Below are 57671 nucleotides of genomic sequence, written 5' to 3'. Positions count from 1 at the left end.
CCTGTGGTTCGCCACCACTCTGGCGGGGTTCGTGGCCGCCAGGAGACGCCGGTACGCCCTGCACCGCCGTTACATGCTCTACAGCTTCGCGCTCGTCATGAACAACGTCTGGGGCATCGTCATCGTCAACACGGGTCTGGCCGTCGGCGACATCAGCATCAACTACCTCCTCGAGGCGGCCCGCTGGGTGGGCTGGGTGGTCAACCTCATGCTCGTGCAGTGGTGGCTGTACCGGACCGCGGGACGGCGCGTGGTCTGACCAGGACAGGTCCCGCCGGGGAGGGCACGAGGGCACGGCCGCCGACCGTGGAGGGCACGACCGGAAGAGGACATCGCGAGCGGCGCCGGCGCGGACCCGGGCCGCCGAGCCGAACATGACCCGAACACGACCAGCCGGTCGGGGACGTCGTACCGCCGGCCATTGGAGGTGCGAAATGACCGACACGGAGCAGCGCGGGTTCCCTGCCGGGGCCGAGGAGATCGCGGGATCGCGCATCCCGCCGTTCGGCCTGGCCACCATCCCCGCGGGCGACCCCCGCTACGAGAGCATGCGGCGCGGCACCAACCACCGGTTCGCGGCCAGGCCCGACTACGTGCAGGTCGCGACCACGACCGAACAGGTCGTCGAGGCCGTCGGGACCGCCGTCGCCGCGGGGCGGCGGATCACGGTGCGCAGCGGCGGACACTGCTTCGAGGGCTTCTCCGCCTCGGAGGGCGGGGTCCTGCTCGACATGTCGGAGATGACCAGGGTCTACTACGACGAGCGGCGGCGCGCCTTCGCGATCGAGCCGGGTGCGACCCTGGGCCACGTGTACCGGGTGCTGTTCAAGGGGTGGAACGTGACCATCCCCGCCGGGGAGTGCCCCGAGGTCGGGGTCGGCGGGCACTTCGCGGGCGGCGGCTACGGCCCCCTGTCGCGCAGCCGCGGCGCGGTCGTCGACTACCTGTACGCCGTGGAGGTCGTGGTCGTCGACCAGGCGGGGAAGGCGAGGGCCGTGGTGGCCACCCGTGAGCCCGACGACCCGCACCGGGACCTGTGGTGGGCGCACACCGGTGGCGGCGGCGGCAACTTCGGCATCGTGACGCGCTACTGGGTGCGCTCCCCCGGCGCGACGTCGGACGACCCCGCGGAGCTGCTGCCCAGGGCGCCGCGCATGTGGCGCAGCGGGATGGTGTTGTGGCCGTGGGAGTCGACGACGGAGAAGGACTTCACCAGGCTCCTGCGCAACGTCGGCGACTGGTTCGAACGCAACAGCGCCCCCGACTCCCCGTACGCGAAGATCTCCGGCTACTTCTACGGGACGCACCGTTCCGGGGGGATCCTGTCGGTGGGGTCGATGGTCGACGACGACGTGCCCGACGCGGAGAAGCTGGTGAACGCCTACTTCGACGCGGTCTCGGAGGGGGTGGACGCCGAGCCTGTCCGCATCCAGACGGTCAAGCCGTGGCTGTACTTCGCGGCGTACCCGAACTGGGGCGACCCGGGCACCCCGGACACCCGCCGCATCAAGATCAAAGCCGCCTACCTGCGCAGGGGCTACACCGACGAGCAGATCACGACCGCCTACCGGCACCTCACCTCCGAGGGTTACAACCCGTCCCAGCTGATCCTCATCGGGTACGGCGGGCAGGTGAACACCGTCGCCCCCGAGGCCACGGCGACCCCGCAGCGCGACTCCATCCTGAAGGCGGCCTACATGGCGGTGTGGGGGAACGAGGCCGACGACGACGCCAGCATCGCCCGGCTGCGGGAGTTCTACCGCGACGTCTACGCGAGCACCGGCGGGGTGCCGGCGCCGAACGAGTTCAACGACGGCTCCTACATCAACTATCCGGACGTCGACCTGGCGGACCCGGCGTGGAACACCTCGGGGGTGCCGTGGCACACCCTGTACTACAAGGAGAACTACCCGCGCCTGCAGGAGGTCAAGAGGCGCTACGACCCTCGTGACGAGTTCCACCACGGCCTGTCGATCCAGCTGCCGTCCTGACCCGTCCCCGCCGCCCCCTCCTTCGGGAACGCGGCGGCGGCGGGGACCGGGGTGTCGCCGGCGCGCCATGTCAGTAAGGTCATGGCCATGCCGTTCACCGCTGTGATCTTCGATTTCTACGGCACGCTGACGCCGAGCACACCGGCTCACGTGTGGGACGCGCACGCGGCGCGAAGCGCGGCGCCGCTGGGCGTTCCCCCCGCGAGGTGGCGCGCGGCGCTTGACGCCTCCTTCCCCGAGCGGGTCGTCGGGGGCCTCGGCGATCTGCGGGACACCTTGCGCGAGCTCGCCCGCCGGTGCGGGGCCGAGCCCGACGACGTGGCGCTGGCCGCCGCCTGCGCGGCCCGGCTGGAGGCGCAGCGTGAGCTGTTCGTCCTGCGGGAGGACGCCTCACGGACGCTGGCCGCGCTGCGTGCCCGCGGGCTGCGGGTGGGCGTGCTCAGTGACTGCACGGTCGAGCTGGCCGGATCGTGGCCGTCGCTGCCCCTGTCCGGCATGGTCGACGCGGCGGTGCTGTCCTGCGAGGTCGGCATGCGCAAACCGGACCCCGGCCTGTTCGACCTGATCTCCCGGCGGCTGGGAGTCGTCCCCGAGGAGTGCCTGTACGTCGGGGACGGCGGCGGCGACGAGCTGACCGGCGCGTCGAAGCACGGCATGCGGGCGGTCATGCTGCGGGCCGAGGACTGGGCGGACAACGACGCGCACAGCCGGGAGAACGACTGGCCGGGCCCCTTCCTGCCCTCGCTGTCGGCGGTCGCCGGGCTCCTCGACCCGCCGCCCGCCTGAGACCCCTCCTCACGCCCCGTCCTCGAGCCACGTCCGAGGACGGCCTCCGTCCGGCGTCGCCGCCTCGAGGAGGAGGGCGCGCACGGCTCCGGCGAAGCCCGCCGGGTCGTCGTGGATCCAGCGGTGGCGCGCCCTCACGCCTGGGCGGCCGGGTCCGGTCCCGCGTGCCTGAGGCGGAGCCGCATCCAGGTGGTGAGGCGGGTGTCGGGGTCGGTCAGGTCGAAGCCGTCCGCGGCGAGCCTGCGGATCCGGTAGCGGAGCGTGTTGGGGTGCACGCCGAGACGCCGGGCGGCGGCGCGGACGTCCCCGTGGCACTCGATCCACGCCAGCACGGAGTCCTCGGCGTCGGGCGGCACCGGATCCGCCTCGCGCAGGAGCAGGTCGGGATGGTCGTCGAGGAGCGAGCGCAGCTCGGTGAGCGTCGCCGCCGCGCGGACCTCGTCGATCGTGGCCACGGTCGCGCCGGAGGCCCGCAGCACGGCCAGGGCCAGATCGGCCTGGCGGCGGGAGCGCGGCAGGGCGTCCGCGCCCACCCTGCCGCCGACGGCCGCCACCAGGCGGCGGCGCAGGCCGAGCCGCCGGACGAGGTCGGCCGCGACCTCCCTGAGCGTCGCGAGGTCCGCCGTGGGCATCAGGCAGTAGACGGTGTCGTCGCGCAGCACGCAGGCGGCCGGCCGCCGGTAGGCGTCGAAGTAGGTGGCGACGCCGTCGAGAAGGTGCTCGCCGAGCGGGTCGTCCCCGCCGACCGGCTCGGCCACGGCCAGCACCGCGATCCCCGAGTCCGGGTCGAGGCCGAGACGACGGCAGGCGCTCCGCGGACGTCTGCCGTCCAGGGCCTGCCCGACCAGCTCGCCGCGGCGCTCGCGGTCGACGGTCCTGGCCGCCCGCGCCCGCAGCAGGTGCGCGCCCGCCAGCCGGGCGAACTCCTCCACGAGCACCAGCCTGTCGTCGGAGAGCTGGTCCCGCCCCTCGAGGACCCAGAGCATGCCGAGAGGCTCCGGTCCGCTGCGGACGCCCACGCCGACCCGCCAGATCGGGTGCTCGGCGGTGTCGTACGGCGCGCCGGTGGAGAAGCGCAGTGCCCGGCCGCTGGTCAGCAGCAGCCGCCGTGTCTCCCGCGGCGCGTTCTTCGCGGGCACGGTCCTGTTCAGGATGACGTCCCGCTGCAGGTCGTCGTTGACCTGGCCGGGCACGGCGGAGTAGGCGAGCAGCCGCCACTGCGTGTCCACGATCTCCACCGGCCGGTCGAGTGTCTCGGCGACGACGTTCACCAGCGCGTTCAGATCGCCGACCGGGACGCTGCCGAGGTCTCGGCTCGGCGTCGCGACCATGCTGTCGCCCAGCAGGACCGCGTCCTCCACCAGGGTGTGCAGGTGGCTCCAGGTCATCGCCGACTCCAGCGCGACCAGGGCCACGCCCGCCTCGGCCGCCGCCGCGGCCAGCGGGGCGGCGCTCGCCGCGTCGGATCGGAGCACGGCCGCCGCCACGCCCGTCAGCCCGCGGATCGTCCGGGCGGCCCCGGGAGCGTCGGCGGTCAGCCCGACGAGCAGGGCCATCGCCCCCGGGCGGGGCGGGGCGGGGCTCAGCGGGTCGTGGATCGCGGGCCCGGCGATCGGGACCTCGGTTCCGCGCGGCGCGGCGACGACCGTCACATAGCTCGCCCCGATCCGCTCGATCACCTGCGCGAGTGACGGCTCGAGGTATTCGACCTGCTCCATCCGTGAAGTATCGGCCAAGGACCGCGATGGTTCTTCGTCCGATCGGCCAAGGATTTTCGGTCGGCCTTCACCCAGGGTTGGCGCATGAACAATTCCTGGGGCTCAGTGCGGATCCTCCGGGACGCGTACGGCACGCCGCTGATCGACGCCTCCACCGAGCCCGCCGCCTACTTCGGGCTCGGTCACGCGCAGGCGGAGGACGACCTGCACGGCGTGCTCAGGCAGTACCTCCTGGTCCGCGGCGAGCTCGGCGAGCCGGACCGGGACGCCAACCAGCGGCGCTGGCAGGTGCTCGAAGAGGCCCGGCGCGGCTTCGACGGCCTTCCCGACGACCTGCGCGCCTGTTACGAGGCCTTCGTCGCCGGGATCGGCGCGTGGATGGACGAGCATCCCGAGCAGGTCCCCGCCTGGGCTCCGCCGCTGGAGCCCGCCCTGCCGATCGGCGTCAACCGCACGGTCATGCTGTTCTGGATCATCACCGACGGCGTCGAGGCGCTTCGCGCGGCCGGTGTCGTCAAGGCCGACGCGACCTCCGAGAAGGAGGTCGGCTTCGCCCCCCTCGGCTCCAACGCCTGGGTGATCCGGCCGTGGCGGACCGCGACCGGCGAGACGATCCTGGTCAGCGACCCGCACCTGCCCTTCGGCGGAGCCTTCGGCATGTACGAGGCGGTCGTCAGGGCCGGTGATCTGCACTACTCCGGGTTCGGCTTCCTGGGGGCCATGCTGCCCCCGCTGGCCCACAACCGGACCTGCGCCTGGGGCCTGACCACCGGGGGGCCGCGCGTCGCGGACGCCTACCGGATCGCCGTGGACGGCGACGTCTACCTCTACGACGGCGAGCCGAGGAAGGTCCTGCGGCACGACGGCCAGGAGTACGTCGTCCACAACGGCGTGGTCGCGCCCGTCCTGGCCAGGGACGACGAGGCGGTCTACGTGGTGTGCACGCCGTACATGGGGCTGGCCGGGGAGACCGAGCGGCAGTTCATGGCCATGGTGCGCGCCCGTGACGTCGCCGGGTTGCGCGCGGCGTTCGAGGCGTGCGCGTTCCCGCCGCAGAACGTGCTGGCCGCCGACGCCTCGGGCGACTGCTTCTACCTGCGCACGGGGCGGGTGCCGGTCAGGGCCTCCAGCGAGGGCGGCGTGCTGGACGGGAACACCTCCGCCACCGCCTGGCTGGGCGTCCGCCCGGCCTCCGACCTGGTCCAGATCTCCAACCCCGCCTCCGGGTATCTGCAGAACTGCAACACCGCCCCCGACACCGTCACGCCCGATCCGGCCCTGGCCTCCGAGCGCTGGCATCCGGACGTCTTCAACGACGAGCCCGGCCGTACCACGAGCCGGGGAAGACGCAGCGGCGAACTGCTGCCCCGGGCCTTCTCCGTCGACGTCCCCGAGGTGACCGCGTGGGCGGTCGACGACCTGTGGCCGGACACCGCCGTGTGGCAGGCGAGGCTCCTGGCGGCCGCGTCCGGGGAACCCGGCCGGGTCCGCGGCTGGCCCGGCGGGCATCGGCGGCTCCTGCACCGGCTGCTCGCCTTCGACGGCCACGCCTCCCCCGAGTCGACGGACGCGACGGCCTGGGTCTCCTGGCGGACGCGGATCTCCGGCGACGACCTCCTGGACGCCGTCGAGCGGGCCGCGCAGGCCGTGCCCGACGGGGTGTACAGGACCTACGGGGAGGAGCACCGGCTGCTGCCGGGTGTGCCAGGGCGCGGGGGCGCGCTGGAACTCGACGTGTCCCTGCGCTCGACGTACTACGCGCAGGGCATGGCCTTCGCCGGAGGCCCCTGCCTGCGGATCGTCGCGCTGGGCGGGCACGGCATGCGGTCGTGGAGCGTGTCGATGCCCGGCCAGGCCGAGCTGTACAGCCGTGGCGAGGTCAAGCCGATCGTCTTCGACCCGTCATGAGGCTCTATCCCGTCATCGCGGTCGGCATGCTGGCGATCACCGACGCGTTCGTGAACCAGGCGCTCAGCGTGCTCGCGCCGGACATCACCGAGTCGCTCGGCGTCTCGACCGGCGTGCTCACCTCCCTGCTCGCGATCCAGCTCCTCGCCGTCGGCGTCGCCCCGTTCCTGATGGCCACGCTGGTCAGGGGCCGTCCGATCCGCGCCCTGGTCTCCATCGTCACCGGCCTCACGTGGAGCGCCGCCACCTTCGCGATCGCGTTCGCCGGCGACGTCTGGACACTGGGCGCGCTGCTGCTGGTCAGCGGCCTGGCCAACGGCAGCCAGATCGCCCTGCACTCGCCGCTGCTCGCCGACCTCTACCCGCCCGCCGTGCGCGGCCGCGTCCTCGCCCTGTACGGCGCCGCGATGCCCACCGGCGCGATCCTGAGCCCGCTCACGGTGTCGGCGCTGGCGGGATGGCTCCAGCTGGACTGGCGGGCGGTCTACGCCGTGCTCGGCGTGCTGTCGCTGCTCGGCTGCCTGTCCGCGCTGAGGTTGCGCGACCCGGGGATCGGACGCTACGACGACGTGACGACCGGCCGGGGAGGCCTGTCGCGTTCCCGGACGCTGCGCCGCGTCTTCGCCGCCTTCGTCGCCTACGGCATGCTCCTCGTCCCCGCCGTGACGTTCCTGTCCGTCCATCTCAAGGAGCGCTGGGGCCTGGGGACCGACGTCCGGGGCCTGTTCTCCGCGTCCTGCTCGGCCCTGGCCATCGTCGTGCTGGTCACGCTCGGGCGGCGGCTGGACGCGATCTTCCAGTCCGACGCCCGGAGGGTGCCGACCGTCACCGCCTGGGTCGTCGCCTGCTCGGCCCTGGCCTTCGCGGCGGGCGCGGTGGCTCCGGTCCTGCCCCTGGCGCTGGCCGCCTTCCTGGTCGGCCTGGTCCTGACCCCGCTGATCCTCCCGATGATCACAATGATCATGATCGCGGTGACCGCCCCCGGCGGGCGCAGCTACATGGCCGGCCTGTTCGGCGTCGGCCTCGCGGTCGGCGGCCTGATCGGGGCCGCGCTCCTCAGCACCGTGGAGAAGGCGTACGGCACGGCGGGCGCGGTCGCCTCGGTCGCCCTGCCCGGCCTGGTCGCCGGGCTGATCGTCGCCTCGACGGCCCGTACCATCCGCACCGACCTGATTCCCGTCCGGGAGGAGAACCTCGTTGTCTAGTGTTTTCGGCGAACCGGGATACGCGCCCCTGCCGGACGGGCGGCGGCTGCACCACGTCAGCCAGGGCGAGGGGCGTCCCGTCGTCGTCCTGGAGTCCGGGCTCGGGGCCTCCCGCGTCGAGTGGGGGCTGGTCATGCCCGCGCTCGCCGAGCGCACCCGGGTCGTCGCCTACGACCGGGCCGGGCTCGGCCGCAGCGACCGTGACCCGCACCGCCGCGACCTGGAACGCATGGTGGAGGACCTGGGGCACCTGCTCGACCACCTGGGCGAGGACCGGTACGTCCTGGCCGGGCACAGCCTGGGCGGGCCGATCATCCGCTCCTACGCGGCCGCCCACCCGGAACGGGTGGCCGGGCTCGTGCTCGTCGACCAGGCCGCCGAGGACCTGGACATCTACTACCGGAAGGACGTCCGGGCCATGACGCTGGGGGTCCAGTCCGTCATGGCGGGGCTCGCCGCGCTCGGCGTCAGGGTCGTCCCGGCCGAGCTCCGCCGCATCCTCGCGCTCTTCCCGCCGGACATGCGGGCCGAGGCGCTGGCCGAGATGACCCGCCCGTCCGAGTTCCGCGCCACCCTGGCCGAGTACGCCGCCCTCGCCGAGGGGTTCGCCCGCCTGCGGTCGTCGCAGGCCGCGCTGCCGCCGGTCCCCGTCACGGCCATCAGCGGCGCGCTCAGCCCCAGCAAGGTGGAGAGTCGTGTCCGCCCCGATCTCGTGGCCAGCCACCGGCGGCTCGTCGAGGCCCATCCCCACGGCCGTCACGTCCTGGCCGAACGGTCGGGGCACATGGTCCCCCAGGACGAGCCCGGCGTGGTCGTCGCCGAGATCCTCCGGATCGTCGCCGGACCCGTCTGACGGGAGCCGGAGGACGGGACCTCAGTCCACGGCGAAGCAGTGGGGGCCCCGGGGGCCGGGGCCGCGGCAGTCGGCGTGGTAGCGGTCGAGCCGCCGCTGCGCCTCCTCGTTGGCCTGGGCGAACCGCGCGGCGGGGTCGGCTCCGCGGGACAGCACGTCGTCCATGGCCTGGGTCATGGCGTCGTGCGTCCCGGCGAAGTCCCCGAGCAGCGCCCCCAGCGAGCCGGGAGCGCCGTGCGCCCCGTTGACCTGGTCGCCGGCCACCCGGTGGTAGGGATGCTTGTCGAACCAGCCCTCCCCCTCCAGCAGGTCGAAGGAGGCCCGGGTGATCGGGATGAAGCTGGTGGACTTGTGCCACTCGGCGGCGTTGGCCGGACTGTTCAGGTACTGCATGAAGGCCAGCGCCCCGTCCTGGGTCGCCTGGTCGAGCCCGTCGGCCAGCCACAGGGAGGTTCCCGCGATCACGTTGCCGCCGTAGGGGACGTCGTCGTTGTACGGCAGGCGGCTCACCTCGACGCCGAATCCGCCGTTCTCGCCCGCCTGGACCGTGTTCGTGACGTCGATGGACGAGCTGAACCTGAACACCACCTGCTGGGTCGCGAACGCCTGGAAGGTGCCCAGCCAGTCGGCCGTCTTCCCGCTGTGGAGGTAGTGGCCCTCGCGGTGGAGGCGCCGCCACCACCTGGCCCAGGCCAGCATCTCCTCCGAGGCGAGGTTGACGGTCAGGGGCCGCCCCGAGCGGCCGTTGCCGTGGTCGGCGAGCAGGCCGCCCTGCATGGCGATCGCCTGCTGGAAGAGGGTGCCGTGGTTGGCCCAGGTGACGGCGTGGGGCGGCCCCTGCGGGAGCCTGGCCACCGCCTCGCAGGCGGCCTCCAGCTCGTTCCAGGTCCGTGGGACCCGGGATACGCCCGCCGCGTTGAGCAGCGTCGTGTTGGTGTAGAGCAGGCTCGTCGTGGCGACCGTCGGCATCGAGGTGAGGTCGCCGTCGTAGGTGTAGTAGTCGCGGAGCGGAGGCTCGATGTCGTCCAGCACGACCGGCTCGCCGAGGATCTCCTTGCGGCCCGCGACCGCCTTCTCGACCGAGGTGAACAGCGGCCTGCCGTCCCGGGTGAGCGCGTCCCTGGCCGCGAGGGTGCCGGAGTAGTAGTACTCGGCGACGGCCGGCGGGCGTCCCCGCTCGGCCGCGTGGTGGACCTCCTCGGCGATCCTCCTGTAGTGGTGGCCCTCGATGTTGATCCTGTACTCCGGGTGCGCCCTCTCGAACGCCTCCCCCAGCCTGATCAGCGGGTCCATGTAGCCGGGGAAGGTGAGGTCGGCGAGCCAGACGTCGACGACGGTCCTGCTCTTCACTGAACGTCCTCCTTGTTGGGCGCGGCGGTGGGCACGCGATGAACACGCGACGGGCAGACGGCGGGCAGGCGGCGGGCACGGTCTCACGGGCCGGGGCGGGGAGCGGAAAACGGTCCTGGCGTGCCCCTCCCGAGGCGGGGGTCAGCCGTTGAGCAGGCCGTTCCTGGTGTGGCGCATGTCCTCGAAGGCGGACAGGTCGGGCACGGTCCAGCCGTTCAGGTCGTACTCCCCGAGGCACTCGTCGACGAACGCCTTGTAGGCGTCGACCTGTCCCGTGGCCGCCTGTCCCAGCAGCAGCTCGACCCGGGTGTTCTCGTGACTGCCCGCGTAGTTGAGCTCGTACAGCTCGTGCCGCCCGCCGAACTCGGTGCCCACCGCGTCCCACAGCAGTTTCATCAGTTTGACCCGTTCGACGGCGTCGACGCCGTTCGAACCGCGGACGAACTTGTCCAGGTAGGGGCGGATGTCCGGATTGTTGAAGTCGTCGGCGCTGGAGTTGATGTAGATCAGCCCGCTGGCGACGTCCTTCAGCACGATCTCCCTGATCCTGGGGTAGCCGACCTGCATGAACCACCGGTAGGCCATGCCGTACTGGGAGTTGGGCAGCACCGCGCCGTTCCGCCACGGGACGGGGTTGCGCGCGGCGGCGTCGGAGAGGGCCCAGAAGAGGTTGCGCCAGGCCAGGACCTCGCCCAGCCTGCTCTGCACGCCCCGGAAGTCCTTGGTGCCGGTGATCTCGAGCGCCTTGGCCAGCAGGCCCGCGATGAACTCCAGTTTCACCGCGAGGCGTGTGCACCCGTGGAAGGTGAAGCGCTCGATGAAACCGGAGTGCCCGGTGAACATCTGGACCTTGCTGACGTCGCCGTAGACGAAGACGTTCTCCCAGGGGATGAGGACCTTGTCCAGCACGAGGATGGTGTCGTTCTCGTCCAGCCGCGAGGAGAGGGGGTAGTCGAACGGGCTGCCCATCACCGCGGCGGCCGCGGTGTAGGAGGGGCGGCAGATCAGCTTCATCCCCGGCGCGCCCATCGGCACCGTGGCCACCAGCGCGAACTCCCGCTTCTTGATCGGCAGGCCGTAGTGGGCGATGAAGTTGTAGTGGGTGAGCGCGGATCCGGTGGCGACGACCTTCGCCCCGCTGACGACGAGGCCCGAGTCGGTCTCCCTCTCCACGTGGACGAAGACGTCGGCGACCTCGTCCGGCGGGCGGTTGCGGTCGACGGGAGGGTGGACGATCGCGTGGTTCCAGTACAGGACCTTCTCCTGCGACTCCTTGTACCAGCGGCGCGCGTTGTCGGCGAAGGGCTCGTAGAAGTCGGCGTTGGCGCCGAGCGTGCCGAGGAAGGACGCCTTGTAGTCAGGGCTGCGCCCCATCCAGCCGTAGCTCATGCGCGCCCACGCCGCGATGGCCCGCTGGTCCGCGACGAGGTCGTCGGCGCTGTGCGGGGTGGTGAAGAACCTGTGGGTGTACCCGTCCCCGCCGGTGTCGGTCGGCGCGGTGAGGACGTCACGTTTGTCCGGGTCGTGCAGCGCGTCGTAGAGTCTGGCCGTCATCCTGATGGGGTTGCGGAAGGCCGGGTGGGTCGTGGGGTCCTTGACGCGTTCGCCGTATATGTAGATCTCACGGTCGTCACGCAGGCTCTCGACGTACTCGTCGCCGGTCAGCGGGCGTGTCCTCGGCCGCTCCCCGGCCGCTCCCGCGGCGACGTCCGGCTGGTCGGTCATCGGGCTTCCCTCCCCATCTCGCACCTCAACTCCTCCATGAACCGGTGGCCGTCGGACGCCCTCGCCCGCGGGAACGCCGAAGGAGCCCGCGATCGGCCGCCCGGCCCACGGACCGCCCGCACCGGGGCGGCGCGTGCCCGTCCGCCTTCTCTCCCTCCTCGTGACGGGGTTTTCGCTCACACACGTTCCCGCGGCGCTCGGGAACCGGAGGAAGACGACAGGGACCGGGAGGTGAGTCCGCCGCGGACCTCAATCGTGGCACCCGGGACCTGAGGGGGCTTCTCCCAGATTGCGGCGTTCCACCGGCGCGGATCCGCACCGCCCGGCTCGCCGTCGACCAGGGGCGCGGCCGGGCGCGACGGCCCTGGGAGGCGGGATGCGGGAACAGCGCAATTCCAAAGATGCGGCCCCCGGCCCGCGAGTGGGACGGTCGGGTGGTGAGCGTCGGCGGCGGTCGTCGCCCCCGCGTGAACCGGTTCCCAGCCGCCCTGCGGAGCCCGTGGGCTTCGCGCCTCCCGTGACCGCCGGAACGGTCCGTGACCGTACGGGCGGACGGGCGGGTCACGGCTCTCAGTTTCTCGTCTGATCGTTCCTAGGAGGATATGGTGTTGACCGCCGATGTTCCGACGCGGGAGCAACTGGTCGGCCGCGCGTCCGAACTGGCCCCGCTTCTGCGGAAGAACGCAGCCTGGACGGAGGAGAACCGGCGCCTGCACGACGAGTCGATCGAGGCGCTGGCCGACGCCGGCGTCTTCAGGATGAGGGTTCCCACCCGTTACGGCGGCTACGAGTCCGACACGCGCACCCTCGTCGACGTGGCCGCCGAGCTCGGCCGGGCGGACGCCTCCACCGCGTGGACGGCCTCGGTCTACTGGATCCCCACGTGGATGACCTGCCTGTTCCCCGACGAGGTGCAGGACGAGGTGTTCTCGACCCCTGACGTGCGCGTGTGCGGGACGCTGAGCCCGACCGCGATGGCCGCCCCCGCGGACGGCGGCGTCGTGGTCAACGGCAAGTGGGGGTTCATCAGCGGCGCCCTGCACAGCCACTGGCAGGAGATCGTGGCGATCCTGGTCGGTCCCGAGGGCGAACCCGCCCCGATCATCGCGCTGGTCCCCACCTCGGAGCTGCAGATCGTGGACGACTGGTACACCTCGGGCCTGAAGGGCACGGGAAGCGTCAGCACGATCGCCCAGGACCTGTTCGTCCCGCAGGAGCGCGTCCTGCCGCTGGGCGCGGTGCTGCAGGGGCAGCACGCCTCGAAGCTGAACGCCGACGCCCCGATCTACCGGGCGCCGCTGCTTCCCGTCGCCTCCGCCTCCTCCGTCGGGGCCGTGCTCGGGATGGCCAGGGGCGCCATGGACGCCTTCTTCGAGCGGCTGCCGCAGCGCAAGATCACCTACACCTCCTACGCGAGCCAGGCCGAGGCCCCGCTGACCCACCTGCAGGTCGCGGAGGCGACGATGAAGATCGACGAGACGGAGTTCCACGCTCACCGCCTGGCGACGCAGGTGGACGCCAAGGGCACGGAGGGCGTGACCTGGACGCTGGAGGAGCGGGCGAGGGCGCGGGCCGACGTGGGCGCCGTCTGCCGGCTCGCGAAGGAGGCCGTGGACATCCTGAACACGGCCAGCGGCGGTTCGTCGATCTACAGCGACGTGCCGATCCAGCGGATCGCGCGGGACATCCAGGCGGTCAACCTGCACGCCCTCATGCACCCGAACACCAACGCCGAACTGTACGGGCGGATCCTCTGCGGCCAGGAGCCCAACAGCCTGTACATCTAGCCGGGCGCGCCCCCTCCGCGTCCGGCCGGACGCGCCTCCGGCCTCCCGATCGACGGCAGCAACCCTCCCCCGCACCAAGGAGAAAGTGAAGATCATGACCACGACCACTCCCTCCGATGCCGACAAGGCCGCCGTCGCGGCCCTTCCCCAACGTGTCGTCGCCGCCTGGGCGCAGCACGACCCCGAGAGCTTCGCCGGTGTCTTCACCGAGGACGGAAGCATGATCCTGCCCGGTCTCTACCGCAAGGGCCGGGAGGAGATCCGCTCGTTCATGGAGGCCGCGTTCCAGGGCCCCTTCAAGGGCACCAAGGTCACCGGGCAGCCCATCGACATCAGGTTCTTCAGCGACGAGGCCGGAGTGCTGATCACCCAGGGCGGCGTGCTGGCCCCCGGGGAGACCGAGGTCTCCGACGAGCGCGCCATCCGGGCCTCCTGGGTGGTCGTCAAGAGGGATGGCCAGTGGCAGCTCGCCGCCTACCAGAACAGCCCCGCCCTGGAGCTCTGACCCTGGTCGGAGCCGACCACGATCGCGGACCATGCGCCGCCCCGGCCACACCGGCCGGGGCGGCGCTGCGCGTCTCACCGTCTCACCCGCCCGTGCCGCCTGTCTCCCGCCCGTGACGGGCCTTCCCGTCCCATGACGAGGTCCGGCCGGTGGGGCTGGGCGCTCCACCGGCCGGACTGCCGTGTTCCCTTCCTCGCCCGGCGACGGGCGGTCGCTCGTCGCCGGCCCGCCGGCGGACCGTCAGCGCGCGTCGGCCCCGACGGGCACCGCCGCGGTCAGCCTGACCGGCAGGGCGCGGTGGCCGTTCATGATGAACGTCGGCAGCGGCTGGAGATCGTCGCGCGGCACGGCGAGGCTCAGCTCGGGAAAACGCCTGAAGAGCGTGGACAGGCCCGTCTCCGCCACCAGCCTGGCGACGCCGACGCCGAGGCAGTAGTGCGGGCCGTGGCCGAAGGACAGGTGCTCCTTGTCCTCACGGGTGATGTCGAAGTCGCCGGCGCCGTCACCGTGCAGCGCCGGGTCCCGGCCGACCGCGCTGTAGTTGATCAGAATGGGGTCGCCCTTGGGGATCGTGACGCCGTCCAGCTCGATGTCCTCGACCGCGTAGCGGAGGGGAAGGTGGGCGAGGGGGGACTCGACCCTGAGCGTCTCGTCGATCACGTCGTCCCACGAGGCGTTCCCCGACGTGACGAGCCGCAGCTGGTCCGGGTGGGTGAGCAGCGCGGTGATGGCGTTGTCGAAGAAGTTGATCGTGGTCTCCGAGCCCGCGCCGAGGATCGCGAAGATCGTGTCCGTCAGCTCGGCCTCGGTCAGGCGCGAGCCGTCCTCGTCACGCGCGGCGACCAGGTCGCTGGTGATGTCCTCGCCCGGCTCGCCGCGCTTGGCCGCGATGAGGTCCGCCATCGCCCCCCGCCAGCCCAGCAGGATGGACTGGGCCTGCTCGGGGGTGACGGTGGTGTCCACCATCATGTCGATGACCTTGGCGGTCCTGACGCGCGCCTCCTCCGACATGCCGATCAGGTCGGCCACCAGCTGGGCGGGCAGCGGGTAGGCGAACCGTGCCCGCAGGTCGACCACCTCCCCCGGCTCCGCGGTGGCCAGGTCGTCCAGGAGCTGGTTGGTGAGCTCCACGACGCGCGGCCTGATCGCCTCGATGCGACGCGCGGTGAACGCCTTGCCGACCAGCCTTCGCAGACGGACGTGGTCCTTGCCGTACGAGGTGACCATGTTGTCCATCGCGATCCAGCTGATCATCTCCCAGTCGGGCGGGATCTCGCCGTTGATGAAGGCCGGCCAGTGGTTGCGGGCGCTCTTGGTGACCCGGGGGTCGGACAGCAGCTGCTTGATGACGGCGTAGCTGTTGATCGACCAGGCGAGGACGCCGCCGGGGAGCTCGACCTGGGTCGCGGGACCCTGTTCCCGAAGTCTGGCGGCTTCGGCGTGGATGTCCCGGCCTGTGGTGTCGAGGGCGACGGGGCAGCGTTTCTCCATGGATGTCTCCCGGGATCTCGTCGATAAGCGATGTTCAGAGTGCCGGCACGCCGATGAAAAAGACGGGAAGGCAATTAGGCCACCGCCTTGAATTGCCTTTGAATTCATCGTCCAATAACGCGATGATACTTCCGCACCGGCACTGGAAAAAGCCGCTGCGGGCGGCGCGGGCGAACTAAGCAATACGGGAGATAAACCTGCCCGCACGTGTTTTCCGTCCGCTTTCCCGCCGGACGGCGCACCGCTTCTCCTCGCACCGTCGTCCGCGTTCTCCTCGCACCGTCATCCGACTCGCGCCGTCACCCGACGCCGAACCTGGCCCTGGCGAGCTCGCGGTTCGCCAGGCTGGTCAGGAAGGTCCCGACCCCCGCGTGGCTGTGGAGCATGGACATGTCGCGCCACACGCGTTCGATGCGCTCGCCGTGCCGGACGGAGCTGGAGCCCGCCGTGGGGAACAGGTGTCCCTCGACCGCGCGCCAGCAGAGCCTGACGACCTCCCTGCTGATGGTGGCCAGACGCATCTCCCGCTCCCGGGTGAACGCCGCGGCGCCCTGGGCGCTGGTCTCGCTCCACTGCCTGACGCCCTCGAGGAGAGCCGCCTCGGCTGTGGCGATCATGCCGGTGGCCTCGCCGTACTTGGACTGGTAGTCGGGGTCCTCGGTGCGGGGGACGATCGGGAAGAACGACGTCCTCTTCGTCCGCATCAGATCCTCGTAGGTGTCGAGCGCCCCCTTCGCCATGCCCACGGCGAGGGCGCCGAGCTCGAACAGCATGAAGCTGAGCGGGCCGCCGCCGTACTCGGGGTTGTCGTGCAGCACGCGTCCCGGCGTGCCCTCGGTGACGGTGAGCTGGCTCAGGTGCGCCCTGAGGGTGAAGTGGTCGGGAACGCGCCCGTCCTCGACCACGATGCTGTGCGACCCGCTGCCCTTGAGACCGAGCTGCCGCCCCCAGTCGTCCAGACGCCTCCACTGGCCGCGCGGGACGACGAACATCAGCGGGGCGGGAGGTTCCCCCTCCCCGCCGGGGACGAGGGTGTGGCCGAGGAAGTGGGTGGCGTACGGCGCGCCCGAGCAGTAGCCCCAGGTGCCGTTGAGCACCCAGTGCCCGTCCTGCGCGCGTTCGGCCGTGCCGCTGGGCGCGACCGTGGCGGGACAGATGAAGTCGCCCGCGGCGAAGAGCTCGGCCTGGGCCCGCTCGTCGAAGAGCGTGGCGACCGCCAGCGCGTGGGCGGCGCCGAAGAGGTACATCCAGCCGGTCGAGGGGCACCCGCGCGCGAGCGCGATCGACACCCGCAGGAAGGTGCCGACCCCGAACTCGTAACCGCCGTAGCGCCGGGGGACCAGGATCCGGTAGAAGCCTGCCCTGGTGAACTCCTCGTGGGTGTCCTGGGCGTAGAAGGTGCGCTGTTCGGTCTCCGCCTGGCGGCCGACCAGGGTCGGCGCGATCGCCTCGGCTCTCGCGACGACCTCGGCCGGGGTGAGGCCCGGCTCGGGGGGAAGGGGGAAACGGCGGTCGGGAACACTCGTGACGACTGACATCGCTGCGCGGATCCTTTGTCTCGGACGGTCGCTCGGGAACGCCGGTGCGGCGACGGGGCTCAGACCTGCTTCAGGGGAGAGTCAGGGTCGGTGACCGTGTTCCGCAGCACCCGGCGGAACCCGGCGACCATGCCGACCATCGTGCTCTCGTCGAAGAGGTTGACGTCGAACTTCAGGCTCCCCGCCATCTCCCCCGAGGGGAGGATGTCCGTCGCCCACAGCGCGCCGTCGGGGATGTGCGAGCTCACGGACTGCGAGAGCAGTCGCCTGCGTATCTCGGAGTAGCGCAGGTTCCCGATCACCTCGCCGTCCATCGGGGAGGGGGACTGAAGGATCTCGAACGCCACGACGGCCTGGCCCGGGTCGGCGAACGAGTGCGTCAGCTCCGGCGCCTCGGGCACGACCTGGGCGAACGGGATGTCGTGCGAGTAGGCCTCGATGCAGGTCGCGCGGGTCCTGCCGACCACCTCGCGCAGCGACTCGCATCCGGCGATGTCCGTCCTGAGCGGGACGAAGTTGAAGAAGGGCCCGACGGTGTCCAGGAACCGGTCCTGGTAACGTCCCGCGGTGAACGTCGGGACGACGATGTCGGTGGCGCCCGTCAGCTCGTGGAGAAGCACGTTGTAGGCCGCGAGCAGGATCATGAACGGCGAACTCCGGGTCGTCCTGGAGAACCTCAGGGTCGCGGAGGTCAGCTCCGCGTCGATCAGGAAGCGGTGCACCGCGTACGCGTTGGGGACCTCCGGACGCCGCGGCCTGTCGGCGGGTACGGCCAGGATCCTGGCCCCCCGCAGCTTCCTGCGCCAGTACTCGCGCGAGGCGTTCACCGCGTCGGTCTCCGCGCTCTCCCGCTGCCAGAGCGCGAACTCCCGGTACTGGGTCACCTCGGGAAGGTCGCGCGGGCGGTGTCCTCCGCGCACCGCGTAGCGCACCGCGAGATCACGCATGATCAGCCCCATGGACCACGCGTCGCCCGCCGTGTGGTGCAGGACGAGGACGAGGACCCCGTCGTGGTCGTCGAAGCGGCCGAGGACGGCGCGCAGGTGGGGCAGCCGGTCGACGCTGTAGGCGCCGGAGTCGAGCTCGTTGACCAGTTCCTCCGCCCGCGTCTCGCGCGAGCCGGGATCGGTGCCGGAGAGGTCGCGGACGACCAGCTCGGGCGACATCGGAGGGTGGATCTCCTGGTACCTCTCCCCCTCGCCTCTGACTATCGACGTGCGCAGCGTCTCGTGACGCGCCACCACGTCGTCCAGGGCCCCGCGCAGCGCGTCGACGTCGAGCCTCCCGGCGAGCCGCCAGCCGTACACCAGAGTGTGCCTGTGACTGAACGCGCCCTCGACGTCGCCCTTGTCGAAAGCGCACAGGAATTCCTGATTCAGGGAGAGCGGGACATGGTCCGCCAGGCCGCTCGGCGCATGCGATGTCTCAGGAACACTCATGGTGCCCAAGCCTCTCTTTTTCGTCGGAGAAATCCACGTCGCCGGATCTCGGCGCGGGCCCGTGAAAAAAGGGCGCAGGCCGCCTGGACGAACGAAATTGCCGGGGAGCGGGAGAAGCAGGCCGCTGGATTTCGCAGCCATATTTCACAGAATCATATCGATCCCGGCCGTTTCCGGGTTCTTCCAGATTGCCGACTCGGCCCGGCCGTCCCCGGCGTCAGGCCCAGGCGAGCATCAGCGTCGGGTTCTCCAGCATGGCCCCGACCTCGCGGAGGACCGCCGAGCCCAGTTCGCCGTCCACGACGCGGTGGTCGAACGACAGCGCCAGCGTCGTCACCTTGCGTATCTTGATCTCCCCTTCGTGCACCCAGGGCACGTCCCTGATCTGGCCGAGCGCGAGGATCGCCGACTCCCCCGGGGTCAGGATCGGGGTGCCCCCGTCCACTCCGAAGACGCCCACGTTGGTGATCGTGATCGTTCCGCCGGAGAGGTCGCGGGGCGAGGCCCTGCCGGCCCGCGCCATGGCGGCGAGTTCGGCGAGGGCGCGGGCCAGCTCCGGCAGCGGCAGGGTGTCGGCGTCCTTGACGTTGGGAACGATCAGCCCGCGTTCCGTGGCCGCCGCGACGCCGAGGTTGACGTGACGCTTGACCACGATCTCCTGGGCCTCCTCGTCCCAGGAGGAGTTGATCAGCGGGTTGCGCCTGACCGCGACCAGCAGGGCCTTGGCGACCGGAAGCAGCGGCGAGATCCTGACGTCCGCGAAGTCGGCCAGGTCGCGCAGCCCGGCGAGCAGGCCGGTCGTCTCGGTGACGTCCACCTGAGACCACGTGGTGACGTGCGGCGCGGTGAACGCCGAGCGCACCATCGCCGCCGCGGTGTGCTTGCGCACCCCCCTGACCGGGACGCGCCGCTCGGCCCGCGGGTCCTCCTCGGCGACCGTCGGCCCTGCCTCCGCCACGGCCGCGGCCAGCCGGACGTCGTCACGGGTGACCGAGCCCTGCGGCCCCGTGCCGGTGAGGGCGGCCAGATCGACGCCGAGGTCCCTGGCGAGCTTGCGGACGGGAGGCTTCGCCCGTGACGCGGTCCCGGCGTCCGGCCGTACGGCCTCGGGCTCGACCGCGTCGGCCCTGCGGGGGCGGCGGGTCGTCGAGCCCGGCTTCACGCCGTACCCGACGAGCACGGGCACCCGGTCACGTCCGGGAGCCGTGCCGGCGACGGCGGGGGCGACGGCCGAGGCCGTCCCCGGGGACACCGGGGAGAGCGCCTCGGAGGGCGCGGGCGCCGGCGGGGTCTCCGCGGGCGGCGACGGCACGTCGCCGCCGACGGCCACGGTGATGAGCGGCACGCCGACGTCGACCGTCGTGCCCTCCGCCACGAGGAGTTCGACCACCGTGCCCTCGAAGGGGCAGGGCAGCTCGACCACGGCCTTGGCCGTCTCGATCTCCAGGATGGTCTGGTTGACCTCGACGGCGTCGCCGGGACGCACGTGCCACTTCACGATGTCGGCCTCGATCAGCCCCTCGCCGACGTCCGGCAGCGCGAACCGTCTCAGCTCGCCCATGCTCACCACGCGAAGGTCCGGTCGACGGCGTCGAGGACGCGGTCGAGGTCGGGCAGGTAGTGGTCCTCGAGACGCGAGGGCGGGTACGGCGTGGAGAAGCCGCCGACCCGCAGGACCGGGGCCTCCAGGTCGTAGAAGCACCTCTCGGTGACCCTGGCGGCGAGTTCGGCGCCGTACCCGCTGAACACGGGGGCCTCGTGCACGACGACGCACCGGCCGGTCTTGCGCACCGAGGAGAGCACCGTCGCCTCGTCGAGCGGGCTGAGCGACCTGATGTCGACGACCTCGATGGAGCGGCTCCCGTCGGCCTGGGCGGCCTCCAGGCAGGTCTTCACCATCGGCCCGTACGCCAGCAGGGTCACGTCCTCGCCCTCGCGCGCGACCACGGCCCGTCCGAGCGGCGCGGCCCCGGACAGGTCCAGGTCGACGGGGGCCTTGTCCCAGTAGCGCCGTTTCGGCTCGAACAGGATCACCGGGTCGGGGCAGGAGATGGCCTGCTGGATCATGGTGTAGGCGTCCGACGGGTTGGAGCAGGCCACCACGCGCAGACCGCCGGTGTGGGTGAAGTACGCCTCCGGCGACTCGCTGTGGTGTTCGGCGGCGCCGATGCCGCCGCCGAACGGGATCCGGATGACGACGGGAAGCTCCAGCATGCCGAGCGAGCGCAGGCGCATCTTGGCGAGCTGGGAGGTGATCTGGTTGAAGGCGGGGAACACGAAGCCGTCGAACTGGATCTCGCACACCGGACGGTAGCCGCGCAGCGCGAGGCCGATGGCGGTGCCGACGATGCCCGACTCGGCCAGGGGCGTGTCGATGACCCTGCTCTCACCGAAGTCCTTCTGCAGGCCGTCGGTCACCCGGAACACGCCGCCGAGCCTGCCGACGTCCTCCCCCATGACGACGACCTTGGAGTCGTGCTCCATGGCCTTGCGCAGTCCCTCGTTCATGGCCCGCGAAAGGGACAGGATCTCAGTGCTCACCGTCACGCTTCCCTCCACCTGCGCCATGGAGCCGGCGCGGGAGCGCACCGGCCGGGTACGGGAACGCGCCGGGCCTGTTCCCCGGCCCGCCGGAGCGCCGCCTCACCGGGACACCTCGTCGAAGGACCGCAGGTAGGAGGTGAAACGGGCGCGCTCGTCGGCCAGCAGCGGGTGCTCGGCCACGTAGACGTTGTCCCAGAGCTCGTCGAGCTCGGGATCGGGCAGCTCCAGGCACCGCCTGCGCAGGTCGGCCCCGACCTCCTTCGCCTCGGCGTCGACCTCGTCGAGGAACTCCTGGTCGGCGGTCCGGCTCTTCAGCAGGTACGCCCTGACCCGGTCGACGGGGTCCTTGAGTTGCCAGGCCTCGACCTCGGCCTGCAGGCGGTAGCGGTTGGGGTCGTCCGTCGTGGTGTGCGCGCCCATCCGGTAGGTGAACGCCTCCACCAGGGTCGGCCCCTGCCCGCTGCGCGCGCCATCCAGGGCCTTCCTGGTCACCGCGAGACAGGCGAGGACGTCGTTGCCGTCGACCCGGACCCCGGGAAACCCGAAGCCGTCCGCGCGCCGGTGGAGCGGGATGCGCGACTGCCGCTCCGAGGGCTCGGAGATCGCCCACTGGTTGTTCTGGCAGAAGAACACGATCGGCGCGTTCTGCACGGCCGACCAGACGAACGCCTCGTTGAGGTCGCCCTCGCTGGTCGCGCCGTCGCCGAAGTAGACGATCACCGCGTCCTCCGCGCCGTCCCGCTGGATGCCCATGGCGTAGCCCGTGGCGTGCAGGGCCTGGCTGCCGATGACGATCGTGGGCAGGTGCAGGTTGTGCTTCCTGGGGTCCCATCCCGCGTGGTTGATGCCGCGGTAGGAACCCAGCACCTTCACCGGGTCGACGCCCCTGCACCAGGCGACACCGTGCTCCCGGTAGCTGGGAAAGGCCATGTCCCCGGGCAGGAGGGCGCGGGCGGAGCCGATCTGCGCGGCCTCCTGCCCGCGCAGCGAGGGCCAGACGGCCAGCTCGCCCTGGCGCGTCAGCGCCAGGGCCTCCGTGTCGAGCCTTCTGACGATCACCAGGTCGCGGTAGAGGCCCTTGATCTCCTCTGCGGTGAGGTCGATCTCGTAGTCGGGGTGCTCGACCCGCTCTCCCGCCGGAGTGAGCAGCTGGACGAGTCCGGGTGGGGATTCTGCGACGGTTCCCCGGGGCGTACCGCGCGCGGCGTCGATGGTCACGTGCCACTCCTCGTGCGTTGCGGTGATCTGGAACCGGCGCGCGACCGCGGCCAGTCGCCGGCTGTGTCCGTGGGTGAAGGCTCAGGCGGAGGCGTCCAGGTGGGCCGCGAGGCCGCGCGGCCGCATGTCGGTCCAGTGCGCGTTCACGTATTCGAGGCAGGCGTCGCGTCGCGCGGGGCCGTGGACGACGGTCCAGCCCGCGGGCACGTCCGCGAAGACGGGCCACAGGGAGTGCTGGCCCTCCGCGTTGACCAGCACGGAGTAGGCGCCGTCCCCCACCGCGGAGTGGGTCTCTGAGGGGGCGTCGAAGGGGTTCGTCATCGTGTTCCTCTTCCTGTCTCCGTCTCGGATGTCCCGGCGGGCGGCACGGGGCAGGAGGCCGCGAAGGCGGGGCGTCCGCTACGCACCGCTCCCCAGCCGTTCGGCCAGACCCGCGACCGTGGGGGCGTCGAACAGCGCGCTGATCGGCAGGTCCTCGCCCAGCACCGCCTGGATGCGGCTGATCAGCCGCATCGCCAGCAGCGACTGCCCGTCCAGGTCGAAGAAGCTGTCGTCGATGCCCACCCGCGCCACGCCCAGCACCTCGGCGAAGAGGGCGCACAGGGTCTCCTCCGTCGCGTCGCGGGGAGCCCGGTAGGCCGAGAGGCTCTCGAAGTCGGGCGGGGGCAGCGCCCCCCGGTCCAGTTTCCCGTTCGGGGTCAGCGGCAGGGCGGCCACCACGACGAAGGCCGCGGGCACCATGTAGTCCGGCAGCGAGCGCGTCGCGTGCTCGCGCAGGGCCGCGACGTCGGCGTCGCCGGACTCGGGGACGACGTAGGCGGCCAGCCGTTTGTCGCCGGGCTCGACCTCCCGTGCCACGACGGCGACGTGGGCGAGTCCCGGGTGTTCGGCCAGAACGGCTTCGATCTCACCCACCTCGACCCGGAACCCCCGGATCTTCACCTGGTCGTTGGCGCGCCCGACGAAGTCGACCCACCCTCGCGGGGTCAGGCGCACGAGGTCGCCGGTACGGTACATCCGCTCGCCCGAGCCCGCGAACGGGTTCGCGACGAAGCTCTCGGCGGTCAGGTCGGGCCTGCCGACGTACCCGCGCGCCAGGCGCTCGCCGGCGACGTACAGCTCGCCGACCGTGCCCTGCGGGACGGGCGTGAGGTTCTCGTCGAGGACGTGGAGCCGGAGGTCGTCGAACGGACGGCCGACCGGCACGCTGCCCTCCGCCAGGTACGGAGCCGTCATCGGCCCGTTGGTGACGAACAGCGCCGTCTCCGTGGCGCCGTACATGGCCCGCACCACCGTGTCGGGACACGCCTCGAGCACCCGCCGTACGGCCGCGGGCGCGATCACGTCCCCGCCGGTCAGCACCTCCCGCACCCCGGTGAAACACTTGGGCGCCTCCTCGGCGACCACCCGGAAGAGCCCGGCCGTCAGATGCAGGCCGGTGATCCCCTCGTCGACGACGAGCCGTTGCAGGGTGCCGACGTCGAGGACTCCGGGGGGCGCGACGACGATCTGACCGCCGCGCAGCAGGGGCACCCACAGCTCGTAGGTCGACACGCTGAAGGCGTGCGGCGCGACCATCAGCACCCGGTCGTGCCGCCCGCCGTCCCAGCACGGGTCGGACACCAGCCCCAGCACGCCCCGCTGGGTGACGCCGACCCCCTTCGGATGGCCCGTGGAGCCCGAGGTGTACATCACGTACGCCAGCTGGTCGGGGTGGGAGGCCACCCCCGGATCGGACGCGGACGACGCCTGCGACTCCCTGCCGCCCTCGACGACGACGACCTGGCCGCCCAGGGGAAGGCCTCGGGCGCGCATGACCTCGTCGGCGAGGAGAAGAGGGCCGCCGGCGTCGTCCATGATCCACTGCATGCGTTCCAGTGGGTGGGCGCTGTGCAGCGGCAGGTAGAACGCCCCTGTCTTCAGCACCGCGAGGATCGCCACGACCATGTCGACGGAGCGCTCCATCAGCACCGCGACCGGCGCCTCGGGGCGGGTGCCCAGCTCCAGCAGCCGGTGCGCGAGCCGGTTCGCCCGCTCGTCCAGCTCCCGGTAGGTCAGACGGGCGTCGTCCGAGGAGACCGCCGTCGCGTCCGGCGTCCGGCCGGCCTGAGCGGCGAACCGCTCCTGAATGGAAGAGGAAACCATCACGTGCTCCAATCCGTTCACTGCCCGTGGCGGCCCGCGCGGGTGAGGCCGGTGGCGTCGCGCGGCCCGCCGTACCGGATCACCCGGCGCCCTTCGCGTGCCTGCGGCGGGCGGGAGTCTCGGCGGTGAAACGAAAAGCGGCGGACGCGATGGCGGGCCACACGCCGCCTTCTCCCATCACCGGCGGAGTCTTGCCTTCGTATCGAGCGTCACATTCGCCCGCCGTACAGCGCATCTCCCGGATTGCGATGCTCACACCGGGTGCGGGCCAGGCCCTGACGGACAGGATCCGGCAGGCGGCCTCGGCCGGTTCCGGGCGCGCGGAACGCAGGATCCGGCGACGCCCGTCAGGCGCGCGGTCGCCGGATCCTGCCGTTCCTCAGGCGGGCAGCCACACGGCGCGGTAGGCCTCGGGCGAGGCGTCGGGAACGCGGACGGCGGCGTACGGCCCGCCGGGCAGGTCGAGCGCGTCGAACACCAGCAGCTCGCCACGCCGGTGGGCGTCGTCGTGCGCGAAGACGAGGATCCAGCCGTCGCCCTCGGCGTCCCCGTGCTGCCCGCCGTGCCGCGGAACGAAGACGGGCCGGCCCGCGCGCAGGCCCCGGCCGAGCTCGTACGCCTGGACCCCGCCGGTCACGAGGTCGTGCCGGACGAGCTCCGGTCCGGCCGCCCCTTCGCGGGAGCCGAACACGTGGCGGTGCGCGCGGCCGCACACCCGCTCGTCGGCCAGGGCCGTCTCCCAGCCGGGGGCCAGCGCTCGCTCGTGCACCGCGCCGGTGGCCAGGTCGAACGTCCAGCGCCACAGGTCCGGCCGCTCCTGGGCCGCAGAGGCGGCGTCGGGGGCGACGTCGGAGGCGTCGGGCGTGGCGTCGAAGGCCCGTGGACGCCGGACCGCGTCCACTATGACGCGGCCCTCCTCCTCGTAGGCGTTCACCGCGTGGAAGACGTAGCAGGGGTCGACCGGGAACCAGCGGGGCTCCGCCGTTCCCTCGCGAGGCAACAGGCCGACGCGCGCGGGCCTGTCCGGCCGCCAGGCGTAGGGCAGGCGCGCCCCGACCAGGGCGGCCGCGTGACGGTAGACCACGGGCAGGTCGAACACGACGACGTGCCGCCCGGTCAACGCGACCGCGTGCATGAGAGGCGCGCCGTCGAGCGTGAAGGGCTGGGCGCGCGACACGACGCCGTCGGGGCCGGCGGTCAGGTGCTCCGCGTGTCCCAGGCCGGGGTAGGAAGCGACCGTGTGCCACTCGCGCGTCGACGGGTCGCGGACGGGGCGGGCGAGCGTGACGTGACCGGGCGTCCGCGGCGCGCCCGTGACGGTGCGGGCCAGCCGTATCGGGGGGGCCAGTGCGGGCAGGGGGCCGAGCGGGGTCTCGTGCCTCGCCGTCGTCCTCGCACGGTGGCGCGTGGCTTCCCCGCCGCCCAGCCGGATCCCCGAGAGGACGAATCCGCCGCCCGGCCTGCCCGCCTCGGCGGGATGCGGGAACGCCTGGAGGAAACACCCGTCCAGATCGGCGGGGAGCACGCCCTCGACGGGCAGCCGCTCCTGCGACGACGGGCGGTCGGCGACCGGGAACGCCGTCGCCGGTGCCGGATGGGACGCGCGGGCTGGGGCGGCCATATGGCGCCTCCTCGGGGCGAGGCCAGCAAATCCATAACAGTGTTGTGCTTAAAACATATCGCCGTTATGTAATACTGTCAACATGAGTCCTCGTCGAGCCGATCCCAGGACACGGCCCGTGCTGGTCGACATCGCCGCCCGGCTGCTCGCCGAGGAAGGCCCCCAGGCCCTGTCCACCCGAAGGCTCGCCACCGAGGCCGACAGCTCGACGATGGCGGTCTACACCCATTTCGGGGGGATGAGCGGGCTGGTTCGCGAGATGGTGCACGAGGGGTTCGCCCGCCTGCAGCGCCACCTCACCCACGTGCGGCAGACCGACGACCCGGTGGCGGACATGGCGCTGCTGGGCAGGGCCTACCGACACAACGCCCTGGCCAACCCGCACCTGTACGCGGTGATGTTCGGCGGCTCCTCACTGGCCGGGTTCTCCCTGACGGAGGAGGACCGCCAGCACGGGCGCTACACCCTGGGCAACGTGGTCAAGTGCGCCACCCGGTGTTTCGAGGCAGGCCGGTTCAGGGCGGAGGACGCCGAGCTCGTCGCGCACCAGATGTGGAGCGCGATCCACGGACTGGTCACCCTCGAGCTGGGCGACTACCTCATCGCCCCCTACGACGCGGACCGCTGTTTCGAGGCCCAGCTCACCGCCCTGATGGTCAGCTCGGGCGACGCCCTGGACGCCGCCGCGAGCTCGGTGGCGCTGTCCAGGGAGCGGATGCGCGACGAGGTCGAGGCCTCGGGAGCCGCGGGGGAGGAACCGGCGGCGGAGGGGTGACGCGCCACGACGGGGTCCGCGGAGAACGCCCCCCGCGGGACCCGCGGGGGGCGGTGACGTTCCACGGCGGGGTCTACAGCGGGATGTTCCCGTGCTTGCGCTGGGGCGGCGTCTGCCGCTTGTTGCGCAGCATGGCCAGCCCGCGCGCCACCGCGGCGCGCGTCTCCGCCGGGTCGATGACGTCGTCGACCAGGCCGCGCTCGGCGGCGTAGTGCGGGTGCATGAGCTGCTCGGAGTACTCGGCCACGAGCTCGGAGCGCAGCTCCTCGGGGTCGGCGGCCGCGGCCAGCTCCTTGCGGAAGATGACGTTCACCGCCCCCTCCGCGCCCATCACCGCGATCTCGTTCGTCGGCCAGGCGAGCGACAGGTCGCTTCCGATGGAACGCGAGTCCATCACGATGTACGCGCCGCCGTACGCCTTGCGCAGGATGACCTGGATGCGGGGCACGGTCGCCTCGCAGTAGGCGTACAGCAGCTTGGCTCCGTGCCGGATGATGCCCGCGTGCTCCTGGTCCGTCCCGGGCAGGAAGCCCGGCACGTCGACCAGGGTCACCAGCGGGATGCCGAACGCGTCGCAGAACCGCACGAACCTGGCCGCCTTCTGCGACGCGGCGACGTCCAGCACGCCCGCGAGCACCATGGGCTGGTTGCCGACCAGGCCGACCACCTCGCCGTCGACACGGGCCAGCGCGCAGACGACGTTCCGCGCCCAGTCCTCCTGCAGCTCGAGGAACTCGCCGTCGTCGACCAGCTCGGCGACGACGGAGCGCATGTCGTACGGCTTGTTCGGCTCCACCGGGACGATCTCGGCGAACCCGGGCCGGTGATCCGTGCCCGCCTGGCGCGGCGGCTCGCTCGGCGGCGGTTCCAGGTTGTTGCTGGGAAGCAGCGAGACGAGGTAGCGCACGTCCTCCAGGGCGCTCTCCTCGTCGTCGTGCACGAAGGTCGCCACCCCTGAGCGGCCGCCGTGGACCTCGGCTCCGCCGAGCTCGTCGTGGGTGACCCGCTGACCGCTGACCGCCTCGACGACGTCCGGCCCCGTCAGGTACATCCTCGCGGTGTCACGGACCATGAAGGTGAAGTCGGCCAGGGCCGGCGAGTAGGCCGCTCCCCCGGCGCACGGGCCCAGTATGACGCTGATCTGGGGGATCACACCGGACGCCTGGACGTTGCGCCTGAAGATCCCGCCGTACCCGTCCAGGGCCATCACCCCCTCCTGGATCCGGGCGCCCCCGCTGTCGTTGAGCCCGATGAGAGGGGCGCCGGTGGCGATCGCCAGGTCCATCACCTTGTGGATCTTCGACGCGTGCGCCTGGCCGAGCGACCCCCCGAAGATCGTGAAGTCCTGGGCGTAGACGAACACCCTGCGGCCCTCGATGGTGCCGGAGCCCGCGACCACCCCGTCGGTGTGCGGGCGCTGCTCGCCGACCTTCAGGCCGTGGGCCTGGTGGCGGCGGTACATGTCGATCTCGGTGAACGACCCCTCGTCCAGGAGGAGCTCCAGCCGTTCCCTCGCCGTGCGCTTGCCGAGCGCCCGCTGCCGGTCGACCGCGCCGCGGGACCCGGCGGCGATCCGGCCGCGCAGCCCGCGCTGCCGCTCACGCAGCAGGCTCATCGAGCGCGCCGGCGGGGAGGGGGGCCCCGAGGGGGCGTGACGGCCGTTGGCGCGCTCCTCCCCGCCCCCCTGTGGCACGGGGACGTCCGGGTCGTTCAAGACGTCCGGGTCGTCCGGGGAGGTGGTCTGCCGCTCGGTCCGCTGGCTCACGGTGGCCTCCCCGGTCACGACGCCGTCACCGGCGACAGGTCCTCACCGGCGACCCCCGCCTGCCGCGCGGACAGGTGCCCCTGCCCGCGCAGCCAGCGCACGGTGTCGCCGACCGTCTCCGCGACGGGGCGCGGGACGATCCCGTGGGTGTCGGCGTTCTCGTCGACCCGCGTGGCACAGGCGCATATGTAGACGGCGCCGTACTCGGCGGGGATGTGCCACGGCCACACGCGTTGCGCGAGACCGGCCAGCAGGCCGACCGGGATCATCGCGCGGGCCGGCAGGAAGATCGTCGGCAGGGGACGTCCCGTGACCTCGCGCACCGCCTGGACGTACTGCCGGGTGGACAGGTAGTGGCCGGGGCCGAAGTAGCGGTTCGAGGCGTTCCCGCGCGAGGCGAGCAGCGCGGCGTGGAGCGCGGCGGTGTCCCGGACGTCGCCGAGCGGAAGCCCGCCGAGCGGCCACATGGGCATCAGCCCCCGCAGGACGTCTCTGAGCCTGGCGGTCTGGTCGCCGAGTTTGGGGTCGTGCGGGCCGAGCAGGGCGGGCGGGTAGGTGATCACCACCGGAGCCCCCTCCGCCTGGTGCCTGCGCGCGACGGCCTCGGCCGCGGCCTTGCTCGCCATGTAGGTCTCGCGGGGCCTGCCGACCGGCGTGTCCTCGCGGACGACCCTTCCCCGGGCGGGGAACAGGGCCGCGACGCTGGAGACGTGGACGATCGGGTCGGCTCCGGCCTCGCGCGCGGCCTCCAGCACGACCTCGGTGCCCCGCTCGTTCGTCCGTCGCATGCTCGCGTACCGCCTGCTGTCGAAGGAGTAGACCGAGGCCGCGTGCAGCACGGCGTCGGCGCCGCGCACGGCACGGCTGACGGCCTCGACGTCGAGGACGTCTCCGACGACCACCTCCACGGCGTCCCTGCCGAGCCGGAAGGGGGCCAGGGCACGGTCGACACCGGACGGCTCGCGCACGAGCAGCCGGACCCGGTGGCCCGCCCTCAGGAACGCCGCGACCGAGTGGGAACCGACGAACCCGGTGCCGCCTGTCACGCTCACCAGCATCAGAAATACCTCGCTCATGGGCGGAATCACTGGGCGCTTCGCACCAAGCGTGCAGGAGCGGAGATCGAATTGTCTTCTCCCATTGTGCTTTCAACGGGCCGGAGTTATCGTCCGGCATGGGACAAATCCAGCAATCCTGAAGAAGAGCCATCTGATTGACGCTGCTACGGTTGGCGATGATGTGAGGAGAATGTCCATTATGGGCATTAATCGAGGTGAACCAATAGGAGAGCGAGGGTTTCTGCATGGTTTCTGAGGCGGCTTCCACAGGCCGCTTTCCCGGAAGGATGGCCGTCGTCAACGGCCCGCAGCACAAGACCTGGCTGAACGTCTTCCTGGTGATCGTGGTGGCCCACTGGGCCGAGCACGTGGCGCAGGCGGTGCAGATATACGCCCTGGGCTGGCCGGCCGCCGAGGCGCGAGGCGTGCTGGGACGCCCGTTCCCGTGGCTGGTCACCTCCGAGTGGATGCACTACGGCTACGCGCTGCTCATGCTCGTCGGGCTCATCCTGCTCAGGAAGGGTTTCACCGGACGTTCCAGGACCTGGTGGAACATCTCGCTGGGCATCCAGGTCTGGCACCACCTCGAGCACCTGCTGCTGCTCCTGCAGGCCCTCACCGGCAACCACCTGCTGGGCAGGCCGGTGCCGACGAGCATCCTGCAGCTCGCGTTCCCCCGGGTCGAGCTGCACCTGTTCTACAACGCGGTCGTCTTCGTCCCCATGGTGGTGGCGATGGTCCTCCACCGCCGTCCGCGTGAGTCGGAGCGCGCGGCCATGAGCTGCAATTGCGCGGTCCGCGCCTGACAAGAGCGCGGCCCGGCGGCGTGGGACGCCGGGCCGATTCGCGTCCCGTCCGCGATTCGCGTGACGAATTCCCTCCGCTCCCGGTGAATGTCACCCGTGCGAACGTCGGCCCGGCCGCCTACGCGGACCGGGCCGACGACGTTTTCCAGACATTGGCGGCGGGCGGGTGTCCGTCGAATGTCGAGACGGTCTCTTTCTGACCGAGGAATTGACATGAAGATTGCTCGCAAAGAGCGGAGTCATTCTTCACCGCACATCCAGCCGCCGATCCTCCGCGCCGCCGCCAGACTCGCCCACGCGGTCAACTCGATCAGGGCGCCGTCGTCGGGACCGCCCGCCCTGAAATCGTCCACGACGGATCCGCCGACCTGGTGGGAGGCGATGGCCGTCAGCAGGGCCAGCCGTCCCGCGGGCCGCTGCGCGACCGGCAGGCCGGACACGGCGTCGTCGGCCCAGGCCCTGCCGAGGCCGGCGGGGCCGCCGTCCCATCCGGCCAGCCTGGCCGTGACGAGGTCGCGCACCGCCTCGGGAACGGAGCGGCGGCCCGCCTCCTCGACCGCCTCGGCCGTGCGGGCGAACGCGCCCGCGATGTTCGGCGCGCCCGCGGCCCAGGACAGGTCGCCGGGAAGCGGGGCGGCGGGCAGCAGGTCCAGTGAGGCGCCCGGCTCGCGGACCTCGCGCGCCGTCAGGCGCATGAACCAGCCGAGCACCCGCATGAGCCCCCCGTGCGCCGCGGCGGGCACGCGCGGCGGGAGGGGGGTGTCGTCCAGGAACACGTTGACCATGCGGTTGAGGTATTGGAAGGTGACCGCGACCCCCACGAGCTCCGCGGCCTGCTCCTGGGGGAACGGCCGCCCGTGCAGGGCCGCCTCCCGCCTGACCCCGCTCGCCCGCGCCCACGCCGTGACCGGCTCGACCTCGCCGTCCCCGGCGCCCCCTCCCCCGACGAGGCCCTGCAGGGTCGCGCTGTGCACCCCCACGCAGTAGGGGCAGGTGTTGCCGAGCGAGACCCCTGTCGCGACCGCCTCCTTGACCGCCCGCCCCGCCCGCCCCTCGGCGAGGAGGGTCTCCCGCAGCATCATCCAGCAGGCCGCGAGGACCTCGGGGGCGGGCGAGTGGAGGGCGACCGGCGGTGCGAGCATGCCGAACTCCCGCTCGGAGCGCGCGTAGACGTCGGCGACCAGGCCCCGCGCCGCGGCCGGCCGCACCGGGGAGACGTGACGGACCTGGTCCAGTGATCTGCGGAGTGCCCTGCGGACGAGTGCCCCGGCCATCGCACGCTCCCTGGGGTCGACTGGTCAGGATCTGGAGACGGGCCGGCCCGCCCCCGAAGGCGCGGGAGGCGGCGGCTCGGCGTTACTTGCGCACCAGGCCGGAGACGAACGGGAGGGCTCCGCGCCTGCCGCTCGTGGCGCCGTCCGGCGACGGGGCCCCGTAGGTGACCTCCACGCCGCGTTGCCGCGCGGCCTGCACGATGCCCGGGATGGCGCGCTCGGCGAGCGCCGCGATGGTCATCGCGGGGTTGACCGTCAGCGCTCCCGGCACGGCGGAGCCGTCGGTGACGAAGATGCCCGGGTGGTTGCGCAGCTCGTGCCGGTCGTCGAGCGCCGAGGTGTTCGGGTCGTCGCCGATGCGGCAGGACGCCAGCGGGTGCACGGTGTAGGCGCCCACGACGTCGTTGGTCCACGGCATCACCCTGGACAGGCCGTCACGCTCCATGATGTCCCGCACCTCGGCGTCCGCCTGCGCCCAGCCGCGCAGCGTGTTCGCGGTCGGCCTGTACCGGATGGGGCCGCGCCCGAGCATCTGCTGCGAGATGCGCTCGGCGTTGCCGGTCGCCGGAGGCGGCCCGAAGACCCCCTCGTTGTCGTCCTCGCTCATCGTGAAGATGGTCAGCCACGACTGCCAGCGCCGTACGATCTCCTTCTTCTCGACGCCGAACCAGGTCGGGCCGCTCGCGTCCGGCACCTGGGCGAGGATGGTGCCGAAGCCCGGCGGGAAGTAGAGCTGCTCCAGCGAGTAGCGGGAGTACTCGGGCAGCGTGCCGTCCAGCCGGTCCCAGCTCGCGACGCACGGGCCCTTGCCGATCTGGGAGGCGCCGTACGCCGCCCCGTCGCCGCGGCTCAGCCCCAGCAGGTCGCGGACCCGGTCCTCATCGAGGATGGCGGTGTTGAGCCGCTCGCCGTTGCCGGAGAAGTACCTGCCGACCGCGGCGGGCATGGCGCCGAGGGCGCCCTCGGAACGCTGCAGGATCACCGGCGTGGCGCCCGCGCCCGCCGCCAGTACGACGATCTTGGCGTCGATCGTCCCGCTACCGGTGTGCACCCGGTAGTCCTCGTCGTCGACGACGGTGTAGTGCACCCGGTAACCGCCGTCCTCGGTCCGCGACAGGTGCTGCACCTCGTGCATCGGCCTGATCTCGGCCCCGTGCGCGACGGCCGCGGGCAGGTAGTTGAACAGCAGTGAGCGTTTGGCGTCGAAGCGGCACCCGGCCATCATCCAGTTGCAGTTCGTGCACCTGTCCCCGTCGATGGCGACCGGCACCGGGTTCGCCGTGCGTCCCGCGTGCGCGCACGCCGCCGCGAACAGGCCGCCCGAGTAGGTGACCGAGTCCCAGTCCTGCCGGGTCACCGGCAGCGCCTCGGCCACGCGGTCGTACCAGGGTTCCAGCGTGTCGCGGCTGATGGTCGAGGGCCACATCCGCCTGCCGATGTTGCCCTTGCGCTCGAAGACGAACCGGGGGGCGCGGGGCATGGCGGCGAAGTACACGACGCTGCCGCCGCCGACGCAGTTGCCGCCGAGCAGGCTCATGCCGTCGCCGACGACGAAGTCGAAGATCCGGGTGTAGGACGAGCCGAGCTTGAAGTCGTGCTCGAAGTCCTCGCCCTCCAGCCAGGGCCCGCGCTCCAGCAGCACGACCCGCGCGCCGCCCGCGGCGAGATGGTAGGCCGCGATCGCGCCGCCGAAGCCGCTGCCGACCACGAGGATGTCCGTCGTTTCCGTACTGGTCATGCTGGGCTCCCTGTCGGGGTCGTGCTCGGGTGGAGGCTGGCCAGCTTTCGTCCGTAGGAGTAGTCGGAGAAGCGCCACAGGCCGTCGGAGTCCGGCATGGCGAAGCCCATCGACGCCAGGCCCGGATGCCCGGCGGCGATCGCGTCGAGGGTGTGCATGTGCGCGGCGGTGTCGAAGGCCATGTTGCTGAACAGCGCGATGCTGACCCACACCTCCCGCTCCGGGTGGCCCGGGGCGGTCAGCACCCCCACCAGGGCGGTGCGGTGGGGGAACGACAGGGCGACGAACGGCGGCAGCGTGGGGTCGAGTTCGAGTCCGTGCTGGCCCGCGTACGCCTGCGCGTGCCTGTTCAGCAGCCGCGCGAAGTCGCCCAGCGCGGGCGCCAGCCCGGTCGCGGGGGTCTCCAGCAGCTCGACGGCGCCCGCCACGACCGCGCCGCCCCCCTCCGCGGCGCCGGCGACCGCCCTGTCGTCGGGTGAGCGCTTCTCACCGGGGACGATTGTGTCCGCGAACGCCTCCAGCGTCATCGTCCTGACCTGTTCTTCGTCTGGGATGCCCGGTTTCACCGGCGTTTCCTCCTGTCGGCGAAGGGGTGCGGCGTGAGCCGCGGAGAAGCCGGCGCGTCGGCCGGACCTCGTTTCACGGACGGGACCCGGCGACGGACAGGGACTGCTGTGGCCCATGCCCGGCGCGGCAAGATCTGCGACCAAATAGAACTCGCATATCGAATTCCAATCTGGTCTGATCCATCGTCCGAGCGAAGTCGCATCGGACGCATCTTCTGAATTGCCGTCCTGTCAAGCCTCTTTCGGGGTCTTTTCAGCGGCGCACTAATACCCGATTACCGGCGTACACAACCTAGAGTAGCAGCTCAGACACGGTAAGCATGCATCACTACCACAGTTGACAGCGGTCAGATGTTGATTTAGAAATATTGATGCCGATCATTTCATTAGTCGTTCGACGGGCATATGGAAGCTTTCGGGGGCAAATAAATACAGCGGTAAAACCTACACAGAGGTTGAAGGTCAATTTGATGCACACTTTTCTCGTCGTTCATGTGGATGAATTTTCAACAAATGGAGAGGAACGATGGAGGAAGTTCTTGAGAAAGCTGTCAGGCGGGTTATCGAGACCATGCGTGAGCGCCTCGGGGATGAGCTCACCATCGACGACATGGCTCGCACCGCGATGTTCAGCAAGTTTCACTTCTCCCGGGTGTTCCGGCAGGTCACCGGCATCTCCCCGGGGCGTTTCCTGTCGGCCCTGCGGCTCCAGGAGGCCAAGCGGCTCCTTCTCTCCACCTCGTTGAGCGTCGCGGACATCAGCATCCAGGTTGGCTACTCCAGCGTCGGCACCTTCAGTTCCCGGTTCAAGAGCTGCGTCGGTCTCGCGCCCACCACCTACCGCCAGCACGGCGGCTTCGCCCCGCTCATCCTCACCAGCGACAGGACAGACGAGGAGGAGGCGCGACTGGCGACCGTCCAGGGCAAGGTCTGGGCGCCGCCCTCGGGCCAGTGCGGCCTCATTTTCGTCGGCCTGTTCCCCACCTGCATCCCGCAGGGTCCCCCGGTCCGGTGCACCGTGCTGCGCCGTCCCGGCCCGTACGTCCTCGAGGACGTGCCCCAGGGCACCTGGCACCTGCTGGCCCACTCCGTGACCCCGGGCAGCGAGAAGGTGGTCGGCGGCACGAACCGGGACCCGTCGCTGTACGTCGGCGGCTACGGACCGATCACGGTGAGACGCGACGTCGTGGTGAAGCCCGCCGACGTGCAGCTGCGCCCGATGGGCACCCTCGACCCCCCGGTGTTGCTCGCTCTGCTCGACGTCCGCCTCGTGGCGCTCAACTCGGTCGCGAGCTGATCCTGTGACCCACCGGAAACGGCCGCAGCCAAGGAAGCCTGCGGCCGTCGTCGTCTTCGGGGCGCGCCGTGCCGTTCCAGCGGCGTCACCTCGTGTCCCGCTCGTGGCGCCGCCCGGGACACGCCGTGACGCCGCCTGGGAGGCGCCGTGGCGCGGCGGCGTCACCCCACGGGGTGAACCGTCATCGGCAGCCCTCCGCGCATCCTGAGGGAGAGCATGGGCTCCGCGACCGCCTCCCGCCCCGGCGCCCCCACCAGACGGAGGTCCCTGGCGATCATCGCGATCACGAAGACGGCCTCCATCATGCCGAGGCTGTTGCCGACGCAGAACCGGGGTCCCGCGCCGAAGGGGATGTAGGCGTACCGGGGGCGGGCGGAGGCCCGGCCGGGATCGAACCGTTCCGGATCGAAGCGCTCGGGGTCCTGCCAGAAGCCCGGGTGCCGATGCAGCGTGTAGGGGCAGATCAGGACGTCCGCCCCGGCGGGCACGTGGTAGCCGCCGACCTCGTCGTCCGCCTGGGCCTGGCGTGTCAGGATCCACACGGGCGGATAGAGCCGCATGACCTCCTCGACGACCATGGCCGTGTACCTCAGCCGGTGCAGGTCCTCATAGACCGGCCGCCGGTCGCCGAGCACCTCGGCCGCCTCCGCGTGCAGCCTGTCCCACACCTCCGGGTGCCGGTCGACCAGGTGGAAGGTCCAGCCCAGGGTGCTGGCGGTCGTCTCGTGACCCGCGAGCATCAGGGTGATCAGCTCGTCCCTCATCCGCTGCCTGCCGACCCTGGGATCGCGCTCCTCCTCCGTGGAGACGATCAGGCGGGAGATCACGTCGTCGCCGTCCCGCTCGCCGCGCGCCGTGCGCTGGGCCACCAGGCGGTCGACGACCCGCTGCAGCTCCCTGCGGGCCCTGCGGAAACGCAGCTGCTTGGGCAGGGGAAGCCACATCGGCACCGCGCCCAGCGTGACCATCTCGAACATCGCCTGGTCCTGCACGGCCTCGAACGAGTGCGCGACCGAGCCGAAGGCGCCGAGGTCGGCGTCGAGGAGGGTGCGGCCGAGCACCCCCAGGGTGAGCCCCGTCATCTCGTGGAGCACGTCGACCGGCTCGCCGCCCTGGTGCGCCCGCAGCCTTTCCACCAGCCTCGCCGCCTCCTCGGCGACGACGCCGGCCTGCTGGGCGATCCGCCTGTGCTGGAAGACCGGCTGGATCATCCGGCGCTGCTTGCGCCACAGCTCGCCCTCGCTGGTCAGCAGCCCGTCTCCCAGGGCGCGGCGCGCCTGGACCAGCCCGATCCCCTTGTGGTAGTTGCCGCTATTGTCGGCCAGCACGTGCTTGGCGTGGTCGGGGTGGTTGAAGAAGTAGAGCGTCTTCGGCCCGAGGGAGATGCGGACCGCGTCGCCGTACTGCTCCGCGGCCGACGTCATCAGCGCGAGCCGGTCGCGGATCAGCTTCACGAACAGGCCCATCGCCGCCCTGCGCGGCGGCCCCGGCGGCGCCGGGCGAGCGCCCCGCGCCGTGGCCGGCTTTCCTGGTACGGCCTCAGCACGTCGTCTGGTGAGACTCATGCCGTCACCTCGCTCCGATCTGGGGTGATCTGACGAAACCTGCCGTGGAAGAACAGCAGGGCGTCCTGGTCGTCCCGCTGCTCCAGAGAGAGCACTTTTCCGATGAAGATCGAGTGGTCGCCGCCGTCGTAGGTGCGCCACAGCTCACACTCGAAGCGGGCGAGTGTGCCTTCGAGCAGCGGCGCACCGGTGAGCGAGCCGGGCAGCCAGTCGACGGTGTCGAACTGCGCCGCCCCCAGGGTCCGCCAGCGGTTGGAGAAATGCCTGGCCACGGGCTCCTGGTGGGCGGCGAGAACGGACACGCCGAAGGCGCCCTCCTCGGTGAGGCAGCCGTGCATGATGGCGCTGCGGCCGACGCAGACCAGCACGAGCGGCGGGTCGAGCGAGACCGACGTGAAGGAGTTCGCGGTCATGGCGTGCGGGGTGCCGCCGCCGACGGTCACCACGGTGACGCCGGTGGCGAACATCCCGAACGCGCGTCGCATCGCTTTCGGGTCCGTCACCTCACGGGACGGCTCAGGATTGACGCTCATGCTGATCTCCCAGTTGGGCCCGGTCCTAGGACAGATACGGTTCGAGCGCGCGGGTCAGCGACTCGGGGACCCTGGACGGGACGGTGCGGCTGTTCGGCCCGCGCATGCACGCCACCCGCTGCCTGCCTCTGGCGATCAGCGTCTCCCGCTCGCCCAGGTCGAGCCGGACGTAGTCGAAGCTGAACTCGAGCTGGGTCTGGGCGAGGTCGACCAGGCGCATCCGGATGGACAGCTCGTCGAAGGCGGTGATCTCGGCGAAGAACTCGCAGTCGACCTTCAGCGTGAAGAGCTTCAGGTCGGCCTGCAGGTCGGCGAGCACGTCCGGCGCGTGGAGCTTGAGGAACATCTCCCGGCAACGTCCCTGCCAGCGCAGGTAGTTGACGTAGTAGACGTTGCCGACGATGTTGGTCTCCTCGAAACCGACCGTGTGCAGATACTCGAAGTAGTTGCCCATGCCTACGACCGCCCCTCGGTGAGGACCGCGAACACCACCGGCTCCGGCAGGCCCCGCAGGCTTGTGACGAGCGTGGCGATCCGCAGGGTTCCCGAGGCGAAGACCGTCCAGGCGTCCCGCCTCGCCGGAGTCCAGGTGAGCGGGGCGCCCTGTGGCAGGCCGGCCTTCCTCAGGCACTCGGCGGCCGCCCACACCCGCGTCGCCGCGGCGTCCAGGCTGCCGCCCAGCTCCATGGCGACCAGTTCGGCGAGACGGAAGTTCGAGCCGAGCAGCCCCTCCCACGTCTCCCCTGACCGGTCGACCACCGGCTCGACGTCGCAGCCGACCGTGCCGAGGGCCGCGACGCAGAGGGTCACCCCCGCCCCGTGGGACGCCGAGATCGTCCTGCCTCCGTCGATCTCGGGACGCCCGTCGGGACGGTAGCGGACCTCGGCCGGATGCCCGAGCGCGCGCCCGGCGGCCAGGGCGGTCAGCGCCCTGCGCTCGCCGGCGCCCTCAGGACGGCCCTCGCCGTGCGGTTCGACGGCGACCGCGACCCGCACGCCGACGAGGTCCTCCAGCGTGCGTTCCAGGTAGGGGCCGAGCAGCGGGGCCACCCAGGGGCCGCGGCCGTCGCCCTTGCGCACGGCCCGCAGGCTCAGGCCCTCCCAGCGTTCGACGACCTCTCCCGCCGCGGTGCGCACGGCGATGTCGTAGATGTAGGTGTCGCCGTCGCGGTGCCGTTCCGTGGCGCAGTAGCGCAGCTCGCCCGCCTCGGCCAGCGCGGCCCCGCCGGGGTGGATCCGCTCGATGCCCGAGGGCAGCAGCGTGGCGTCCGGCACGCAGACCTGGTTGCCGTGCATCAGCGCGTCACGCATGCCCGGGTCGCCCAGCAGCAGGTCTCCGGGCAGGAAGCCGGTGAACCAGTCCGCCGCGTCGACCGCCGCCACCTCGGCGTCGACGTGCCTGGCCGCCGCCCGGTGGTAGCGGCGCAGGCGCTGGAAACGCCCGCCCTGGAACAGGATCTCGCCGTACAGGTCGGTCGCCGGGTCCAGCGGCACCTCGGGCAGCCCCTCACCGACCTGGTCCGGCGGCCCCTGCGGCGCCGCCTCGCCCAGGAAGCGGAGCCGCGCCCTGAAGTGGTCGGCGTCGAAGCCCGTCTCCGCGCTGCGGATGGCGACCTCGACGGTGTCGTCGCCGGTGACGGTCGCCGCGATCCGGATCGTCGTGGAACCGTCCGGCGGCACCACGATGGGCCGCAGGAACTCGGCCCGCTCGATCGTCGGCAGCCCGGCGGGCCCAAGGGCCGCGACGGCCGCCTGGGTCATCGCCTCCATGCCGAACACCGCGGGGAACAACAGGTTTCCGTCGAGGTGGTGGTCGGCGAGGTAGAGGTCGGTCCCGGCGTTCAGCTCGACCTCGGTGACCAGCTCGACGCCGTGGTAGCGGATCAGCGGCCTGCCGACGAAGCGCAGCAGCGGCAGCGGGGGCAGGTCGTAGCGGACGGTGTCGATGCCCTCCGTGCGCCCGCTGATCACCACCACGGTCGGCGCGTCGGGATCGGCGACCAGCCGCCGCATGATCTGCACGCCCTGGTCCGGGGTGACGGGGGTGACGCCGTCACGGGACAGCGACTCGACGACGGCCAGCCGCTCGCCCATGCCGACCCCCGACCAGACCGACCACTCCATGCAGAGGCTGCGGCACCCCGGGTGCCGCAGGGCCACCTCCTCGGTGAGGCTCGCCAGCCACTCGTTCGCCGTGGCGTAGTGCGCCTCTCCCCGCAGTCCGGCCCTGCCGATGATGCTGCCGAACGTCACGAGCAGGCGCAGCGTCCCCGGGTCGACCGCGTCGAGCACGGCCCGCAGGCCGTCGATCTTGGGGGCGAAGGTCCGGCGGAACGCGGCCATGTCCAGGCCGGTGAGCGCGCCCGGCTCGTTGCGTCCCGCGCCGTGCAGCACCGCGGTGACCGCTCCGGTCTCGGCGGTCGCCTCGGTGACCGCGGCACGCACCTGGTCCGGGTCGGTGACGTCGGCCATGGCGTATCTGACGCTCACCCCGCTGTCGGCCATCCGCCGCAGGTTGGCCGCCAGTTCCTCGTCCCGCGCCGGGTCGGAGCGGCCGAGGACGAGGAGTTTGGCGCCGCTGTCCGTGGCGAGCGCCAGCGCGCACTCCGCGGTGATGCCCTTGCCTCCGCCGGTCACCAGGAGCACGTCGGAGCCGTCCAGGGGCTGGGCGACGCGGGCGGGGGTCACCGGCATCGCGCGCAGGGTCGGCACCCGCCGTACGCCGTCGGCGTCGTAGTGGACCTCGGCGTAGCGCGTGGTCGCCGCGACCTCGTCGACCACCCAGCCGACCGCCCGTTCCGTCGCCGGGACGTGCACGATGGTGGTGCGCAGGTGAGGCGCCTCAAGCGACAGCGTCTTGGCCAGGCCCGCCGCGCCCCGGCCGTGCTGCACAAGCACGAACCGGCCGCCGGGGCCGCCCGCGACCGCGGCCTTCGCGCCCAGCAGGGCGTGTTCCAGGTCCGCCTCCGCGCAGTCGGGCGGCAGGCAGACCAGGACGCCCGCGCCGACGCCCGCGCCCTCGAGCTCGCGGCGCAGCGCCTCGGCGAACGGGTGGTCGCCGGTCGTGTGGAGCAGCCACCTGCCGTTGTCCTCGCGGGCGCGCGCCGAGGGCGGCGCGAGCTCGTCGAGGTCGAGGGCGAAGGGCCTGGCCCAGGCGGCGGCGCCGGTCACCGTGCGCCCTGGGCCCGTGTCGGTGGCCTGACCGGTCTCGGCCAGCGCGTCGAGCGCCTCGGCGAGTTCGAGCACGGTCGCCGTGGCGAAGTTCGTCGGCGTCTGGGCCGACGAAAGGCCCATGCGCTGGGCCGCCTGGTTGACGATCTGCCCCACCGTGATCGAGCTCAGGTGGAGGTCGTCGAGCAGGTGGCTGTCGACGCGCACCATGTCCATCGGCAGCTCGGCGCGCTCGGCGGCCAGGCGCCGCAGCAGGTCGACGGCCGCCTCTCCCGAGGCCTCCGCGTCCTGCCCCGCCGGGGGCGCGACGACCGTCTCGGTCCGCCGGACGGCGACGGGCACCTGGACCTCGGGCACCTGCTCGCAGGGGCTCTCGAAGAACGTGAACTCCTGGCCGACCCGCAGCGGCCTGACCAGCCGCCCGTGGAAGAGCGCCTCGTGCACGACGGGGGCGCCCGTCACGTATGCCGCCGCGACCACCCGCAGCAGCCCGGCCAGCGACTCGTCGTCGGTGTCCAGCGCGACAGCGGGCACGTCGGTCACCTCCCCGACCAGCCCGCTGAGCACCCGTCCGGGACCGACCTCGACGAACAGGTCGATGTCCTTGGCCGCCAGCTCGACGGCCTGGGCGAACAGCACCGGGTCGGTGATCTGCCTGCGCAGCAGCGCCGGGATGTCGGCGCCCTCCCTCAGCGCCTCCCCGGTGACCGTGGAGACGACCCGCAGCCCGACCTGCCCGAACTCCTCCTCCTCGAGTCTCGCGCCCAGGGCCTCCGCGGCGGGCGCGACGAGCGGCGAGTGGAAGGCGTGCGAGACCTGCAGGGGCGTCCACTGCAGGCCCTCGGCGACGGCTCTGCGCCCCGCGGCCTGCACGGCGTCGCCGGGTCCCGCGATGACGGTCTGCCGGGGCCCGTTGTATCCGGCGATCACGACGGGCAGGCCGGAGGTCAGGACGGACACCGTGTCGGCGGACGCCGCGATGCCCGCCATGGTCCCCGAGGCGCTGTGCTCGGTCATGGCCCTGCCGCGCAGGGCGGCGACCCTCAGCAGGGTCTCCTCGTCCATCGCGCCCGCCCAGTGCAGCGCGGACAGTTCGCCCAGGCTGTGGCCGACCGCGACGCTCGCCTCGACGCCGAGGATGGCCAGGGCGCGCAGACCGGCCATCGAGCCGGTGACGATGCGCGGCTGGGCGACCGCGGTCGCGACCATGTCGCCCTCGGTGGGCAGCACGGCCTTGACGTAGACCTCCTCGACCTCGGCGAAGCGCCTGCGCAACGCGCCGCCGCTGGTGCCGCGCCCCGACCCCTGGCCGGGGAAGAGGTAGCCGATCCTGCCAGGCCCGCTCACGTGGCCCAGGAAGCTGCGGCCGTCCGCCGCGAACAGGGGGACCTCCCCGCTGTCGAGGGCCTCGAGCACGCGGCGCAGCCGCCGCTCCGCGTCCTCGGGTGAGGAGACGACGACGGCGGCGCGGTACGGCAGGCCGCGCAGCTCGCGCTGCAGGGTGGCCGCCAGGTCGCCGAGCTGCGCGTACGACAGGGCGGGCACGAAGTCGACGAGGCCGGCCAGGCGCTCGCGCAACTCGGGCAGCGATCCCCCGTCGAGGAGCAGCAGCTCCACGTCCTGGACCGAGGAGGCCAGCGCCCTGGTCCTGGTGTCGAGCGGGACGCTTCTGCGCGGCCCCGCCTTCTCCAGCACCACGTGGGTGTTGATGCCGCCGAAGCCCATGGCGGTGACGCCCGCGCGCACCGGGGCGCCGGTCGGCCACGGCTCCGCCTTGCGCAGTGCCCGCAGCTGCGCCGTCTCCTCCTCGAGCACGGGGTGGGGCTCGACGCAGCCCGTGGTCGGCGGCAGCACCTGGTGGTGCACCGCCATCACGGCCTTGATGAGCCCGGCCACCCCGGCCGCGGCCTTGGTGTGCCCGATCATTCCCTTGATCGAGCTGATCGCGGCCCGGGAGCCCGTGTGCCCGGTGTCCGCCCTGGCCTGTGTCAGCGCCGTGAGCTCGGTTCTGTCGCCGACCTCGGTGCCGGTGCCGTGGCCTTCGAACATGGCCACGGTCTCGATGCCGAAGCCCGCCCGTTCGTAGGCCCGCCGCAGCGCCAGCCGGTACCCGCTGACCTCGGGCCTGGTGATGCCGCCCTTGCCGTCGGAGGAGACACCCCAGCCCGCGATGGTGGCGTAGATCCGGTGCCGGGCGTCCCGGGCGTCCTGCTCGCGCATCAGCACGACCATCCCGCAGCCCTCGCCCGGCCAGAAGCCGTTCGACCTGCGGTCGTACAGTCTCATCTCGCTCTTGGCCAGGGCTCCCGTCTTGGCGAAGCCCACGATCTCGAACGGGTCGATGGACAGGTCGACCCCGCCCGCGAGGGCGACGTCGATGTCGCCGTCGATGAGCGCCTTGGACGCCGTCACCACCGACAGCAGCGACGAGGAGCAGGCGCCGTCGACGCTGTACCCGCCGCCCTTGAGGTCGAAGTGGTTGCAGATCCGTCCCGCGATCGTGTTGGAGAGGCCGCCCGCCAGGGTGTCCTCGTCGGGGGCGGGGAAGGGGTTCTTGTAGGTGGCCTCGAGGCCGTCGAGGAAGGTCGCCAGCGCGTCGTCGTCCCAGCCCTGCTCCTTGAGCGCGAGGGCGACGGTGCGCCGCACGTACGGCCAGCGCAGACGCATCAGGTTGGCTCTGGCGAACTCGCCGGTGAGGGTGTTGCCGACGATCACGCCCGTGCGTTCCCTCGACAGCCCCTCCGCCTTCGGGAAGCCCGCGTCGGCCAGGGCCAGCGCCGCCGTGTCGAGCGCCAGCCAGTGGGTGAGGTCGGTGGAGCGGTACGTGCTGCCGGCGATCTTGTAGCCGACCCGGTCGAACTCGTAGCCCTCGATGACCGCCGCGTTGCGCGCGTAGAAGCGGTCGGGGGTCGCCGGGTCGGCGTCCCAGTAGTCCTCGAGCCGCATGCGCACGTCGGGCAGCCTGCGGAAGGCGCGCCGCCCGGACAGGACGTTCTCCCACAGCTCTCTCGGCGACGCGGCATCCGGGTAACGGCACGCCATGCCGACGATCGCGATCCTGCTCATACCGAGGCGACCTCTTTCCCGGTGTTCGGATGGGCGGGGGCGTCCTGGGCGAGCGTCTCGCCCGCCGCGCGGCGCTCCTGGGCCGCCCGCTGCTCGCGCGCCTTGTCGACCAGGTACAGCGACCACAGGAAGACGCCGCGGATGAGGCAGACGGTGGCGGTGGCGAAGAAGATCCCGTAGGGGATGTGCACGGCGGTGTAGAAGCCGTAGGTCAGGGCGACGCCGCCGCCGAAGACCATCTGCGCCGCCGGCCTGGACGGGCTCGTGCCCGGGTCGGTGATCATGTAGTTGCTGAAGAGGATGAAGGCGACACCGGTCATCGTGCCCAGGGCGCCGGAGATCGAGGTGCCGAAGAACAGGCCTCGTACGATCGACTGCAGGGCGAAGACGCCGACCCAGGCGACGATCAGCGGCATCCGCCCGGTGAGCTTGCCGTTGATCATGCTGCCGCCGAGGATGATGATCCCCGGGATCAGCCAGTCGATCCAGGTGTCGACGTTCTCGGTGAAGTGGTACGGCGGCGCGATGCTGGCCCAGGGCAGGATCATCAGGATGACCGCGATGCCGAAGTTCGACGGGTTCATGAAGTGCCGCAGCTTGCCGCGCACCGGCGCCCTGAGCACCCACTTGGCGCCGACCGCGACGGTGACCCCGAAGATCAGCACCAGGACCTGGTCGTTGACGTAGATCAGCATGTTCATGGCGAGGCTGGTGATGTGCGCGGGGTAGAGGAACTCCACCATGCCGCGCTTGCCGTTGCCCGCGTAGCGCGGCGCGCGTCCCTCGACGCGGGCGGCGATGTACTCCAGCACGATCTCCACGGTGTAGCCGGTGGCCAGGGCGATGAAGGGCCACAGCCACGGCTGCTCGAACCCGAGGAGGACGTAGCCGACGGTGTTGAACACCGTGATCGATATCGCGAAGTTGCGCAGCGCGATGATGACTTTCGGGTCGTGCCTCGGGGGGGTCGGCGCCTTGTCAGACATCTCGATCACTTCTCCTTGGCCTGCTGACCGAGCCGCAGCGAGTGCCACCCCGGGGTCAGCTGAAGATCCTGGTCGTGTACCTGTCCGCTTCGGTCGCGCCAGCGCAGGTGCGCCTGCACGGGGCCGGTGACGTTCGGGCCGAGCCCGATGTGCACGTCGCTGCTGCGCTTGCCGGAGTGGCCGCTGCCGCCGTCGACCCGGCCGAGGAGCTTGCGCCCGCCGGGCAGCGTCACGGTGACCTGCGCGCCGGTCACCGGTGAGCCGGGAGCGGGCAGCGCCCCGGGGACGGGCGTGGCGTCGTGGGTCAGCTTGAGCCCGAGGAAGGCTCCCTGCGAGGGGCTCTGGTTGTGGTAGAAGACCGGCTCGGCCCACTGCCTGGCGACCGCGAAGTCGAGCTTGCCGTCTCCGTCCGCGTCACCGGTGGCGACGCCCCGGGTGGGCACCGGGATGGCCAGGCCCAGCTCCTTGGCCAGGTCGACGTAGGTGCCGTCCGGGCACTTGACGAAGAAGTGCAGCGTCTGGGTTCCCGCGACGTCGTCGCCCGCGCGCACGTTCGGCCACCAGTAGGGGTTCTGCAGCAACTGGTCGTTGGCGGTCGCCAGCTCCTGCAGCTGGGGCCACCGGTCCACCTCGCCCTTCACGAACCCGGTCGCCTGGACGATGCTGAGGTCGCCGCCGTTGTTGAAGTCGTCGATCTTGACGTCCCAGCCCCAGCCCGACCAGGCGGTGCGCGCCTGGGCGCTGCGGTCCTCCCACGGGGCCTCGCCCTCGCGCAGCTTCGCGCGCAGGTCGGCCTGGCTCTTGGCGGTGGAGGTGAACTGGAAGTTGCTCTCCTCGATGCCGAACGACGTGGTGATGTTGCTGACGAACATGTCGTAGATGCCGTCGCCGTTGAGGTCGCCGAAGTCGAGGCCCATTCCCTTGAAGGAGTCGTGGCCGACCGTCTTGGACTTGGGGATCAGCGGGGTGCGCACGCCCTCGACGGGCGAGAGCCTGATGTGCCCCGGCGTGGACCGGTTGTAGAACATCCGGTCGGGGCCGAAGTCGTTGGCGAGGTACAGCTCGGGCAGCTGGTCGCCGTCGAGGTCGGCGGAGGCGGCGGCGAGCTCCCAGCCCTTCGAGGCCGTCTCGGGCAGGACGTCGTCGAGCTTTTCGTAGGTGACCCCGGGCTTGGGACCCGCCGTCGCCCCGGTGCAGCGGAAGAAGTAGTCCTCGCCGCCGTTGTGCGCGTTGGACATGGAGTGGTTCATCTGCACGACGCCCTTGCTCTTGGGGTCGAGCACCGCGCTCTCGGGGAAGTAGTTGCCGATGAAGATGTCGTCGTGCCCGTCCCCGTCGAAGTCGGCGACGGTGGCGGCGTTGGTGTTCCACTGCGGCCCGGTGTAGAGGCCGCCGGTCGCGTTCGCGCCGGGCACCAGCTCGGTCGGCTGGTAGGCGGCGGCGCCAAGCCTGGAGGCGTCGGTCTTGGCGAGGTAGAGGATCGGCGTGCGGCCCCACAGGTAGACGAGCAGGTCGAGGCGGCCGTCCTCGTTGAGGTCGGCGGGCACGCAGCCCATGGGCGCGATGTGGTCGTTCATGGGCAGCGGGCTCGGGTTCAGCGCGAAGGGCTCGTACCGGTTCGTCCGCCCGCCGGGCACCGGGGTGACCACGACCTGGTCGATGCGGGTGTCGACGATGCACAGGTCGTTGGACAGGCCGTCGCCGTCCAGGTCGTTCATCGCGATCGCGGCCCCGACCGAGGAGATCCACGCGTCGATGTGCGTGTAGTCGGGGTGCACCTTGCGGATCTCCTGCTGCTTGAAGCCGCCCGGCAGCGCGACGGACATCGGCGCGAAGGCGTACTTCTTCGCCATGAGCCCCGTGTCCGCCGCCGAGGGCGTGGGCAGACGGGCCACCACGAACGTGGTCACGATCAGCACGAGAGCGACGATTCCCGGTAGCTGCCTGCGCAGCCAGCCAACTGTCGAAGTCACGTCCTAACACCTCCCAAGGGATGCGAACTCGTCGGCGACGCGCTGTCGCCATACCTCGTAGGCGGGCAGGTCGCCCTGGACCGGCTCGTCGGGGCGCGCCTTCTCACTGGTCCGCGCCGCCTGTTCCGGTGTCATGTCGCAGAAAACCCGTGTGGCGAGCAGCGTGTGCGGCACCACGAGGCCGGCCCGCTGCCTGGCCTCGGCCGCGAACGCGCAGCCCTGGGCGATCTGGGGGCGGTGCCTGCCCGCCCGCTCCCAGAACGCGCGCAGCTCCTGCTCCTCCGCGCCGCCCGCGTAGCTGGCCGCCAGCCCCGCGCCCGCGTACAGGTCGTCCCTGCGGGACTCCGGGAACCTGTCGATCATGTCGGCGACGAGGGCGGCGTCGGTGCCGCCGACGAACCACATGGCCCGTCCGATGCCCTGGTCGATCGCGCGGTTGGCGTAGCTCTGGAAACGGTCGGCGGTCCAGGGGAACCGCGGGTCGCTGAACTGCGCGTGCACGTACCGGTTCGTGTGGAAGTAGGCCTGGTGGAAGCCGTAGCCGTCGAGCACGAGCCAGCGCAGCAGGGGGTCGAGGGCGGAGACGTCGGGCCATCTGAACCTCGGCAGCCGGGCCATCGCCCAGCCGATCCCGACGTAGGCCATGTAGACGTGGTCGTCGCCCCGCCCGGAAAGGAATCCGGCGACCCGCCTCCCGCCGGTGAGCGGCAGGGCGTCGAGAACGGTGAAAGCCATTGCGGCTCCCTCGTAGGCGAAGCCGCGAAACCGCGTGGGAATCGTCTCCAGGCGCTCCTCCGCTTCGGCGGGAGAACGCGCCTCGGCCGCGTACGCGTAACCGGCGAGAAATGTTTTGCCGATCGTTTCCAGCAATTCCCTGGCGGCCGGGCTTTTCTCGTTGAAACCGCGCGTCTCAAGTTTTGTGGCGGAGACGCTTGGTGTCAGGACACGGCGTCTCAGCGCCCTCCAAGAATTGGCCACTTGTTCTCCCACGCCCCTTGTCGGCTAGATTCGTCTCCTCAGCGTGATCTCGCGACAAATCTACACAAGCGGCTCAACTCACTGTCTACTTCAAACGTGCTCACGGAAATGGAAAGAAACCTTACAATAAGGTGTCATGCGCTTTCAACCAGCGGGTTGAGTCATATCCAACCGCCGAGTTGAGTCGCCCTTGTTTCGGCGACGACAATTCCGAGAAAGACGGCAACGAAAAACAGCGGTCCCTGTCCGCGGCACGCCGGACGACGCGGGGGACACGGGCGGCGCGGACGGCGCGCGGGAGAGGCCGGTGGGACGCGGAAGACGCGGGCGGTCAGCGCGACAGGCGGTCCGCGGGCGAGAGGAAGTGCGCGCGCACCCCTCTGCGCCACAGCTCGTACGCCGGCAGCCCGTCCGAGCCCCGCTCGACGGCGGTGTCCTCCGCGAGCGCGACGGCGGCCTCGACGGACAGGTCCGCCAGGACGGAGACGGCGGCCTCGGTGTGCGGCGGCACGAACCCGGCGTGGTCACGGGCCCTGGTCGCGAACACCACGCCCTGGGCGAGCTCGGGCCTGTGCTCCCCCGCGTGCCTGCGCAGCGCGGCCAGCGCCTCGGGCCCGCACCCTCCCGCGAACGTCGCGGCCAGCCCGACGCCGCTCCACAGGTCCGCCCGCCTGTGGTCGGCGAAGCGCTCGACCGCGGCGGCGACGTCGGGCACCTGGGCCCCGTGGACGAACCACAGGGCCCGCCCGATGCCCTGGTCGACGGCCCTGGGGAAGTAGTCCGGCGAGCCCTCCCACGGATAGGACGAGGGCACCCTCTGCTCGTCGATCCAGCGCCGGGTGTCGAAGTAGGCCAGGTCGAAGCCGTACCCGTCGACCGCCAGCCAGCTCATCGTCGGATAGTAGGCCGACCCGCTCAGGTCGGGGACCACCTTCCTCCACAGCAACCGCGGCAGCCGCGCCATGGCGAAGCCGACGCCGATGTAGGTCAGGAAGATGTGGGGCCTGCCGGTGCCCAGCATCAGGTCGCGGGTACGGTGACCACGGCCGCCGCCCATCGCGTCCAGGACGGTGAAGGCCATCGTCGCGCCCTCGTACGCGAACCCGCGCAGTTCCTCCTCGACCATGCCGAGCCTGCGCTCGACCTCCCACTGGTCCCGCGCGTTGATCCCCCACTCGAACCCGCAGACCACCGCCTGGGGAATCGCCTCAAGACGCCGGGTGGCCTCGGTGGGCGTGACCGGGAAACCCCGGCCCGCGAAAGTCACCTCGGCCAGGGACGGCGCCAGCAGAAGGCTGCGCAGCGAACCCAGAACGGTCGGCATGGGACCTCCCCCGCCTTCGGCCGGCGGCAACCCGTCCGCCACCGGCGTGACCATTTCATGCTCGCGTCCGGAGACGGTCCGACGCATCTTTTGAATTGCCCCGCTCACGGCGGTGGACGTGTCGCGGGCCGGAGGTCTACGGCGCGGACCACCCGTGCTCGCGGAGGATCCGGGCCAGCGCCGGGACCGCCTCCGCGCGCACGTGCAGCTCCGCGGCCCCCAGCGGCAGCCCGGGAGCGTGCTCGAGGCGGACGTCCTCGATGTTGACCCCCGCCTCCTCGGCCGCGAGGAACAGCCTGGCCAGTTCGCCGGGCCGGTCGCCGATGAGCACGTGGAGGACCTCGTACGCCCTGGCGGGCCCGCCGTGCTTGCCGGGGACGCGGTGGGCGCCGCCGGCGCCGCGACGCAGGAGATCGGCGACCCGCGCCGGAGGCGGAGGGCCGGGACGCGTCGCCGACCCCTCGTCGGGCGTGCCCGCGTGTTCCCGCAGCGCGGCGGCCGCGGCGGCGCGGTCGGCCACGACGGCCTCTCCCCCGCAGAGCTTGATCAGGGCGAGCACCGTCTCCACCGCCTCGGGAGAGGTCCGCTCCGTCGGGCAGTACGCCCACGGCCGTCCCAGGAACAGGTCGGCCCGGGCCGCGACCGGCCCCGACCGCTCCCGCCCCGCCAGCGGGTGTCCCGCGACGAAGCTCACGAGATCGCAGCCGAGCCCGGCGGCCCTGGCGAGCGGCAGCGCCTTGACGCTGGCCAGGTCGGTGTAGACGCGCGCCGCGTCACCGCCCCGTGGTCGCGAACTGGCCGGGGGAACGGCCGGCCCCCGCGGGCCCCCGGTAGGCCTGGGCGATGTCCAGCCACCGGTCGGCCTCCGCGCCCGAGGCGGTGAGCGCGAGGTCGTCGCGGTGCCTGCGCCTGACCACGAGCAGGCAGAAGTCGTGGGCGGGACCGGTGATCCGCTGCGCGGCGTCCTCGGGACCGAACTCCCACCGCTCGCCGGAGGGCGAGGTGAGCTCGAAGCGGAACTCCTCCTGCGGCGGCGTCAAACCCCGCGACAGGTATCCGAACTCCTTCGTCAGCACGGCGAACCCGACCAGGTGCCTGATGCGGTCGGTCGGCTCCCGCCGTACGCCGAGGGCGTCGGCGATGTCCTGGCCGTGCCCGAACAGCTCCATGTATCCCGCGCTCGCGAGCACGGCCGGCGGCAGGGGCCTGACGAGCCACGGCACCGTCTGGTCCTCCGGCACCGCGGCGAGCGCCTTGAGCGAGGCCTCCCGCTCCGCCTGCCAGCGGGCGAACAGCGTCTCCGGCGGGTCGTTGAGATACTCCTCCAGCGCGGCGTTCACCGCCCCGTTGAAGTCCTTGCCCGCCCCTGCGGCCAGCGCCTTGAACGTCTCCGGATCGGACGCCGCCAGTCCCGCCAGCCGGAAGATGAAGATCAGGTGGGCGATCTGGTGTTTGATCGTCCATCCGGGTGCGGGGGTGGGCAGCGCCCACCCCGCCGCGTCGAGGCCGGCGACCAGGCGGTCGACCTCCTCACCTTCCGTGGTCACGTCGGAGATCACGTCCTGCAGCTGGGTCACGACTCTGTCCTCTCGCGGGGGAAGCGAATTTCCCGGATGCCTCATTCGTCGTTCGTTCGTCGTTCGGCCGGACGCCGGACGTCCCGCCGGTTCCCGCGGCCCAAGCATGCATCGGCGCCGATCTCCCGGTCTTCTCCCTCCGTGCTCTTCGCCCGGCGTCCGGTCTTTCGGATCCGCGGGTCCGAAGACGCCTCCGCCCTGACACGGCGGGGAGACGCAATCCAGAAGATGCGCCGCGGAGCGGCCGGATGTGAGGATCCCGTGGTGTGGATCACCGCGACCGGCGCGCCCGCGGCGTCGGGCGGACGATCCTCGCCGGTCAGGGCGGCGCGCCGCCCGGCACCCGCGCGGCGCCTCGTGCCGCCCGACGGAGAACGACGCAGAGTGGACGGGGTCCGACCATGAAGCCCTTCCGTATCGACATCCCGCAGGCCGACCTCGACGACCTGCGCCGCAGGATCGCGGACACGCGGTGGCCCGACGAGCTCGGGGAGACAGGCTGGGAGCGGGGCGTGCCCCTCGGATATCTCAGGGAGCTGGCGGAGTACTGGCGGACGGACTACGACTGGCGCGCCGCCGAGGCGCTGCTGAACCGCCACCCCCAGTTCACCACTGCGATCGACGGCGCGAACGTGCACTTCATGCATGTCAGGTCACCTGAGCCCGACGCGCTCGCGCTGCTCGTGACCCACGGCTGGCCCGGCTCCTTCGCCGAGTTCCTCGACGTCGTCGGGCCGCTGACCGACCCCCGCGCCCACGGCGGCGACCCTGCCGACGCCTTCCACCTGGTCGTGCCGTCCATCCCCGGATACGGCTTCTCCACCCCGCTGCGGGAGACGGGGTGGAACGTTCCCCGGATCGCGAGGGCGTGGGCCGGGCTGATGCGGCGTCTCGGCTACGGCCGCTACGTCGCGCAGGGCGGCGACGCCGGATCGGTGATCTCCCTCGAACTCGGCAGGACCGACCCCGGGCACGTCGCCGGGGTGCACGTCAACATGCTCATGACGTTCCCCTCCGGCGAGCGGGGCGAGCTCGACGACCTGAGCGAGTCCGACCAGGCGCGCCTGGCCCGCCTCGCACGGTTCGACACGGAGCTGTCCGGCTACATGAAGATCATGGCCACCCGGCCGCAGACGCTGTCCTACGCGCTGACCGACTCACCCGTCGGCCAGCTCGCGTGGATCGTGGAGAAGTTCCGTGAGTGGACCGACTCGGCGAAGGTCCCCGAGGACGCGATCGACCGTGACCGGCTGCTCACCGTCGTGACGATCTACTGGCTGACCGCGACCGCCGGGTCGTCGGCCCACTTCTACTACGAGGGAGCCCAGGACGTGCGGCTGGCGGCGAGCGGGGTCAGACCGCCGGCGATCACCGTGCCGGTCGGCGTGGCGGTCTTCCCGCACGACATCTTCGTCCCGCTCCGCCGCCTCGCCGACCGTGACATCCCGACCATCACGCACTGGACGGAGTTCGGCCGGGGCGGGCACTTCGCCGCCATGGAACAGCCCGCCCTGCTGGTGGACGACATCAGGGCGTTCGCCCGCTCCCTGCGCTGAGGGCGCTCCGTCACGTCCGCGGGGACGGTCCCGACGACGCGGCCGTCCCCCGCGGGTCGCGCAAGGGCCACGGGGGTCACCGGCAGAGCGGCTCGTACGGTATGTCGGGGAAGTAACGGTCCCACTCCGCGGGAGTGGCCCTCGGGTGCGCGACGCCGCAGACCAGGGCGGCGACGCGCTCGGGGGCGACCTCCCACACGCGGACGGTCTGATCCTGGCCGGCGGTGGCCAGGGTGTGGCCGTCGGACCCGAACGCGAGCGTGTGGACCTGACCCGTGTGTCCGGTGAGGGTCGCCAGCTCCGCGGGCCTGCGGGGGTCGTCGGTGTTCCACAGGCGGACGGTGTGGTCGGCTCCGGCCGTCGCCAGGGTGTGCCCCCGCCCGCTGAACGCCACGGCGTAGACGGTGTCGGTGTGGTGGGTCAGGGTGGCGAGGGCGAGGGGGCGCCGCGGCTGGGAGACGTCCCACAGCCGCGCGGTGCGGTCCCAGCCCGCGGTGGCGAGGACCCCGCCCCCCGGGGCGAACGCCACCGAGTTGACACCGTCGGTGTGACCCGAGAGCACCGCGAGCTGACGGGGGTCACGCGGGTCCGAGACGTCCCACAGCCGCGCGGTGCGGTCCCAGCCCGCGGTGGCGAGGACCCCGCCCCCCGGGGCGAACGCCACCGAGTTGACACCGTCGGTGTGACCCGAGAGCACCGCGAGCTGACGGGGGTCACGCGGGTCCGAGACGTCCCAGAGGCGCACCGTGGAGTCGAGGCCCGCGGTGGCGAGGACACGCCCCTCCCCGCTGAACGCCACCGCGTTGACGTTGCCGGTGAAGCCCCGCAGAGTCGCCAGCGAGACGGGCCGCCGCGGCTCGGAGACGTCCCACAGCCACACCGTGCTGTCGTAACCCGCCGTCGCCAGGTAGCGGCCGTCCGGGCTGAAGGCCGTCCCGCAGACCGTGCCCTTGTGGGCGGTGATCTCGCTCAGCGCCCTGGGCCTGAGGGGGTCCGCGACGTCCCACAGCCGCACCGTGCGGTCGTAGCCCGACGTGACCATGGCATGGCCTCCCTGCCCGAAGACGACCCCGCAGACCGATTCGCGGTGTGCCGTCAGGACGGGCCCGGGGAGGTCCCAGATCCATATGGTGTGGTCGTCGCTCGCGCTGGCCAGGCTTCGTCCGCCGGGCGCGAAGGCCACCGAGACGACGGCTCCGACCTGGCCGGTCAGCGTCGCCGGCTCCCCCGAGGCGGTGGGGTCCGCGACGTCCCACAGCCGGACGGCGCGGTCGAGGCTCGCGGTGGCCAGTTCGCGGCCGTCGGGGCTGAAGGCCACCGAGCGGACGCCCTCACGGTGGCCGCGCAGGACGCGCGGCCTGCCGGCCTCGCGAGGGTCGGCGGTGTTCCACAGCCGGACCGTGTGGTCCTGGCTCGCGCTGGCGAGCGTACGGCCGTCGGGGCTGAAGGCCACCCAGACGGCGGGCTCGGTGTGGCCGGTGAGCACGCGGAGTTCGGCGGGGCGGCGCGGGTCCGCGACGTCCCACAGCCGCACCGTGCGGTCCCAGCCCGCGGTGGCCACGGTGCGGCCACGGGGGTCGAAGGCGACGGAGATGACGGCGTCGTCGTGGCCGGCGAGGCGGCCGAGCAGGCGGGGGGCGGCCGGATCCGCGACGTCCCACAGCAGCGCGGTGCGGTCGGTGCTCGCGCTGACCAGGAGGCGTCCGTCGGGGCTGAAGGCGACCGCGTTCACGTCGTCGACGTGACCGCTGAGGGAGACCAGCTCCCTGGGTTTGAGAGGGTCGGCGACGCTCCACAGCCGCACTGTGCGGTCCCAGCCCGCGCTGGCCAGAAAACGCCCGTCGGGGCTGAAGGCGACCGCGTTCACGTTGGCGGTGTGGCCGGTGAGAACGGCCGCCCCCGCCGTGTCGTGCGGCCTGGAGAGGTTCCACAGCCGGATCGTGCGGTCCCGGCTCGCGCTGGCCAGAAAACGCCCGTCGGGGCTGAAGGCGACCGTGTTCACGTTGTCGGTGTGCCCTGTCAGCCTGGTGGCGTAGGGGACGCCGAACGTGCTGAGCAGGGTGCTCCTGGCCTCGGTGGTGGGGACGAGACGGTAGGCCGCCAGGGCGAGCTGCGCGGCCAGGGCGGGGTTGGTCGCGCGCAGCGCGGCGGCCTCGCCCGCGGCCTTCTGGGAGACGGCGATGTTGCGCTGGCCGGTGGCGGTCCGGTTGGCGTCCTCGGCATAGACGACGGCGGCGACGGCGAGGAGGAGCAGGACGGTGAGCGAGGCGACGAGCTGGTGCAGGCGGCGGGTGTGCCGTCTGCCTGCTTCGTGCTCGGCGTCCCGCGCGGACAGGCTGGCGTCGAGGAACTCGCGCTCCCTCGGGGTGAGCACGGTGTCGCTCGTCTCGATCCAGTTCTGCGCCTGGGCGAGCCTGACACCTCGGTAGAGGGCTCCCGGATCCCTGCCGAGCGACTCCCAGCCGTCGGTGGCCTCGGTGAGCCTACGGTGGACGCGCAGGCCCTCCCTGTCCTCGGCCAGCCAGTCGCGCAGGCGGGGCCACGCGCCGATCAGGGCCTCGTGGGAGATCTCGATGCTGTCGCGGTCGAGCGTGAGAAGCCGGGCGCCCGCCAGGCGCTCCAGGAGGCTCGGGACGTCGGGGTCGCCGGTGTCGAGCTCCCTGCGGTGGATGCGGCGTTTGGTGTCCTCTGTGCCCTCTCCCAGCGCGGTCAGGCGCTGGAACAGGTTCTTGACCAGCCGCTGCTGGTGGGGGTCGAGGGTGGCGTGGAGCGACTCGGCCGTCTGGGCGAGAGCGCCGTGGAGGCCTCCCGCGGCCTCGAACCCGGCGAGGGTCATGGCGTTCCCCCGGCGTCTGCGCCAGGTCTCCAACAAGGCGTGGGACAGTGAGGGAAGCATTCCGACCTGTCCGTTCACCTGGGCCACGAGGGTGGTGAGCAGGGCGGTCTCCACGATGCAGCCCACGCGGACCGCGGGCTGGACGATGGCTCTGCGCAGCTCGTCGGTGGTCATGGGCCCGACCGCGACCTGGGCGTCGCCGAAGGCCGCGACCAGGTCCGGGTAACGGGTGCAGTGCGCGTAGAAGTCGGCGCGCACGCCCAGCACGATCCGGCACCGGCTGTTCTCCGCCCGGGCCGCCGTGACCAGCGCCTCGATGAAGCGGGCGCGTTCGAGCTCGTCGTCGCAGAGGGTGAAGACCTCCTCGAACTGGTCGACCACCAGCAGCAGGTCGCCCTGCTCGGGCCGGTCGGCCAGGGCGAGGGCGTGACGCGCGATCCGGTACAGGTTGCGCGGGTCGTCCGCGAGCTCCTCGTGAAGCCTTCCCGGCGTGCCGCCCGTGAGACGGGCGAGCTGGATCGCGCACTCCTCGAGGGGATGCGGTCCCGGGGTGAGGAGCACCACGGGACAGTCGCCGCCCTCGCCCCGCATCCGCGGCAGCAGGCCCGCCCGCAGCAGTGAGGACTTCCCCGCCCCCGACGTTCCGAAGACCGCGACCAGCCGCCGCTTCGACAGGCGGGCCGCGAGCTCCTCGACGAGGCGCTCACGTCCGAAGAACAGGTCGGCGTCCTCCCGCTGGAAGGCCACCAGCCCCACGTACGGAGGCTCCTCCTGCGAGGCCGTCCCTCCCGCCGCCGCGGTGTCGGATCCGGCCAGCTCGGCGGCGACCGCGTGCCACTGCCTCTCCCACTCGGCGAGGTCGCCCCCGCACGCGTCGACGTACGCCAGCGTCACCGCCAGGCTCGGCAGCTTCCTGCCCGCCGCGGCGCCGGACAGCGTCGCCACCGAGTAGTGCGCGCGCCGGGCCAGCGTCCGGTACGGCGGGCTCCCCGCCTTCTCCCTCAGCGTGCGCAGCTCCGCCGCGAACCGCAGCAGCGCGCCGTCCCCCGCGTCCAGTGGTCGCTCACCACGCGGCAGCGCCTCCACCCCCTCGGTCTCGATCCCCCGGAACTTCTGGGACGAATGGGAGACAACGGCAGATAAACCCCGCCGATCCCCATTCGACGACGAAACTCGCCCGGCGATTGTTGCACATGCCACAGCGGGTCGAAAGTGGGACCGATATCCGACTTCAGAGGGGTTCTCCGGAAACCTGACTCGGAGTAAACCCTCGGTGACCGTTCCGGTCATATGCGCGACAGCCGCACGACCGAACCCCGCATTTTACATCATTTTTTTGTTCATCTCGCGCCGCCGACGGAGAACAACGCCGATGGGTTACAGCTTGAAACCGGAAGGCCCGCCCATGAAGGCATTCAGGAGGGCGTTTCCATCGATGTCCCTAGAAACAGGAGAAGAAAGGAAAGCGAAACCTCATGGGTTTGCTGAGAGCATTTCCGCGGGCCAGGGCGCGTGCCGTGGCCGCCGTGACGGCCCTGGGCGCGGCCGTCACCGTCCTCGCCTGCGCGGGCGCTCCCGCGGCGGCCGACGGCGCGGTCGTGTCGCCGGGAGCGGCGTCCGCCACGTCCTCGGCCGCGCAGCCGGTCGCGTTGGTGGCCGGGCAGGGAGCCGGCGACGTCAACCAGACCCGGACGCGGTTCGGGGTGCACGCGACCGACCTCGGCGTCATGTGGCGGGACAGCCGCGGCAGGGTGGCGATCGCGTTCGGCGACACCTACGGGGAGGGCTGGGGAGGCGACGGCGCGGGGCCGGAGAGCGCGGACTGGCGCTTCAACACGCTGGCCCACTCCGGCGACTCCAACCTCGCCGACGGCATGCGCATCGACTCCATGGTCACCGACAGGCCCGGGCACGCGCGGCAGATCCTGCCGCGCGATCCCGCGGTGAGCGAGGTGACCGTGATCCCCACCGCGGCCGTGAGCGTGGGCTCACGCGACTACATCCATTACATGTCGGTGCGGAGCTGGGGGCCCGCGGGGACGTGGGTGACCAACTACTCGGGCCTGGCCTACTCGGACGACGGCGGGGAGAACTGGACCAAGGCCCCCGCGGCGCGGTGGGCCAACCAGGGCGGGGGCGAGCGCTTCCAGATGGCCGCCATGGTCAGGCAGGGCGGCTTCGTCCACCTCTTCGGGACCCCGAACGGCAGGTTCGGCAACGCCTACCTGGCCCGCGTCGCCGAGTCGCGCGTGCTCGAGACGCCCGCGTACGAGTACTGGACGGCCTCGGGATGGCAGGCGGGCGCGCCGGACCGCGCCGTCCCCGTCGCCGCCGGACCGGTCGGCGAGCTCTCCGTCCAGTACAACTCCCATCTGCGGCGCTGGATCGCGCTCCACCTCGACGAGAACAGGGCCGCGATCGTGATGCGCACCGCCCCCGTCCCCACCGGGCCATGGACCGGCGGCCAGGTGGTCGCGCACTCGGCGGACTACCCGGGCCTCTACGGCGGGTTCCTCCACCCGGACAGCGCGAACGGCTCCGAGGTGTACTTCGCGATGTCGCGCTGGTCGCCGTACCACGTCCAGCTGATGCGGCTGCGGCTGGCCGACGTCCCCGTCAACCCCAACCTCGTCCAGGACGGCGGCTTCGAGGACCGTCTCCCGGGCGCGGGGCCCGCGCCGTGGATCGTCGGCGGCCGGGGCGGCGTCGACTACGGCAAGGGCAACGCCCACTCCGGCCTGAACAACGGGTGGGTCCGCCACAACTCCGGATGGAACAACCTGTACCAGAAGGTCGTGCTCACCCCGCGCAAGCGCTATCGGCTGAGCGGCTGGATGCGCAGTTCCGGCAGCAACAGCGAAGGCTATTTCGGGATCCGCAAGCCGTCCGGGCAGGGCGTCGTGGCGGAGCAGAAGTTCGGTTCGCTTCCCGTCCACACCCGGCTCAACGTGGAGTTCACCGCCGGGGACGCCAACGAGCTGGAGGTGTTCGTCGGCGGCTGGT

At 71.8% G+C, this 57671-nt stretch carries 40 protein-coding genes and 1 pseudogene (2 of these 41 running past the window's edge); 13 read left to right on the top strand and 28 right to left on the bottom strand.

The features are described 5' to 3' along the window. The 3 genes from PKF00_RS28020 to PKF00_RS28010 form a co-directional block, all read left to right on the top strand. A protein-coding gene (locus PKF00_RS28020; protein WP_271220643.1) for a DUF2306 domain-containing protein crosses the window boundary here: on the top strand, positions 1-259 show its end. The gene continues 443 nt to the left of window position 1, outside the view; only the last 259 of its 702 coding nucleotides appear in the window; its start codon lies off the left edge, out of view; it ends in the stop codon at positions 257-259. Between the two features lie 175 nt (positions 260-434). Further along, positions 435-1991, top strand: coding sequence for an FAD-binding oxidoreductase (locus PKF00_RS28015; protein ID WP_271220642.1), 1557 nt, complete (start codon positions 435-437; stop codon positions 1989-1991). An 87-nt stretch (positions 1992-2078) separates the two neighbouring features. Then, positions 2079-2777 (top strand): HAD family hydrolase, encoded by a 699-nt coding sequence (locus PKF00_RS28010; protein WP_271220641.1) that lies wholly within the window; start codon positions 2079-2081, stop codon positions 2775-2777. Positions 2778-2911: 134 nt separating this feature from the next. Here the strand turns inward: PKF00_RS28010 and PKF00_RS28005 are convergent, their stop codons facing one another. After that, positions 2912-4495, bottom strand: coding sequence for a PucR family transcriptional regulator (locus PKF00_RS28005; RefSeq protein WP_271220640.1), 1584 nt, complete (start codon positions 4493-4495; stop codon positions 2912-2914). Between the two features lie 84 nt (positions 4496-4579). On the opposite strand from PKF00_RS28005, the gene PKF00_RS28000 reads away from it, so the two are divergent. The 3 genes from PKF00_RS28000 to PKF00_RS27990 are packed head-to-tail and all read left to right on the top strand — an operon-like array spanning position 4580 to position 8461. Then, complete coding sequence (locus PKF00_RS28000) at positions 4580-6403, top strand: penicillin acylase family protein (protein ID WP_271220639.1); 1824 nt, start codon at positions 4580-4582, stop codon at positions 6401-6403. After that, positions 6400-7608 carry an MFS transporter gene (locus PKF00_RS27995; protein WP_271220638.1) on the top strand — a complete coding sequence of 403 codons (1209 nt, stop codon included), beginning with the start codon at positions 6400-6402 and terminating at the stop codon, positions 7606-7608. The genes PKF00_RS28000 and PKF00_RS27995 overlap by 4 nt, the downstream gene beginning before the upstream one ends. Beyond that, positions 7601-8461: an alpha/beta fold hydrolase gene (locus PKF00_RS27990; protein ID WP_271220637.1), complete on the top strand. Its 861-nt coding sequence runs from the start codon at positions 7601-7603 to the stop codon at positions 8459-8461. Before PKF00_RS27995 ends, PKF00_RS27990 begins: the two co-directional genes overlap by 8 nt. Positions 8462-8482: 21 nt before the next feature. On the opposite strand, the gene PKF00_RS27985 is transcribed toward PKF00_RS27990, so the two are convergent. Then, positions 8483-9811, bottom strand: a complete 1329-nt coding sequence (locus PKF00_RS27985) for an extracellular solute-binding protein (protein ID WP_271220636.1) — start codon at positions 9809-9811, stop codon at positions 8483-8485. 141 nt (positions 9812-9952) lie between these two features. Continuing rightward, entirely contained in the window at positions 9953-11536 is a 1584-nt protein-coding gene (locus tag PKF00_RS27980) for a 4-hydroxyphenylacetate 3-hydroxylase family protein (RefSeq protein ID WP_271220635.1), read from the bottom strand. A gap of 602 nt (positions 11537-12138) precedes the next feature. Here PKF00_RS27980 and PKF00_RS27975 point away from each other — a divergent pair. Further along, entirely contained in the window at positions 12139-13323 is a 1185-nt protein-coding gene (locus PKF00_RS27975; protein ID WP_271220634.1) for an acyl-CoA dehydrogenase family protein, read from the top strand. A gap of 94 nt (positions 13324-13417) precedes the next feature. Next, positions 13418-13828, top strand: a complete 411-nt coding sequence (locus tag PKF00_RS27970) for an SgcJ/EcaC family oxidoreductase (protein WP_271220633.1) — start codon at positions 13418-13420, stop codon at positions 13826-13828. Positions 13829-14068: 240 nt separating this feature from the next. Here PKF00_RS27970 and PKF00_RS27965 read toward each other — a convergent pair whose 3' ends face one another. The 9 genes from PKF00_RS27965 to PKF00_RS27925 form a co-directional block, all read right to left on the bottom strand. Next, positions 14069-15319 (bottom strand): cytochrome P450 family protein, encoded by a 1251-nt coding sequence (locus PKF00_RS27965; RefSeq protein ID WP_271220632.1) that lies wholly within the window; start codon positions 15317-15319, stop codon positions 14069-14071. Between the two features lie 299 nt (positions 15320-15618). Further along, positions 15619-16857 carry an acyl-CoA dehydrogenase family protein gene (locus PKF00_RS27960; protein WP_271220631.1) on the bottom strand — a complete coding sequence of 413 codons (1239 nt, stop codon included), beginning with the start codon at positions 16855-16857 and terminating at the stop codon, positions 15619-15621. Positions 16858-16916: 59 nt separating this feature from the next. Further along, positions 16917-18296, bottom strand: coding sequence for a condensation domain-containing protein (locus PKF00_RS27955; protein ID WP_271220630.1), 1380 nt, complete (start codon positions 18294-18296; stop codon positions 16917-16919). A gap of 217 nt (positions 18297-18513) precedes the next feature. Next, positions 18514-19857 carry a dihydrolipoamide acetyltransferase family protein gene (locus tag PKF00_RS27950; RefSeq protein ID WP_271220629.1) on the bottom strand — a complete coding sequence of 448 codons (1344 nt, stop codon included), beginning with the start codon at positions 19855-19857 and terminating at the stop codon, positions 18514-18516. Positions 19858-19859: 2 nt separating this feature from the next. Then, complete coding sequence (locus tag PKF00_RS27945; protein ID WP_271220664.1) at positions 19860-20864, bottom strand: alpha-ketoacid dehydrogenase subunit beta; 1005 nt, start codon at positions 20862-20864, stop codon at positions 19860-19862. A gap of 75 nt (positions 20865-20939) precedes the next feature. Then, positions 20940-22058, bottom strand: a complete 1119-nt coding sequence (gene pdhA / locus PKF00_RS27940) for a pyruvate dehydrogenase (acetyl-transferring) E1 component subunit alpha (protein ID WP_271220628.1) — start codon at positions 22056-22058, stop codon at positions 20940-20942. An 81-nt stretch (positions 22059-22139) separates the two neighbouring features. Further along, a complete protein-coding gene (locus PKF00_RS27935; RefSeq protein WP_271220627.1) occupies positions 22140-22379 on the bottom strand; it encodes an MbtH family protein in 240 nt (79 codons plus the stop codon). A gap of 78 nt (positions 22380-22457) precedes the next feature. Then, entirely contained in the window at positions 22458-24203 is a 1746-nt protein-coding gene (locus PKF00_RS27930) for a non-ribosomal peptide synthetase (protein ID WP_271220626.1), read from the bottom strand. Positions 24204-24582: 379 nt separating this feature from the next. Further along, complete coding sequence (locus tag PKF00_RS27925) at positions 24583-25824, bottom strand: carotenoid oxygenase family protein (RefSeq protein ID WP_271220625.1); 1242 nt, start codon at positions 25822-25824, stop codon at positions 24583-24585. Between the two features lie 82 nt (positions 25825-25906). On the opposite strand from PKF00_RS27925, the gene PKF00_RS27920 reads away from it, so the two are divergent. Next, positions 25907-26599 (top strand): TetR/AcrR family transcriptional regulator, encoded by a 693-nt coding sequence (locus PKF00_RS27920; RefSeq protein ID WP_271220624.1) that lies wholly within the window; start codon positions 25907-25909, stop codon positions 26597-26599. 73 nt (positions 26600-26672) lie between these two features. Here PKF00_RS27920 and PKF00_RS27915 read toward each other — a convergent pair whose 3' ends face one another. After that, positions 26673-28214, bottom strand: coding sequence for an acyl-CoA carboxylase subunit beta (locus PKF00_RS27915; RefSeq protein WP_271220663.1), 1542 nt, complete (start codon positions 28212-28214; stop codon positions 26673-26675). 164 nt (positions 28215-28378) lie between these two features. Next, positions 28379-29440 carry an NAD-dependent epimerase/dehydratase family protein gene (locus PKF00_RS27910; protein ID WP_271220623.1) on the bottom strand — a complete coding sequence of 354 codons (1062 nt, stop codon included), beginning with the start codon at positions 29438-29440 and terminating at the stop codon, positions 28379-28381. A gap of 227 nt (positions 29441-29667) precedes the next feature. On the opposite strand from PKF00_RS27910, the gene PKF00_RS27905 reads away from it, so the two are divergent. Further along, on the top strand, positions 29668-30228 hold the full coding sequence (locus PKF00_RS27905; protein WP_271220622.1) for a hypothetical protein: 561 nt from the start codon (positions 29668-29670) through the stop codon (positions 30226-30228). A gap of 239 nt (positions 30229-30467) precedes the next feature. Here the strand turns inward: PKF00_RS27905 and PKF00_RS27900 are convergent, their stop codons facing one another. The 3 genes from PKF00_RS27900 to PKF00_RS27890 all read right to left on the bottom strand — a co-directional run bounded on the left by PKF00_RS27900 (position 30468) and on the right by PKF00_RS27890 (position 33806). After that, positions 30468-31502 carry a carboxymuconolactone decarboxylase family protein gene (locus tag PKF00_RS27900; protein WP_271220621.1) on the bottom strand — a complete coding sequence of 345 codons (1035 nt, stop codon included), beginning with the start codon at positions 31500-31502 and terminating at the stop codon, positions 30468-30470. 82 nt (positions 31503-31584) lie between these two features. Beyond that, a complete protein-coding gene (locus tag PKF00_RS27895) occupies positions 31585-33240 on the bottom strand; it encodes a GMC family oxidoreductase N-terminal domain-containing protein (RefSeq protein ID WP_271220620.1) in 1656 nt (551 codons plus the stop codon). After that, positions 33237-33806, bottom strand: a complete 570-nt coding sequence (locus PKF00_RS27890) for a DUF5987 family protein (RefSeq protein WP_271220619.1) — start codon at positions 33804-33806, stop codon at positions 33237-33239. The genes PKF00_RS27895 and PKF00_RS27890 overlap by 4 nt, the downstream gene beginning before the upstream one ends. 526 nt (positions 33807-34332) lie before the next feature. Between PKF00_RS27890 and PKF00_RS27885 the strand changes: the two genes are divergently transcribed. Next, entirely contained in the window at positions 34333-35103 is a 771-nt protein-coding gene (locus PKF00_RS27885) for a helix-turn-helix domain-containing protein (protein ID WP_271220618.1), read from the top strand. A 161-nt stretch (positions 35104-35264) separates the two neighbouring features. On the opposite strand, the gene PKF00_RS27880 is transcribed toward PKF00_RS27885, so the two are convergent. From PKF00_RS27880 to PKF00_RS27835, 10 genes and pseudogenes are all read right to left on the bottom strand, one after another. Further along, on the bottom strand, positions 35265-36668 hold the full coding sequence (locus PKF00_RS27880) for a cytochrome P450 (RefSeq protein ID WP_271220617.1): 1404 nt from the start codon (positions 36666-36668) through the stop codon (positions 35265-35267). Further along, a complete protein-coding gene (locus PKF00_RS27875; RefSeq protein ID WP_271220616.1) occupies positions 36665-37201 on the bottom strand; it encodes a flavin reductase family protein in 537 nt (178 codons plus the stop codon). Before PKF00_RS27875 ends, PKF00_RS27880 begins: the two co-directional genes overlap by 4 nt. A 25-nt stretch (positions 37202-37226) precedes the next feature. Further along, positions 37227-37655 (bottom strand): acyl-CoA thioesterase, encoded by a 429-nt coding sequence (locus PKF00_RS27870; RefSeq protein ID WP_271220615.1) that lies wholly within the window; start codon positions 37653-37655, stop codon positions 37227-37229. 2 nt (positions 37656-37657) lie between these two features. Beyond that, the gene (locus tag PKF00_RS27865) at positions 37658-43438 is read right to left on the bottom strand and encodes a type I polyketide synthase (RefSeq protein WP_271220614.1); all 5781 of its coding nucleotides are present in this window, start codon (positions 43436-43438) and stop codon (positions 37658-37660) included. Beyond that, positions 43435-44424, bottom strand: a complete 990-nt coding sequence (locus tag PKF00_RS27860) for an RnfABCDGE type electron transport complex subunit D (protein ID WP_271220662.1) — start codon at positions 44422-44424, stop codon at positions 43435-43437. The genes PKF00_RS27865 and PKF00_RS27860 overlap by 4 nt, the downstream gene beginning before the upstream one ends. Positions 44425-44429: 5 nt before the next feature. Next, positions 44430-46397, bottom strand: a complete 1968-nt coding sequence (locus PKF00_RS27855; protein ID WP_271220613.1) for a CRTAC1 family protein — start codon at positions 46395-46397, stop codon at positions 44430-44432. 3 nt (positions 46398-46400) lie between these two features. Further along, positions 46401-47375 carry a DUF1702 family protein gene (locus PKF00_RS27850; RefSeq protein WP_271220612.1) on the bottom strand — a complete coding sequence of 325 codons (975 nt, stop codon included), beginning with the start codon at positions 47373-47375 and terminating at the stop codon, positions 46401-46403. Positions 47376-47706: 331 nt separating this feature from the next. Then, complete coding sequence (locus tag PKF00_RS27845) at positions 47707-48699, bottom strand: DUF1702 family protein (RefSeq protein WP_271220611.1); 993 nt, start codon at positions 48697-48699, stop codon at positions 47707-47709. A gap of 136 nt (positions 48700-48835) precedes the next feature. Beyond that, positions 48836-49456 (bottom strand): annotated as a pseudogene (locus tag PKF00_RS27840) (prephenate dehydrogenase/arogenate dehydrogenase family protein); the annotation flags it as partial. A gap of 16 nt (positions 49457-49472) precedes the next feature. After that, positions 49473-50276, bottom strand: coding sequence for a TIGR03084 family metal-binding protein (locus PKF00_RS27835; protein WP_271220610.1), 804 nt, complete (start codon positions 50274-50276; stop codon positions 49473-49475). A 401-nt stretch (positions 50277-50677) separates the two neighbouring features. Here PKF00_RS27835 and PKF00_RS27830 point away from each other — a divergent pair, with 401 nt between their 5' ends. Beyond that, positions 50678-51832, top strand: coding sequence for an epoxide hydrolase family protein (locus PKF00_RS27830; RefSeq protein WP_271220609.1), 1155 nt, complete (start codon positions 50678-50680; stop codon positions 51830-51832). A 76-nt stretch (positions 51833-51908) separates the two neighbouring features. On the opposite strand, the gene PKF00_RS27825 is transcribed toward PKF00_RS27830, so the two are convergent. After that, complete coding sequence (locus tag PKF00_RS27825; protein WP_271220608.1) at positions 51909-55754, bottom strand: nSTAND1 domain-containing NTPase; 3846 nt, start codon at positions 55752-55754, stop codon at positions 51909-51911. A gap of 389 nt (positions 55755-56143) precedes the next feature. Between PKF00_RS27825 and PKF00_RS27820 the strand changes: the two genes are divergently transcribed. Further along, positions 56144-57671 carry the 5' portion of a glycoside hydrolase family 183 protein gene (locus PKF00_RS27820; protein ID WP_271220607.1) on the top strand. 62 nt of this gene lie beyond the right edge of the window, so the window shows 1528 of its 1590 coding nt (coding positions 1-1528); the start codon lies at positions 56144-56146; the stop codon falls past the right edge of the window.

Source organism: Streptosporangium carneum (assembly GCF_027922005.1).
GTDB classification, from domain to species: domain Bacteria; phylum Actinomycetota; class Actinomycetes; order Streptosporangiales; family Streptosporangiaceae; genus Streptosporangium; species Streptosporangium carneum.
The sequence above is the reverse complement of the archived record's forward strand: the minus strand, read 5'-3'. Positions and strand labels throughout refer to the sequence as shown.

What these genes read in the sequence shown, in the direction of transcription:
- PKF00_RS28015 (WP_271220642.1), top strand. Translation starts at nt 435, where the DNA reads ATGACCGACACGGAGCAGCGCGGGTTCCCTGCCGGGGCCGAGGAGATC.
- PKF00_RS28010 (WP_271220641.1), top strand. Translation starts at nt 2,079, where the DNA reads ATGCCGTTCACCGCTGTGATCTTCGATTTCTACGGCACGCTGACGCCG.
- PKF00_RS28005 (WP_271220640.1), bottom strand. Translation starts at nt 4,495, where the DNA reads ATGGAGCAGGTCGAATACCTCGAGCCGTCACTCGCGCAGGTGATCGAG.
- PKF00_RS28000 (WP_271220639.1), top strand. Translation starts at nt 4,580, where the DNA reads ATGAACAATTCCTGGGGCTCAGTGCGGATCCTCCGGGACGCGTACGGC.
- PKF00_RS27995 (WP_271220638.1), top strand. Translation starts at nt 6,400, where the DNA reads ATGAGGCTCTATCCCGTCATCGCGGTCGGCATGCTGGCGATCACCGAC.
- PKF00_RS27980 (WP_271220635.1), bottom strand. Translation starts at nt 11,536, where the DNA reads ATGACCGACCAGCCGGACGTCGCCGCGGGAGCGGCCGGGGAGCGGCCG.
- PKF00_RS27975 (WP_271220634.1), top strand. Translation starts at nt 12,139, where the DNA reads ATGGTGTTGACCGCCGATGTTCCGACGCGGGAGCAACTGGTCGGCCGC.
- PKF00_RS27970 (WP_271220633.1), top strand. Translation starts at nt 13,418, where the DNA reads ATGACCACGACCACTCCCTCCGATGCCGACAAGGCCGCCGTCGCGGCC.
- PKF00_RS27965 (WP_271220632.1), bottom strand. Translation starts at nt 15,319, where the DNA reads ATGGAGAAACGCTGCCCCGTCGCCCTCGACACCACAGGCCGGGACATC.
- PKF00_RS27960 (WP_271220631.1), bottom strand. Translation starts at nt 16,857, where the DNA reads ATGTCAGTCGTCACGAGTGTTCCCGACCGCCGTTTCCCCCTTCCCCCC.
- PKF00_RS27955 (WP_271220630.1), bottom strand. Translation starts at nt 18,296, where the DNA reads ATGAGTGTTCCTGAGACATCGCATGCGCCGAGCGGCCTGGCGGACCAT.
- PKF00_RS27950 (WP_271220629.1), bottom strand. Translation starts at nt 19,857, where the DNA reads ATGGGCGAGCTGAGACGGTTCGCGCTGCCGGACGTCGGCGAGGGGCTG.
- PKF00_RS27945 (WP_271220664.1), bottom strand. Translation starts at nt 20,864, where the DNA reads ATGGCGCAGGTGGAGGGAAGCGTGACGGTGAGCACTGAGATCCTGTCC.
- PKF00_RS27935 (WP_271220627.1), bottom strand. Translation starts at nt 22,379, where the DNA reads ATGACGAACCCCTTCGACGCCCCCTCAGAGACCCACTCCGCGGTGGGG.
- PKF00_RS27930 (WP_271220626.1), bottom strand. Translation starts at nt 24,203, where the DNA reads ATGGTTTCCTCTTCCATTCAGGAGCGGTTCGCCGCTCAGGCCGGCCGG.
- PKF00_RS27925 (WP_271220625.1), bottom strand. Translation starts at nt 25,824, where the DNA reads ATGGCCGCCCCAGCCCGCGCGTCCCATCCGGCACCGGCGACGGCGTTC.
- PKF00_RS27920 (WP_271220624.1), top strand. Translation starts at nt 25,907, where the DNA reads ATGAGTCCTCGTCGAGCCGATCCCAGGACACGGCCCGTGCTGGTCGAC.
- PKF00_RS27915 (WP_271220663.1), bottom strand. Translation starts at nt 28,214, where the DNA reads ATGAGCCTGCTGCGTGAGCGGCAGCGCGGGCTGCGCGGCCGGATCGCC.
- PKF00_RS27910 (WP_271220623.1), bottom strand. Translation starts at nt 29,440, where the DNA reads ATGAGCGAGGTATTTCTGATGCTGGTGAGCGTGACAGGCGGCACCGGG.
- PKF00_RS27905 (WP_271220622.1), top strand. Translation starts at nt 29,668, where the DNA reads ATGGTTTCTGAGGCGGCTTCCACAGGCCGCTTTCCCGGAAGGATGGCC.
- PKF00_RS27900 (WP_271220621.1), bottom strand. Translation starts at nt 31,502, where the DNA reads ATGGCCGGGGCACTCGTCCGCAGGGCACTCCGCAGATCACTGGACCAG.
- PKF00_RS27895 (WP_271220620.1), bottom strand. Translation starts at nt 33,240, where the DNA reads ATGACCAGTACGGAAACGACGGACATCCTCGTGGTCGGCAGCGGCTTC.
- PKF00_RS27885 (WP_271220618.1), top strand. Translation starts at nt 34,333, where the DNA reads ATGGAGGAAGTTCTTGAGAAAGCTGTCAGGCGGGTTATCGAGACCATG.
- PKF00_RS27880 (WP_271220617.1), bottom strand. Translation starts at nt 36,668, where the DNA reads ATGAGTCTCACCAGACGACGTGCTGAGGCCGTACCAGGAAAGCCGGCC.
- PKF00_RS27875 (WP_271220616.1), bottom strand. Translation starts at nt 37,201, where the DNA reads ATGAGCGTCAATCCTGAGCCGTCCCGTGAGGTGACGGACCCGAAAGCG.
- PKF00_RS27870 (WP_271220615.1), bottom strand. Translation starts at nt 37,655, where the DNA reads ATGGGCAACTACTTCGAGTATCTGCACACGGTCGGTTTCGAGGAGACC.
- PKF00_RS27865 (WP_271220614.1), bottom strand. Translation starts at nt 43,438, where the DNA reads ATGAGCAGGATCGCGATCGTCGGCATGGCGTGCCGTTACCCGGATGCC.
- PKF00_RS27860 (WP_271220662.1), bottom strand. Translation starts at nt 44,424, where the DNA reads ATGTCTGACAAGGCGCCGACCCCCCCGAGGCACGACCCGAAAGTCATC.
- PKF00_RS27845 (WP_271220611.1), bottom strand. Translation starts at nt 48,699, where the DNA reads ATGCCGACCGTTCTGGGTTCGCTGCGCAGCCTTCTGCTGGCGCCGTCC.
- PKF00_RS27830 (WP_271220609.1), top strand. Translation starts at nt 50,678, where the DNA reads ATGAAGCCCTTCCGTATCGACATCCCGCAGGCCGACCTCGACGACCTG.